Here is a 57,671-nt window from a genome sequence, read left to right as displayed (position 1 = left end):
GCGTTCCAGGTAACTGGGATTGGGAAGGCATGGATAAATGGCTGTCCAACCCAAAGAAATATGCACCCGGCACGAAGATGACTTTTGCGGGTCTGGGTAATCCAGAAGAGCGCGCGAATTTGATCCTATATCTAAATTCGCAAGGTTCAAACCTGCCTCTGCCCGCACCGCCAGCCGCTGACGCCGCTGCGCCTGCAGACGCCGCCGGTGCGCCACCAGCAGCAGCAACGCCAGCCGCAGCACCAGCAGCTGCCGCAGCGCCGGCGAAATAATCTGGTTAAATCAATGTGACACTTCGTAGAAATCGCAGATGGCATGCCATGCCTCTTCTGCGGTTTCTACGAACTGGAAAAGTGCCAAGTCACGAGGGCTTATGACGCCCTCGAGCATAAGCTCCTCAAAATTCACAACCCGGTTCCAAAATTCACGCCCGAACAGCAGGATTGGCATCTTTTTGATCTTGCCCGTCTGAACCAGTGTGAGCAGTTCGAAAAACTCATCAAATGTGCCAAAGCCGCCAGGGAAAACCGCGACCGCGCGTGCGCGCAGCAGGAAGTGCATTTTGCGCAACGCGAAATAATGGAATTGAAAGCTTAAACGTGGCGTCACGAACAGGTTCGGTGCCTGCTCATGCGGAAGCACGATGTTGAGACCAATCGATTCTGCACCGACATCATGTGCGCCGCGGTTTGCAGCTTCCATGATCGAAGGGCCGCCGCCTGAGCATACGACGAAATGGCGACGGCCTTCTTCATCGGTGACATTGGCTTTTCCGGCCAGCTGCGCCAAATGGCGGGCTTCGGCGTAGAAACGGGACTTTTCCTTCATCCGCTCGGCGATGATTGTCGCCCGCTCGCCTTCAGCCTCGGCCAACAATGCCTCTGCGGCTTCAGGCTCGGGAATGCGCGCGGAGCCGTAGATCACCAGCATGGAACCGATATTCGCCTCATCGAGCAGCATTTCGGTTTTGAGCAATTCCAGTTGGAACCGGACTGGGCGCAAATCTTCGCGCAGCAGGAATTCGGTGTCCTGAAATGCTAGCCTGTATGACTTGCTTTGCGTCTGAGGGGTAGAGAGTTGCTGTTCAGCAAAATCCGCTTCTTGCTGTGCTTTGTAGAAACGGCGATCGTTAATTTTTGTGTCTGTCATTACCCTGTATGTAGGGAGAATAAGTCGCTTTTGCCACCCCTATCGGCAAAAAGACGTTCCGTTGGTCATCGACTTCGCCATGTCGAAATGGAAATGGTTGGCATGCGCCGCATTGTAATCAGGGCCGAGAACCGTACCAAAGCGCTTGCAGGCCGACTGGTGCAGACGGCGCAAAAATGCCTGTTCTGCAGATGATCCGCGCCATCCATCAAGGACGGAGACACGCCGTCCATCGCGCAGGATGAAGGCCGAAACGTCGATAGCGTTGGCAAAGGCGTGCTCGGATAATCTTCCTGATCGAGCCCCATTCACGTTCCTGCAGTTGAATGTGCCCATGGTTTCGATCCGGACAACTTCGCCTTTCAGATACATCTTTGCGGCAGGGGCAACGGCGAAGCGCGCCCAATCCGTGAAATTATCTGCAAGCGGGCAGGTCATTGCCCCCAAATTCGTTGTCGGCGTGCCAAAATCCATAAGCTTAATGGTATCAATAGTGCGGCATCCGCCGTCGAAGCTTTTGTTCGGTAGGCCTGAAAAGCGGACTGATTTTGTCTTGAGCGCGGCCATGCACTTACGGGCAGTTTCTGAAGATAAACTCTGGCTTGAACGGGGTGCCTCAGGCTTTTCTCGCCCTCCACATGACGACAGCAACAAGACGCTGCCGACCAGAATACATCGTTTGAACATTTCCAACCCCATCATGTCTTCATAAAGCATTGCACGAAACGTGCAGCCAAAAAATGATGATTTATGGTGCATGTGTCTGGAATATTGCGGATGTCGGTTCAATTTGCGCGTTGCGCCGAACCAAACGGGCCACTATCAAAAACCTATGTTGCGAATCATTCTTAACAACAAGAGTGCTTTTTGGGCGCTGCTGTGCTTGCCGGCATTGCTCATATTGCAGCGCTATGCGTCCGGCGAATTGATCGCGATGGATATGCTGCATCCTACTGGCGAATGGTCCGCTCGCTTCATGATTGCGGCGATGGCGCTAAGTCCTTTGCTGTCGCTGCTTGGGCCACGACCATGGCTGATTTGGCTTATTCAGCGCCGCCGTGCGTTGGGCGTTGCGGCCTTTGTCTATGCCGTCCTGCATCTTATTTTCTATATCATCGATATGGGAAATCTTGATGATATTCTGGCTGAGTTCTTAGCATTGGGTATCTGGACTGGCTGGGCCGCGATGTTATTGTTTGTGCCCGTTGCGATGACCAGCAATGATGCTTCTATGCGGGCGCTCAAGGCGGGATGGAAGCGGCTTCAACGCTTGGTCTATCCTGCCGCTGTGCTGGTTCTGATCCACTGGATATTCATCCACAATAATTTAGCGCCAGCGCTCCTTCACTTCATCCCGTTGTTGCTGCTCGTTGCGGCTCGATTTCTGCGCCACCGCAGACTTATTTTAAAAGGAGCATAAATATGCGTTTATTGACATCTCTCTCGCTCGCCGCTTTGGCCACAATCGCTTGTGCCTCTGTACCGGCATCCGCTACCGGCGTTATTACCTGCAAGGCAGGCCCCGTTTCCGGCTGGAAAAGCGAGAAGGCACTTACCGAAAAACTTACCAAGGAAGGTTGGACGGTCCGCAAATCGAAGGTCGATGGCGGCTGCTATGAAGTTTATGGAACCACCCCCGAAGGCGATCGCGTTGAGGCCTATTTCCATCCGGTAACCCTCGAGAAATTATATGTTGCTCGTCGCGGCGAGGTTTTGTTTCGCAAGAAGGGTTACTGACAAGAGTTTACGATAGTCGTTGACAAAGCCGGGGCCGCGCCTAAAGGCGTCGTCGGGCCACGCGGTCCCAACGCCGCGCTGCTCTCTGCAAGGAGACGCTTACATGACTATAGTACCCCCCGCCGTTAAACCGGCGCGTCCGTTCTTTTCCTCCGGTCCCTGCGCGAAGCCGCCAGGCTGGAGCCCCGAAAAACTTCAAATCGAATCGCTTGGCCGTTCTCATCGTGCGAAAATTGGCAAGTCGCGTCTACAGCTCGCCATCGACTTGATGCGCGAAGTGCTTCAGGTGCCCGACACGCATCGTATTGGCATCGTCCCCGGGTCAGACACCGGCGCGATTGAAATGGCCATGTGGACCATGCTCGGTGCCCGCCCCGTCACGATGATGGCATGGGAAAGCTTTGGCGAGGGCTGGGTCACGGATGTGAACAAGCAGCTGAAGCTAAACGCCAATGTCATGAACGCGCCCTATGGCGAAATTCCTGATCTTGGCGCGGTCGACTTCACAAATGATGTGGTCTTCACGTGGAACGGCACCACCTCCGGTGCGCGGGTGCCCAATGGCGACTGGATAGCTGATGACCGTGAAGGGCTCACGTTTAACGACGCGACCTCAGCCGTTTTTGCCTATGACATGCCTTGGGACAAGCTCGATGTGACAACATTCAGTTGGCAGAAGGTTTTGGGCGGCGAAGGCGCGCATGGCGTGCTCATTCTCGGGCCGCGTGCCGTCGAGCGGCTGGAGACCTATACGCCAGCATGGCCGCTTCCCAAAGTATTCCGCCTGATGTCAAAGGGTGCGCTTGCCGAAGGTATTTTCAAGGGTGAGACAATCAACACACCCTCGATGCTCGCGGTTGAAGACGTGATCTTCGCGCTTGAGTGGGCAAAGACGGTCGGCGGTTTGCACGGCCTAATGGCGCGCAGCAATGCCAACGCCGCGGCGCTCGGCGATATTGTTGCGGCAAGCGACTATCTTGGCTTCCTCGCCGCTGACCCCGCTATCCGTTCGAAAACATCGGTTTGCTTAACCGTTAAGGGCGCGGATGAAGCGATGATTAAGAAAATGGCCTCTTTGCTTGAGGCAGAGCATGCGGCCTATGACATCGCCGGATATCGCGATGCCCCGCCGGGCCTGCGCATCTGGTGTGGCGCAACCTTGGATACTGCCGATATCCAGGCGCTCGGGCCATGGCTCGATTGGGCATACGCCCAGGCCAAAGCTTAATCCTGAAAGCTCGTCCTGAACCTGTTTCAGGACCTTTCATTCCCCTTTGCAATTAAGATGCTGAAACCAGTTCAGCCTAACGATTTTTGAAACGGAATTTAATATGACTAAGCCACGCGTACTTATCTCCGACCAAATGGACCCGAACGCCGCGAAGATTTTTGCTGAACGCGGATGTGACGTTGACGTTATCACCGACAAGACACCGGACGAACTTGCGGCAATCATTGGTGACTATGACGGCATCGCCATCCGTTCGTCGACCAAGGTTACAAAGCAGATCTTGGACGCCGCAACGAACCTCAAGGTGATTGGACGTGCGGGCATAGGCGTCGACAATGTCGACATCCCCAATGCGTCGGCCAAGGGTGTTGTCGTTATGAACACGCCTTTCGGTAACTCGATTACCACGGCAGAACATGCCATCGCCTTGATGTTTGCTCTCGCGCGTCAGTTGCCTGAGGCCAATACGCAGACCCAAGCAGGGCTCTGGCCGAAAAACGGTTTCATGGGCATTGAGGTCACGGGCAAGACGCTTGGCCTGATTGGCGCTGGAAACATTGGTTCCATCGTCGCCAGTCGCGCGCTTGGTTTGCGGATGAAGGTTGTTGCCTTTGATCCTTTCCTGACCGCTGATCGCGCGATTGAAATGGGCATTGAGAAAGCTGACCTTGATACCTTGCTTGCCAAGGCGGACTTCATCACCCTGCACACGCCGCTGACCGACCAAACCCGCAACATATTGTCGAAAGAAAATCTTGCGAAAACCAAAAAGGGCGTGCGCATCATTAACTGCGCGCGTGGCGGCTTGGTTGACGAAGTTGCGCTAAAAGAGGCGTTGGACAGCGGCCAAGTTGGCGGGGCAGCATTGGACGTTTTTGCGATAGAACCAGCCAAGGAATCACCTTTATTTGGTACCCCTAACTTCATCTGCACGCCGCATCTTGGTGCGTCGACAAATGAAGCACAGGTCAATGTCGCGCTTCAGGTGGCTGAACAAATGGCGGATTATCTGGTCAATGGCGGCGTTACCAATGCGTTGAACATGCCAAGCCTGTCAGCCGAAGAAGCGCCGAAGCTTCGCCCTTATATGACACTAGCGCAAAAGCTTGGTTCGTTGGTCGGCCAATTGGCGCATGACAATCTCGATAACATCGCGATTGAGGTCGAGGGCGCTGCTGCAGAGCTCAACATAAAACCGATAACGGCGGCCGTGTTATCCGGCTTTATGCGTCGTTTTTCGGACGCTGTGAACATGGTCAACGCGCCATTTTTGGCAAAAGAGCGTGGCTTTGACATTCGCGAAGTGCGCCATGACAAGACTGGCGCTTATCACACATTGGTGCGTGTCACCGTCAACACCGCCCAAGGCCCACGCTCCGTCGCGGGCACTTTGTTTGCCAATAGCGAAGCAAGGCTTGTCGAGATTTTCGGCATCAGCCTTGAAGCGGAGCTTGAAGGCAACATGCTGTATATCGTCAACGAAGATGCGCCCGGTTTTATCGGCCGTGTTGGAACGACCTTGGGTGAGGCTGGATTGAACATCGGCACTTTCCATCTTGGCCGTCGCAGCGCTGGTGGCGAAGCAGTTCTGTTGCTCACGATGGACGCGGCGATCCCCGAAGCTCTCCTGAAGCAGCTTGGGTCGCTTCCCGGTGTAAAAACCGTAAAGGCGCTTAAGTTTTAAGCGGGGCTTCCCCGCGAGAAGTTTTCGCGTAAAGAACGCACATGAATATTCCGTCTAACCTATTGCCCGAAGGCTTCCGCGACCGACTTCCTCCCCAAGCGGAGGTTGCGGCGCGGGTGTCCCGTGCGATGATCGATGTGTTGGTGAGCAATGGCTACGCCCGTGTTGCCCCGGCAATGGCGGAATTTGAATCGGTGCTCTCCAAACATAGTGGTGACGCCGCCCGTAATCAGCATCTGCGGTTTACCGACCCAGTGTCGGGCCACACGCTGGCGCTGCGTGGGGACATTACCGTTCAAGTCGGACGTATCGCCACGACGCGGATGAAGGATGCACCTCGACCGCTGCGCTTGGCCTATCATGGGCAGGTTCTGCGCCTACGGGCCAAGCAGCCGCGTCCCGAACGTGAACTCACGCAATTGGGCGCGGAATTGGTTGGCAATGATAGCGTTGCTGCGGCTTGCGAAATTGTAGGTGTGGCCATTGATGCGCTTGAAGCGGCGGGTGTGAAAGACATCACCATTGATTTTACCTTGCCCGACTTGGTGGAACGGCTTGCGGAAAAGGCGCTGCCCTTGCCCGCTGACAAACTCGACGCTGTCCGGTCGGAGTTGGATATGAAGGATGCAGGCGGGCTGAGCGTGCTTGGCGCGGAGGCCTATCTGCCATTGCTCGCCGCTACTGGTCCATTTGCAGAAGCGGTGGAGAAACTCCGCGCGATTGACGCAGGCGGCGCATTGGCATCGCGTATCCATGCGTTGGAAGCCATTGCAAGCACGGTGGCTGGCCGCGCGAATGTGACGTTGGATCCCACTGAACGGCATGGCTTTGAATATCAAAGCTGGTTTGGATTTACGATTTTCGCCAAGGGATATAGCGCGGCGCTTGGTCGCGGCGGCACTTATTATATTGATCGTGCCGATGGAACATCGGAACCGGCAACGGGTTTCTCTCTCTATCCCGACCCATTGATTGATCTGGCAGACGAAGGCGTTGTCCAGCGGATTTTCTTGGCCTTGGGCACAGATGCTTCCACGGGTGCAAAGCTACGCAGCGACGGTTGGATAACTGTCGCCGCATTGGATGAAAATGACGACGCCGTTTTGTTGGGCTGCACCCACAAATGGACCAATGGTCAAGCCATCCCCGTCTGAAATTTCTTCCAACGCAGCTTTGGGGTGGACGCAAGCGCCACATAATCATAACGGATCCTACGGCGAATCCCTTCGCAGGAAAAACCTCCTGCGCAGAAAAAGGCCCCAGAGCTATCTGGCTTTGACAGGGAATATCTGATGGCGAATGTAACCGTAATTGGCGCTCAGTGGGGCGACGAGGGTAAAGGCAAGATCGTAGACTGGCTGGCAGAACGTGCTGACGCCGTTGTCCGCTTTCAAGGCGGGCATAATGCCGGCCACACTTTGGTCGTTGGCGAAAATGTTTATAAATTATCGTTGCTGCCGTCAGGCATTGTCACCGGCACGCTGTCGATTATCGGCAACGGGGTGGTTCTCGATCCATGGGCGTTGCGTGATGAAATGGCGAAGCTGCGCGGGCAGGGCGTTTCCATTACGGCCGAAAATTTCGCATTGGCGGACAACTGCGCGTTGATCTTGCCGATCCACCGTGACCTTGACGGGTTGCGTGAAACTGCGGCTGGTTCGGGCAAGATCGGCACCACAGGTCGCGGTATTGGCCCTGCCTATGAAGACAAGGTGGGCCGCCGCGCGATTCGTGTGTGCGACCTTGCACATCTTGATGCCTTGGATGCCCAGCTTGACCGGCTTTGCGCGCACCATGATGCGTTGCGTGCCGGATTTGGTGAACCGCCTGTGGACCGTGCCCGCCTGATTGCCGATTTGAAAGAAATCGCTCCCTTTGTTCTTGAATATGCCGAGCCCGTATGGCGGCGGTTGAACAAAGTGCGCAAAGCAGGGGCACGGATATTGTTCGAAGGCGCCCAGGGCGTCTTGCTCGACGTTGACCATGGAACGTATCCGTTCGTCACTTCGTCCAATACTGTTTCCGGCACGGCTGCCTCCGGCTCCGGCCTTGGGCCAAGCGCGGCGGGCTTTGTGTTGGGTATCGTTAAGGCTTACACCACGCGCGTCGGGTCAGGGCCATTCCCGACCGAGCTTGAGGACGAAACCGGCCAGCGGCTTGGTGAACGCGGTCATGAATTTGGCACCGTTACGGGCCGGAAGCGCCGCTGTGGTTGGTTTGATGCGGTTATCGTGCGCCAAAGCTGCGCTGTGTCCGGTGTGACCGGTATTGCGCTGACCAAGCTGGACGTGCTTGATGGTTTTGACACGATCAAGATTTGTACCGGCTACCGGCTGAACGGCAAGGTCTATGACTATCTGCCAGCGCATGCCGCAGATCAAGCCGCCGTGGAGCCCATTTACGAAGAGATGCCCGGCTGGCAGGAGACCACGGCCGGCGCGCGTAGTTGGGCTGACCTGCCTGCTCAAGCGATTAAATATATCTCGCGTGTGCAGGAATTGATCGAGACACCTGTGGCGTTGGTATCAACCTCGCCGCAACGCGAAGATACCATCTTGGTGCGCGATCCTTTCGCTGACTAACCGCTTTTCAATTCAGCCTTAAGCCGCAAGCTTGCCCGCCAGAAGAAAAAGGCGGGAATGAGTCCAAGCCATGCTGCGCCATACAGGACCCATCGGACGCTTTCATCGCCAGCATATGGCTTGAAGGCGTCCGACATGATGCCAAACAACAATGGTCCTAGGCCAAGGCCAATTAGGTTTTGGGCGAACAGCATTACGGCTGCGGCGATCGCGCGGGCCTCTGGTTTTACCAACCCCTGAACACAGGCGTAGGTCGGGCCGTAATAGGCGGCATTTAGAGCCGTTGGCACGACCAACAACATAATCGCCACGCGCCAGTCGGTTGCAAAATAGCCAAGGAACAGGATCGGCGCGGCGATGAACATACCTATAGCGGGGGTAGTCAGCACATGGCGCTTGTCCATCTTGCCAAATTTGTCGGCCATCATGCCGCCAAGCCATGTACCAATCATGCCAGCGACACCCAAAACAAGCCCAAGCAGCAGCCCTGTTTCGCCGGGGCTTAGGCCATGGGAACGGATGAACAAAATGACCGCCCAAACGCTTTTTCCGTAGGACAAAAACGCCGTGAATGATGCAGCGACGGCCAACATGATAAAGGCGCGTGAGCTGAAAACTTCCCGCAACGCCTCTTTGGTTGAGAGAACTTCACGTGCTTTTTCGCCTGACAAAGCGCGCGCTGCTGCCTCAGCCTTGCGGGGTTCGCGCAATAGGAAAGGCAACAATGCGGCCAATATCAAACCTGGAATGGCAACCGCCATGAATGCCACGCGCCAGCCATAGGCATCGTTCAATACGCCGCCGATGACGAGGCCCAATAAGCTGCCAATGGGTATGCCCAGTCCATAAAAGGCGATGGCGGACGATCTTTTTTCGGCAGGCGCGCTGTCGGTGATGAGCGAATGGGCCGCGGGCGTGCATCCCGCCTCTCCAACACCAACGCCCACTCTGGCGAGCGCAAGCTGTGCAAAGTTTTGCGCTAATCCGCACAACGCGGTCATAGCCGACCAAACCGCCAGAGATATTGATATAAGGCCTACGCGGTTGGTTCCGCTATTATCGGCATAGCGCGCAATCGGAATGCCCAGAAGCGTGTAAAAAAGCGCGAAAGCAAGGCCAGTCAGCAGACCGATTTGGGTGTCCGAAAGGCCAAGATCGCGACTGATGGGTTCAGCGAGTATGTTCACGATCTGCCGATCGAGGAAGTTCAGTACATAAACGATCATCAATACCCACAGCAGCAATTTAGGATTTGTAACCTGATGCTTTGCAGGAGTTGCCTTTTGGCTTTCGTTCATGACTGCCTTCTCCTCTGTCTTCGTTATGGAATAAATTTTGACATTGTCAAAGGCTTGGAGGGTTCATGAAAAGGTCATTATAATCGGGTGTGGCAATAGGCAGGTTTAAATAATCAGTTAGTCCCACAAGTCTGTCATTGACTGTTCCGTGTGGGACGGCTCTGGGGGTAGAATGACAACTCGCGAAACGACGGCGTACATGCCTCTCAATGATTTGGATCTTAACCTGTCATTGGGGGATCGTTTCATGGTCATGGCTTATGGTGCCATTCAATGGCCTTGGTTGCTGCGCAGCCTTGATGGCGGGCGCAAGAAAGATAAAGCGGCGCTTCTTGCGTATCTCGACCTACCGCTTGATGCGCTGCCTAATTTGGGAAGCTGGAAAGCCGACACCCATTTTTTATGGCACATCGTCTTGGCAATTGAGGAAATGCGTCCGGAACAGGTTGTCGAACTTGGCTGTGGCGCGTCTACCTTTGTGGCGGCGCGCGCTTTGCAGCTGTTTGGCGGCGGTAAGCTTGTCAGTTATGATCAGCACGCCGCGTTTGCCAAAACCACGCAAGGCTGGATCCACGACAACAATATGGCGGTCAAAATTCGTCACGCACCACTTGGCGCGCCGCCGGCAGGATGGCCAGGTCATTGGTATCAGCTGTCCGACGTCCCAGCAGAAATCGACCTACTTATCGTCGATGGGCCGCCTTGGGCGCTTCATCCGCATGTGCGCGGTGCGGCATCAAGCCTATTTCCGCGCATCCGTCCCGGTGGTCGGATTCTGCTAGATGATGCCGCACGTCCCGGTGAACGCGTCGTTGCGCTGCGCTGGCGCAAAGAACATGGCAACATGGAATTCACGCTCGACAGTAAAGGCGCGAAGGGCACCTTGCTTGGGCACAAGCACCCCGCTTAAAGCTTCGTCTTTCGCGCTTTAGTGACCTTATTACTGGCGAGATCTAACCCCACCTTGCCACCAGCAGCGGTGTGGGATGGCGTATGCGGCGTTTCCAGATATTCCGGCTCCTCTACCTCAAGCATGCCTTCCCACTTTGTAATGACTGACGTTGCCACTGCGTTGCCGACAACGTTCGTCGCGGTCCGGCCCATATCAAGGAACTGGTCGATAGCGAGGATAAGGGCAACGCCCTCCACCGGGAGGTCAAACATCGCCAAAGTGCCTGTGATGACCACCAAAGATGCGCGCGGTACAGCGGCCACGCCCTTCGATGAAATCATCAGCGTAAGTAGAATGAGAATCTGCGTGCTGATGGGTAGATCGATGCCATAGGCTTGCGCGATAAAGATCGTTGCAAAGCTCATATACATCATCGAACCATCAAGGTTGAAGCTGTAGCCAAGCGGCAGCATGAAGCCAGATATCCGGCGCGGAACACCGAAACGGTCAAGCTGTTCAAACAGCTTAGGCAGCGCCGCCTCGCTTGATGCTGTTGAAAAAGCGATCAACATCGGCTCGCGGATATAGCGGATGAGTGTCCAAATCCGCCGTCCAAGGAAAATCGCGCCAATCGAAAGCAGGATGGTCCACAACAAGGCAAGCGACAGATAAAATTCTGTCACAAGCTCTAAATAGGTCGCAAGGATCGCAAGGCCGCTTTTGGAGACAACGGCAGCCAGCGCACCAAAGACCGCAACTGGTGCATAACGCATAACATAATGCGTTATTTGCAGCATCATTTCGGCCAGCGCCTCGGCACCTCGCACGAGTGGTGCGCCTTTCTCACCTAAGGCAGAAAGGGCGATGCCAGCGAACAATGCGAACACCAGAATCTGCAAAATATTATTCGTTGCCATAGCTTCAAAGGCATTTTTCGGGAAAATCGATAGGATGAATTCCCAGAAATCAAGCTTCTTGACTTCCCCTATCGTAGCCGCGGCATTGGAAATGGTATCGACAGGCGCGCCGATACCAGGCTGGAATATATTGACCATCAACAAACCAAGACCAATGGAGATGAAGCTCGCGATGATAAACCAAGTAATCGCGCGGAACCCAATGCGACCCAAAGCCGAACTGTCGCCCATGTGCGCGATACCGACGACGATCGTTGACAGGATCAGCGGCGCAACGAGCAGCTTTATGAGATTAAGGAAAATATCGGAGAGCAGTTTGAATGTCTTTGTAAGATATTCGAATTGCGTGCTGTCGGGTGCGAAATTTTGATGGACAGTGTAACCAACCGCCACGCCCAGGATCATTCCTGCCAAAATCCACAATGTAAGCCGTTTATCCACTTAACTCTCCAAAATCTCTAAATTCTGCGCGACGCTACACAGGAGAAATAATCCTCGCAACAAGTTACGGATGTGACTTGTTTACGCTTAAGAAGAAGGGCATAAGCTTTGTAATAAAATTACAACTCATTTTGTCGTGGAATAAGACGCGTAACGAATTGCTTGCAGGCGCAAGAGATACCACTGCTCAGGACGCACTGGCGTCGCGTATGAAGCGATTTGGCTTTGATCCCTGGGGTCACTCCGGCAAGGCAATGGCGCATACGTTGACAGCTTTACCGCACGACCTTTTGGTTGCGCAAAAATTGGATGATCTGGAGCGTGTCACGTTGCGCGCCATGTCGCTGACGGATCGCCCACGTCCCAAGCTGATTGCGCTGCGTTCGCCGCTTGGCCGCAATTTGTATATCCTTGTCTGGCTACCGAGTGATGATGCTTCGACCGGTATCCGCAAACAAATTCAAACAATGCTCATGGACGCTACAGGCGGCAGTTTGCTGGGCTAGAATATTGGTTTGGAAGATGGTGGTGTTGCGTTGCTGCGATGCACGCTCGATTTGCCTGACCGCGCGCAGAATGTGGATGAAACTGCTCTTGATGCAAAGCTTGGACTAATGGTGCGTGGGAACCTGCTGTCGAAGCGGCGATGGTCGACCGTGCACGCAAGACGAGTGTTCCAACCCCCGCAATGTTGGCGCAGGTTGCGGGGCAGGCGAGGGTCTTGCTTGGACGTTAACGGTTCAGCTTTTGGCGCCTAAGCCTGCTGGGTTGCCCTTCGCCGAAGGGTTCGATGCGTTTTGCTTTTTCGGCTTTTCGGCTTTTGGCTTGCGGACTTCGCGGCTCGACTTCTTTTGGCTTTTTGCCATGATATTTCCCCTCAAGGGAAGGTTGCTCGCGCAAACTCCGGATCACTGGTCAGTTTGAACCGACCACTGTTATACAAATATAAGCATACACTGCCCCTGTTAAAAGGGCGTCTGCGGATAATGCTGCTTAAGCTGTGTTTTCTAACGGCCGTTTATAGATGCTGTTCAGCGGGCTGCGGAAAAACTTCATCACCATTGGTTCGAAAAATTCCAGTGGGAGCGTGTCATAATTCGGGTCGAACGATGGGCAGTCATATTTGTCGATAAATTCTTCAGTTTCAGCAAACCATTCATGGCCGCGAAACTGCTCGCGCATGTCGCGGTCGAGGCCCAAATGATGGAAGAAATTTTGCCCCTGGAAAATTCCGTGATTTTGGACAATCCAAAGGAGCTTTTCGGAAACGAACGGCTTCAATATGGCGGCAGCAATGTCTGGATGGTTGGTAGCGCCGAGCGTATCACCAATGTCGTGGAGCAATGCCATGATGACATAATCCTCATCTCGTCCATCACGATGTGCACGCGTCGCTGTCTGCAGTGAGTGCGTCAACCGGTCAACCGCAAATCCGCCAAAGTCACCATCAAGCAATTTGAGATGGTCCAGTATCCGGCGTCCGCCATCTTGCGAAAACGGAATATTGTGCCGCATGATGATTTGCCAATCCTCCTGCGTGCTTTCTGACATGTCGTGAAAATTTGCGCGATCGTCGTGATTGTCCATTGCCGATATCCTCCCAGGCGGGATGTTTAACATTGTTGACTGATGAAACAAGGGCTTCAAGCATAAGCGAAATGGGGCTAGACCGAATAAATGGCGATATTAGAGCTTTCCGATAAACCCTTTTTCGCGGACAAAAACCGCGCTTTTTGGAACTTGCACTCGGCCGGTTGGGGCGGCGCTACTGCGCTCTACGCTGTTACGGTTATTGCAAACGGACAACCGTTAAGTTTTCTGGTTCCGGTGCTCATTTCCGCAGTCACCGGCTATTCTGTCACGTTAATGCTATCGGTTGTATACCGCTATGTAATTGAAAAAAGACCATTTGTGACGTGGGGAACCACTTTGCTGGCGGTCATGAGCGCAACGCTGCTTTACGCGTATATTGACACATGGGTTGTTCAAACGATCCGGGAGGGTGCAGACCAAACGCCCTTTGCCCAATTGTTATTAGGGGCGTTGTTTAAAGATGGCCTTCTCGTTGGGGCATGGTCCGCATTGTATTATGCGATCAATTATTTCGTGCGCGGCGAGGAGCAGGCGGACCAAATGATGCGGCTTGAAGCGCAAGCTACCAGCGCGCAGCTCACAATGTTGCGGTATCAGCTTAATCCGCATTTCCTGTTCAACACATTGAACAGCATATCGACTTTGGTGTTACTCAAACAGACCGACCAAGCCAATGCCATGTTGTCGCGTTTGTCCTCATTCCTGCGCTTTACCCTCATTAATGAAGCTGCGGCAAAGGTGCCGCTCACCCAAGAAATCGAAACTTTGAAGCTCTACCTCGATATCGAAAAAATGCGGTTCGAAGAACGATTGCGAACATTTTTCACGATTGAGCCTGCGGTTAAAGACGCTTTGGTGCCATCTTTATTGCTTCAGCCTTTGGTGGAAAACGCCATTAAATATGCCGTGACGCCTAAGGAGGAGGGGGCCGACATTTCCGTTGTCGCTCAACTCGTCGGGCAAAGGGTTCGGATTACCGTTTCGGACACAGGGCCGGGCTTGCAGCCGGGGCAGCAAGACTACAGCCTATCCACAGGGGTTGGGATGGCGAACACGCGTGAGCGCTTGTTACAGGCATATGGTGACGACCAACGTTTTGAACATTATGTCAAAGCCGGGGGAGGATTTGAGGTTTTGTTGGAACTACCTTATCAAACTGGAATTATTGCAGGGGACGACAACCAAGCGGGGGCTAAGTCGCAAGGAAAGATATCCGCATGAGCATTCGTACAATATTGGTCGACGATGAAAAGCTGGCTATTCAGGGTCTCGAATTAAGGCTTCAGCCTTTTGAGGACATAGAGATTGTAGCAACCTGCCACAATGGTCGTGAGGCTATTCGCAAGATAAAGACGCTGAAACCAGACTTGGTTTTTCTCGACATCCAGATGCCAGGTTTTGATGGTTTTTCGGTTGTGCAGGGCGTGATGGACATTGATCCGCCATTGTTCGTGTTTGTGACAGCATATTCCGAACATGCTATTAAAGCGTTTGAGGCGCAGGCCATCGATTATCTCATGAAGCCAGTTGAACCTGAGCGCTTGGCTGACACTATGGACCGCGTGCGCAGCCGTCTACACGACAAACGCACCTCGGATGAGCTTCAGCGCCTGCGCACGGTCATCAATGAAGTCGCGCCAAACGCCGCCGATAATCTCGGGTCTATAGATGAGGATATGGCGTCATCACGCTTTGAAAAGCTTATCAATATTAAGGATCGCGGCCAAATTTTCCGTGTCGATGTTGAAAGCATTGAACGTATTGATGCTGCTGGCGACTATATGTGCATTTACACGGCCGATAACTCGCTGATCTTGCGCGAAACAATGAAGGATCTGGAAAAGCGGCTCGACCCACGGACGTTCCAGCGGGTCCACCGTTCGACGATCGTCAATCTGGACCAAGTGCGTCAGGTCAAGCCGCACACAAATGGCGAATGCTTTTTGGTGCTGGAGTCCGGCGCGCAGGTTAAGGTCAGCCGGTCGTATCGCGACGTCGTCGCCCGTTTTGTGCATTGAGGAGTATAAGGGATGAAGCCAGCCGGTGGTTCAACACGCATGAAGGCCAGCGATTTTCACCCCTATATTCTCGAAATCTTTGACGGCTACGTCCATGGCAAGTTGACCAAGCGCGAATTTATGCGTGAGGCGGGAAAGTTTGCGGCCGCGGGTGTTACGGGCCTCATGATTCTCAATCAGCTAAAGCCTGATTATGCGATGGCGCAGCAAGTGCGGGCGGATGACCCTGCGATCATCACGTCACGGGTTACAGTGCCAAGTCCCGAAGGGCATGGGAGCATCAACGGCTTGCTGGCCAAGCCCGCCAAGGCAAAAGGCAAGTTGCCTGCCGTGTTGGTCATCCACGAAAACCGTGGGCTCAATCCATATGTTGAGGACGTGGTGCGACGTTTGGCTAAGGCTGGTTATATCGCCCTTGGTCCAGATGGACTATCATCGGTCGGCGGCTATCCCGGTAATGATGAGACAGGTCGCGATTTGCAGGCGAAGTTGGATCCCAGAAAGTTGCTTGAGGATTTCTTCGCCAGCTTTGAATATCTGCGCGATCATCCCGAAAGCACTGACAAGGTTGGCGCAGTTGGATTTTGCTACGGTGGCGGCGTGAGCAATGCGCTGGCGGTGGCCTATCCCGAAATGGCGGCATCGGTGCCTTATTACGGTCGTCAACCGCGCGCCGAAGAGGTTCCCGCAATCAAGGCGCCTTTGCTGGTCCAATATGCCGAGGTGGACGAACGTATCAACATGGGCTGGTTGCCGTATCAGGCCGCGCTTATTGCAAACCAGAGACGCTTCTCAGTGCATTTCTATGCCGGAACGCAGCATGGGTTCCACAATGATAGCACGCCACGATTCGATAAAGCGGCGGCAGACCTGTCTTGGGCACGGACACTCGCGTTTTTAGGCGAAAATCTGCGCTAACGGCGGCTGGCGAAAAAATCTCTGAGTAAAATGGCGGATTCGTCTGCTGCAATGCCCGCATACACCTCCGGCTTGTGGTGCAGGGTCGCTTGTTCAAACAAACGTGGACCATGTGCCACAGCGCCGCCCTTGGCATCGTCAGCGCCATAATAGAGGCGCGCGATGCGGGCGTGGGCAATCGCGCCAGCACACATGGCGCAGGGCTCCAGCGTCACCCATAACTCGCAGTCTATAAGGCGTTCATTGCCAAGTTGCGCGGCCGCCGCACGAATGGCGATGATTTCGGCATGCGCGGTGGGGTCATGGCTCTCGACAGGGCGGTTCGCCCCGCGGCCGATAATGACGCCATCCTTGACTACAATTGCGCCGACTGGCACTTCGCCTTGCGCGGCAGCTGCACGCGCAAGATTAAGGGCTTCGTTCATCATTTCGCGGGCTTTGGTAAGGGACATGTTATTTTGCTAGCGCAGATTACCGCTTTTGACCACACATCGACTTGACCTTTTCGGCATGGAGCGTTAGGGGCAGCGACTTTCGCGGGTCAGTGATTCCGCATACACTCATTTATACAGGATATACATCATGGCGCGCATCTGCGAACTCACCGGTAAGGGCCGTCTGGTCGGCAACAATGTGAGCCACGCCAACAACAAGACAAAGCGCACATTCTTGCCAAACCTGCAGAATGTCACCCTGTTGTCGGACGCTCTTGAGCAAGGCTACAAGTTCCGCGTTTCGACCCACGGCCTGCGTTCGGTTGAGCATGTTGGCGGTCTCGACAACTGGTTGTTGAAGACTTCGGACGAGAAGCTTTCGACCAATGCACGCAAAGTGAAAAAAGAAATCGCCAAGAAGCAAAAAGCTGCGGCGTAAGGCGATAGGCTGCTGACGCGGCCTTTTGTTCAAGCAAATCAAAGGCCGGGGGCAGTTGATGCCACCGGCTTTTTGCTGTCTGGTTGGTGGGGTAAGCGGAACTTCATCAAAATAGTGCGCTGGAATATACTGAAATTATTGTCTGAAATGAGCCAGAGGATTGTGTCCTGGCCTTCGCGCGTAACAGCAATCCCCTCCATATTGTCGACAAGCAGCGGTGCGGTAAGCGATGCAATGACCTTTGCCGAAACTATGCTGTCGCGGCTTATGTTCGTTAGGTTTAGCAGTGATACCTTGGCTGAAAAGCCCCGCGGGAAACCAATCGAACGATTCAAAATGGCGATTCGTCCATCAGGCAACTGCACCCCGTCCGTCACGCGATAGCCGGTTGGGGGCCGAAATTTGAACAACGTGATGCTGGTGCCCCGCTCAACTGGGTCACCAGAGAACAACAAAGCAGGGTGCATGTGGTCATCAACGCTTTCGGCGATCACCAGGAAGCGGCCATCTTTTAAACGGATAATGCTTTCGGCACCTCTGTTATTGGGCCAATCCTGCATTTCGCGCGGACGCATTATGCCGGTTTGGCGCCCGAAAGACCCAGAGTATCGCCTGATCGCATGCCTTTGTTCAAAGCTAACCCAATATTGGTCGCTATCGGGGTCATACGCGATGCCTTCGCTGTCGCGATCTTTGTAGCTGATGTCTGGCCCCTGTGCATTGGGCAGCGGCACAATGAAGGGACGGGTTGCCCGTGAACCGTTGCTCAAGCCGAAGCCTATCAAGGTCCCCGCGTCACCGATGCCGACAAAACGACCGTTTTTCAGCGCTGTCAGCGCCGAAATGCCGCCGAAGTCCTCATTGCGGCTTTGCAATTCCCAGGCAGCGATAAACGCAAGTGCACCCACATACCGCTGCGCGGGATCATCAGGATTTAAGGTGAGGCGCCGCAAGGTGATATCTTGGCTGTAGCTGGGGTAAATCGTTCGGACGCCGCCTATGACCAAAACCGCTAACAACATGCAGAGCGCGAGACGCTTCAGCTTTTGCGGCATGCTACCCCCAGAACGTTCATCATTTTACCTCTAAAGATGAACAAAACATAACAATCCTATTCAGCTTCGGCTCAATCATTGATGTTCATAAGGCAATTATCGGCAAAGCAAATTGCCTTTCTACCCATCCCGGGCCGACCGCTCTATCCGGCGCCAACGGCATAATGCAGCTATTTGCCGACATTAGGCTTTTGACGGCCCGGGTGATGGCTTCCCTTTAAGGTTGCAGACAGGCCAGGGGTGGATGAGCCTGTCTGCGGCGTTCGTCTACAATTTTAGATATCGCATTTCTGTCAAAGCACGTGGTTAGCAAATATTAAGGATAAACATCGGGCTTGCTAGGACATGATAGTTGGTGGCAAGGGGCCGGTATGTCAGGAACAGAAAATAATCAGCCGCGGCTTGCCGGCGGGATCTTTATCGCTTTTGGGCTATTAATTGGTGTCATCTTAGGCGTCGTTTTCGACCAGCCCTCTGCAGGGGCGGTTGCCGGCATGGCCCTTGGATGCGCTATTGCGATAGTTATTTGGATTATGGACAGCAAACGTCAGTGAATAAGGGCTAGAATTTATGTGGAAACACGTTCGCAACATCACGTTGATCTTCGTCGCACTGGGGCTGATCGGCGTTTGGTATATCACACGCCCTGACGTCGCGCAGTTGCCGCTGGACGCTGTCACTGGTCCAACGCCGCAGATTACAGCAGGCCGTGAGCAGATTTTTCCAACTATTGCCGTGGCTGACGTAGACCGTTGGAAGACTGGTGAAGCACCAGTCGTCGCACCCGGTCTTGTTGTTGAACGCTTTGCTGAGGGGCTCGACCACCCGCGCAATCTTTATACGCTTCCCAATGGCGACATATTGGTCGCCGAAACCAACTCACCCCCACGCAAAATGGGTGGCGTTGAAGGGTTTGTTATGAAGTGGCTGATGGGTAAGGCTGGAGCCGATGTGCCTTCCGCCAACCGCATCACCTTATTGCGGGATGCCAATGGTGACGGGCAGGCGGAGCTTAAAACGCCGTTCCTCACTGGACTTAATTCGCCCTTTGGCATGGTTCTGATCGGCGAGAAATTATACGTTGCCAACACGAACGGCTTGCTGGTTTTCCCATATAAAACGGGCGATACGAAGATTACGGCAAAGGGCAAAGAGTTGACAAAGTTCAACGCCCGAGCGCCCAACAACCATTGGACGCGCAATCTCGCAGCTTCGCCTGATGGCAAAAAAATCTACATCTCTGTCGGCTCGAATAGCAATATCGGCGACAACGGTATGGAAACCGAGGTCGGCCGTGCCATGGTGTTCGAATATGACATCGCGAAGGACAAGAAAATCCCTTACGCGATTGGTCTGCGTAACCCAGTCGGCCTTGGCTGGGACAAAGCCGGCCGTTTGTGGACTGTCGTAAACGAACGCGACATGCTGGGTTCAGACCTTGTGCCTGATTATCTTGCCTTGGTTGAGTTTGGCGCCGACTATGGCTGGCCGCAACATTATTGGGGTGGTTTCACCGATACCCGTGTAAAACCGCTGAAACCGGAAAAGCGCGAATATGAACGGCGTCCAGATTATGCCTTGGGCGCGCATACCGCCCCGCTTGGCCTTGCATTTGGCTATAATGGCAAATTGGGTGCGGGTCTTACCGAAGGCGCCTTTGTCGCGCGGCATGGTTCGTGGAATCGCAAACCGGTTTCCGGCTATGACGTCATCTTCGTGCCGTTTCCCAAGGGGGAACCAGCGGGCAAGCCAGTCAATGTGCTGACAGGCTTCTTGGATAAGGACGGCAAGGCACAGGGCCGCCCTTCTATGCTTGCTTTAGCCAAGGATGGTACTTTGTTGGTAAGCGATGATGTAGGCAACATCGTCTGGCGCGTACGGGCGAAGGATTAAATCTTCCGCCCTGCGCAGCCAGCCAGCTCAATGGTGTAATGCCATGCAATCCGGCCCGACCGTCCGCCGCGACCTTGGGCAAAGCCGAGCGCGTCTGCTTCGTCCCAGTCCAGGTCAAAATGGCTGGCATAGCTTGCGACCATGTGCAGATAGTCGTCCTGATTGGGATATTGGAAGCCAAGTTTAAGGCCAAAGCGGTCGGCCAACGCCAGACTGTCGTCAATCGCATCACGCGCGTTCATGGCGTCAGCCTGATCGCTGCTATCGCGCTCAACGATGTTCCGGTGGTTCGACGTCACGCACAGCCTTACATTGTTTGGACGCGCTTCGACGCCGCCCTCCAATAATGACCGCAATAGACGCGCGTTCTGATCATGTGGTTCAAACGAAATATCGTCGATGAACAAAAGATAGCGCCGACCCGACGCGCCAAGCTCTTCGAACAAGGTCGGCAGGCTCGTCAGCTGGCTTGAAGCGGCTTCGACAAGGGCGATGAAGAAGCCATTCTCCTGAAGCGCGGCGACAACAGATTTGGCCAATGCGGATTTCCCCATGCCCCGCGCACCCCATAGCAACACGTCATGCGCAGCCGCGCCGGATGCATGCCGTCGGCAATTTTCGAACAATTCGGCCTTTTGCCGGTCGGCGCCTACGATCAATTCCAGCGGCAGTGGTTTGAAATCATGCACCGCTGCCAGGCCTGTCCCGTTCCAATGATAGGCGGGAAAGGACGACAGGTCTGTGGGCGGCGCGGGCGGAGGCGACAGCCGCTCAAGCGCTTCAGCGATGCGTTTGAGCGTTTGCTCGTTCAAGCCGCCAATTCCTCCGCATCAATCGCATATAGCAATTCCGCACCGACCATGGCGCTGCCCTTGAAGGCCATTGCTTCGGGAACCATCACGTCAAGATAATAACGGCAAGCGGCGACCTTGGCACGCAGGAATGCGCTTGTGTCGCCATTGGCGATTGCGGCCCGAGCGGCGCGCAGTTGTTTCAACATGAGCCAGCCCGATGTCGCAACGGCCATCATATTTGTGTAGGCATAGCTGCCTGCTAAGCGGTCATCAATGTCAGCATTGAGCATATAGTCCGTGACGTCCGCCGTTGCCGCGGCCAGCGCCGATAGACCCGCATGTTCTGCGGCGTCCGCCGAGATCGCGGCGAGGTGATTGCGGATGACATCGCCGCCTTGCATCGCCAGCTTTCGACCGACAAGATCCGCGGCCTGAATACCGTTGGTGCCTTCGTAAATGGCCGCTATCCGGATATCGCGATAATATTGGGCGGCGCCTGTTTCCTCGACAAAGCCCATGCCGCCATGCACCTGAATGCCCAAAGACGCGATTTCACTGCCCATGTCCGTACCATAGGTTTTGGCAAGCGGCGTTAACAGGTCGACCATTTCTTGTGCGCCGGGCTCACCCAACGTTGCGCGGTCAACATAGCCGGATGCGAGATATAACAAAGCCCGTATTGCTTGCGTTCCTGCCTTCATACGCAACAGCATTCGGCGGACATCAGGGTGTTCGACAATAGAAACGGGTTCCCGTGATGGCCCGCTTGCCTTAGCCGACTGAACGCGCTCCCGTGCGAACCAGATCGCCTTTTGCGTGGCGGCTTCAGCAACCTGCACGCCTTGCAGGCCAACGTTCAGCCGCGCATTGTTCATCATCGTGAACATGGCGCGCATCCCGCCGAATTCTGGACCGATCAGTTCACCGATACATTCGCCTTCTTCGCCAAATGCCAAGACGCAGGTAGGCGATGCATTAATGCCCATCTTATGTTCGATAGATACCACTTTGATGTCATTCTGCGCACCGATATTGCCGTCTGCATCGACCCGATATTTGGGTACCAGAAACAGCGAAATGCCCTTCGTTCCTGCGGGGCCATCGGGCGTGCGGGCCAGCACCAAATGGACGATGTTTTCGGCCATGTCATGGTCGCCGAAGCTGATATAAATCTTCGTGCCTTTGATGTGATAGCTACCATCACCACGCGGCGTTGCGGTCGATTTTAGCGCGCCAACGTCGGAACCTGCTTGCGGTTCGGTCAGGTTCATCGTGCCGGAATATGCGCCGGTGGAGAGCTTTGGCAGAAAAAGTGCTTTCTGCCGGTCCGTCCCATGGTGGTTGATCGCCTCAATCGCGCCGACCGATAGAATGGGGCATAACGCAAACGCCATGTTGGCGGCACCTAACGAATCCAATGCGACAGTAGCCATTGAAAATGGCAGGCCTTGTCCACCAAATTCTGCAGGCGCGTTAATCGAGCCCCAGCCATTTGCTACATAGGATTTATACGCCGCGACAAATCCATCAGGCATGACAACTTTGCCGTCAATCAAACGTGCCCCGACGGTGTCGCCAATGCGGTTTAACGGCGCAAATTCGCCTTCTGCAAATGCGCCAATGCCATCGACGATGGCTTGCACCATATCGGGCGTCGCATCGGCAAAACGCGCATGCTGCGCCAATGCATCGATACCGACGATATGCTTAAGAACGAAGTTTTGTTCTGCGACGGGTGCTGAAAACGTCATGGCTGTTAAAAAATCCTGTTAAAGCTGGTTCGCACCCGCCTATAGCCGCTTATGATGTTTGGCTCAAATACCTTGGGGAATGGCTGGGTTGTGCCAGCTGATGACGCTGCAATTACGGCTGCGACACAGCTTCTGGGGGCTGGACAGATCGTCGCGATTCCCACCGAGACCGTATATGGCCTCGCCGCCGATGCCCAAAATGCCGAGGCTGTGGCCCGTATCTATGCGGCAAAGGGCCGTCCAGATTTCAACCCGTTGATTGTGCATGTACGCAACCAGAAAGCCGCAGAAAAGCTTGGTGTGTTTAATGCTACTGCGCAGGCACTGGCGGAGGCTTTTTGGCCCGGCCCATTGACGCTGGTGCTGCCTTTGCAACCCGATGCACCCATCGCGCGCGCCGTGACCGCAGGACTGCCCACTATCGCCATCCGGTGCCCAGCACATCCGGTCATGCAGGCGTTGCTGTTAAAAAGCGGTTTAAGCCTCGCTGCGCCCTCCGCAAACCCGAGCGGGTCAATCAGCCCAACCCGCGCCGATCACGTCCTGAAGGGGCTTGGAGGGGCTGTGCCGATGATTTTAGACGGGGGTTCTTGCTCGGCAGGATTGGAGTCGACCATTGTTGCCGTGCGCGATGATGGTTGGCAGATTTTGAGGCCGGGTCCGGTGACTTCGGAAGACATCGAAAACGTCATCGGTTATGCGCCGCTCGCCGCTGCCAATGGGTTTATTGAGGCGCCTGGCCAAATGGCCAGCCATTATGCGCCGTTTAAGCCTGTTCGGCTAAACGTCATTGCATCGGAACCCGATGTGTATCTCATTGGCTTCGGCGCGATTGCAGGCGACGATAACCTGTCTGCAACAGGTGATCTCGCGCAGGCCGCAGCACATTTGTTTGAGGCGCTGCACACGGCTGATGCCAGCGCCGCTGTCGCTATTGCAGTTGCACCCATTCCGCATGAAGGCATCGGCATCGCAATAAATGACCGGCTTGCGAGGGCCGCAGTCCGGTGAGGAGGGGGGTGCTGACGGGTGTCGATGTTACGAAATAGGTTTCATATCAAAACGCTATTTCATCCTGAATAAATTTCCCGTATCGCGGTGTGGTATCAGAGCTTGGGAGGGCCGTTTGCCAGTATCTTCAAAAATGTTCGCCGGATTGTTGCTGGTCATCCCGCTTGCGAGTTGTGGAGACAATAGCGGCAACAGCAAAATCGCTGCGCAACCCGTTCATCCTGTCCAAGTCTTCACGGTTGAGAAACAAAGCCTTGTGCGTGAAATCAACGCTGTCGGCACCGTGCGTTACCGTCGCGAGACGCCTTTGGGGTTCACAACGGCTGGGAAAGTCGCGCTCGTTCGTTTCGAAGAGGGCGATTTTGTAAAGCGCGGCGCATTGCTGGCTGCACTTGATACCACCAATGTTGGCGCGGACATGAGCGTCGCAACTGCCGAACGCGACCGTGTACGCGCAGAGTTTGACCGTGTCCGCGCGCTATATGCCGATGGTTGGGTGACCAAAGCCCGATTTGAATCCGCAGAAGCAGCCGTGAAGGGCGCAGAGGCGCGCGTCCAGCAAGCTGGCTTTGCGCGTAATACCGCGCAACTGTATGCACCCTCAAGCGGCGTTGTGCTCATGCGCAATGTGCAGGCGGGCCAAATCATTGCTGCGGGAACGCCGGTGCTTATGCTGGGCGCGGCAGATGAGGGTTTCGTGTTTCGCGTACCCATCGTAGACCGCGACGCATCGAAATTGCGCGTGGGTATGGCGGCGGATATCTCGATTGAATCGGCGGGCGAGGGGCCGTTGACCGCGACGATTACCGAAATAGAAGGGCGCGCCAATACGGCGACAGGCGCATTTACCGTGCAGTTTAGCCTGCCCAACCGGCCAGTATTGCGGTCTGGGCAAATTGGGACAGCCGCCATCAAGCTCCCTGCATCGGACAGTGGCGACCAAGTGCAAATTTCCGCGAGTGCTTTGTTCGGCGTCCGCACCGGCGAAGGTCTTGTTTACGTGGTGGGGCCCAAAAACCGCGTTGAAACGCGTAATGTGATGATTGAACGGGTAACCGATAATTATGTGCTTGTGTCTGGAGGGTTAAGGGTTGGTGACCAAATAGTGACGTCTGGCCTAGAAAAATTACGCACAGGGTCGACGGTCCGCGTCCTCAACAGGAAGCGCTAGAGCATGCATATCGCAGAGGTTGCAATTCGCAGGTGGCAGCTAACGCTCGTCTTGTTCACGCTGCTATGTGCGATGGGTTTTTCTGCGTTCCAACAAGTTCCTCGTGCAGTGGATCCGCATTTTTCCATGCCGATAGTGTCGATTCTGGTATCGCAACCAGGCGCAGATGCAGCGGAAATCGAGCAAACCATTACAAAGCCTATCGAAGAGCTGGTTCAAGGTTTGGAGGATGTTCAGCAAGCTGCGTCCACCAGCAGCGATGGAAGTGCCCTCATTCGTGTGGAGTTTGACTGGTCAGGGGACCCAGACCAATATTTCAATGACACCGTGCGTGAAGTCACCGCGATCCGCAGTCAGCTTCCGGCGGACCTGCAACGGCTACAATTCGAGAAAGTGCGGACAACCAACGCCTCCATCCTTCAGATTGCCTTGTTAAGCGACACGGCAAGTTGGTACCGGATGGAAAAATATGCGCGCGATATTAGCGAAGCATTGGGGCGCGATAAGGAGGTGCGCGAGGCGGATATCTTCGGACTTCCGCAACCGGAAATCAGCGTATCGATCAATTCCGGTCGGCTGGCAGAGTTACGCTTGCCAGCAAGTGTTGTGGTCGACGCCATTCGCGTTGGTGGTGCTGACGTTCCGGCCGGCGCCGTTACCAGCGGAGCACGACGGTTCAATGTGGAAACAGGCGGCGCCTTTCGCAACGTAGATACCATCCGCAACCTTCCAATTCGCTCGAACGACGGATCCATAATCCGCGTCGGCGATGTGGCTGATGTGAAAATCAGCGCAGCCGAACAGCGCGTGAAAGTAAGCCATAATGGCAAACGGGCCGTTGTTATCACAGCCAATCAGAAACAAGGCACGGATGCGACCAAGCTACGCAATCGGTTGGTTGAAGAACTCGCCAAGCAACAAAAATTGCTTCCGGCGGATATTAAGGCCGTTATCCAATTCGACCAGAGCAAGGATATCAGGAAACGCCTTAACGAGCTTGCCCGCGACTTTGGGATCGCATTGTTCCTCGTGTTGATAACACTTCTGCCTTTGGGCTGGCGGGCGTCGGTGATCGTGATGATTTCAATCCCGCTCTCGATTGCGTCGGGTCTGCTCGCGATATCAGCTTATGGTTTTAACCTGAGCCAGTTGGTGGTCGCGGGCTTCATTTTGACATTAGGCTTGCTGGTCGATGACTCGATTGTCGTCGTCGAAAACATCGCGCGGCATTTGCGCATGGGAAAAAGCCGCAGCGAAGCGGCGATTGACGGCACCAAAGAGATCACGATGGCGGTTTTGGGGTCGACAGGCGTTTTGGTCTTTGCCTTTTTGCCGCTTTTCTTTCTTCCCGAAGGCGCCGGAAAATTCATCCAAAGCTTCATCGGGACCATTGTGGCGACGATTACAGCATCGATGATTGTGTCGCTGACCATTGTTCCGTTTCTTGCCAGCCGCATATTGAAAGACGATGCATCGGAGGATGGCAGCGCGGCCTTGCAATGGCTGATGCAGAAGATTGACCGTTTCTATCACCCGATGCTGCATTGGGCGCTGGACCGGCCCCGCCGCTCCGTATGGGGCGCGTTAGCGGGCACCTGTGCAGCCTTCTTTCTTGTCCCGCTACTTGGCTTCAGCCTGTTTCCAAACGCCGACACGCCCTATTTTCGCGTGACTGTGGAGGCCGAACAAGGTGCGAGCATAGACGAAACCGGGCGCATCGTTGCCCAGGTTTCTGCAGTCTTGAAAACCGAACCCGCCATCAAAGTACGGGCGGAAAATGTTGGCGCATATAATCCGCCCGTTTTCTATAATGTCTTTCAACGCGGCGAAAACCCTACCCATGGTGAGGTTCTCGCGATCATGGACAATTGGGAAGGTTCCAAGTCACGCGCTATGATAAAGCGGTTGCGTAAGCAGCTTGACGAGATCTCCGGTGCGCGGATCAAATTGGTGCTTTTCCAGAACGGCGCTCCGATAAACGCACCAGTGGAATTCCGCGCTTATGGTCCTGATCAGGCCGAGCTGAAGCGCCTTGCGGCCAAAATGGAGCAGGTTCTGCGCGAAACCCCCGGCACCAGAGACGTGAATAATCCGGTTGCGTTCGACAAGGTTGATCTTGATGTGCGGGTGGACGAAGCAAAAGCTGCATTGCTGGATGTCCCCGCTGGCGCGGCGCGCCGCGCAATCCGGCTTGCGCTAAGTGGGGAGCGTGCGGGTACGTATCGGGATACCGAAGGCGATAGCTATCCCGTTGTCGTGCGCTTGCCGCTGGCAGAGACCCAACCAGTGTCTGCCCTCGCATCCATTTACGTGACGAACCGAAGCGGACAAGCGATCCAGCTGGCCGAGATTTCCAATCCAACGTTGGAATCGATCCCTTCCGCCATTTACCGGTATAACCTTCGGCGCAACGTCAGCGTCAGTGCGCAAATTTTGGATAGCGCTGTAGTGTCAAAGGTCAATCTTGATGCACAAAAACGGATGGACAGCATTCCGCTCAAGCCAGGCTATTCAATAGCAGTCGGCGGAGAAGCCGAAAAAATCAATGACACCTTTGCCGGCTTCGGCCCAGTCGTTGTGGTAGCTTTGTTTAGCATTTTTGCCATTCTTGTCGCCGAATTTGGTCGGTTTAAAGAGGCCTTGGTTGTCGCTGGCGTTATCCCTCTGGGTACATTTGGCGGTCTTATTGCGCTTTGGGCGACTGGAAACAATCTGTCGTTTCTTGCCATTATCGGCTTTATCGCGCTGATCGGCATCGAGATAAAGAATTCGATCCTTTTGGTCGATTTCACGAGCCAGTTGCGGCAGCGCGGCTACACCTTGCGCGATGCCATTGAAAAGGCAGGCGAAGTGCGGTTCCTGCCGGTGCTGTTGACCTCAGTCACGGCAATTGGTGGCCTCATGCCGCTCGCTTTGTTTGGCGGCAGCCTCTACGGACCGCTGGCAATCGTATTGATCGGGGGGTTGATTTCCTCAACTTTGCTATCACGTATTGTCACACCAGCTATGTATTTGCTGGTGGTGCGCGGGGATGCGGCGAAGGCCGCAGTTTCCGCCCAAGTTCAAGGGTAAGCTTATGCCTCAAGAAGAAGCCATTTTCGCCGGAGGTTGTTTCTGGTGCACCGAAGCCGTCTTTGGCCAGCTAAACGGCGTACACAGCGTCGTAAGTGGCTATATTGGCGGGCACACAGTCGATCCAACTTACAAAGAGGTATGTGGCGGTACTACAGGGCACGCAGAGGCAATACGTATCGCTTTCGATGCAGAAGTCATCAGCTACGCCGACTTGCTCGAAATATTCTTTGCCACCCATGATCCGACGCAACTCAATCGGCAAGGCAATGACATCGGCACCCAATATCGGTCCGCCATCTTCTTGTTGTCGGACGAACAGCGCGAAATGGCCGAAGCCGGCATTTTAAAGGCCGCAGGCGACTGGCCAGCGCCAATTGTCACAACCATCGAAGGTCCAGCCACCTGGTATCCAGCAGAGGATTATCATCAGGAATATTGGGATGGCGAGGGCCAGCGCAACTCCTATTGCCTCGCCGTCATTCCGCCCAAATTGGCAAAGCTGAAAAAAGGTTTTGCCCAACGGCTCGCCAACTCTGCGTAGACAATACGGTTTCCTGCGTTATGCAGATAGGATGATGCACAAACCTGTTCGTAAAGCTATTTTTCCTGTCGCTGGATTAGGAACGCGTTTCCTGCCGGCGACAAAAGCCATTCCCAAAGAGATGCTGCCGATTGTCGATAGTCCACTGATCCAATATGCGGTCGACGAAGCGCGTGAGGCGGGGATTGAACAAATGATCTTCGTTACTGGGCGCGGCAAGAGCGTAATCGAAGACCATTTCGACATTGCCTTCGAACTTGAGCACACCATGACGTCACGCGGCAAGGATGTCTCGGTTTTGGCGAATACACGCCTTACGCCCGGCAACTGCGTTTATGTCCGACAGCAGGAGCCATTAGGCCTCGGTCATGCCATTTGGTGCGCGCGCGATATTATCGGTGATGAGCCTTTCGCCATTTTTCTTCCCGACGAATTCATGCACGGATCGCCGGGCTGCATGAAGCAAATGGTTGATGCCTATCAACACATTGGCGGAAACATCATCAGCGTGCTTGAAGTACCCCATAAAGATGTGTCGAGCTATGGTGTCATTGCCCCAGGCGCAACCAATGGCGCGGTGACGGAAGTCCTTGGCCTTGTTGAAAAGCCCAAGGTCGAAGACGCGCCGTCAAACCTTATCGTGTCAGGGCGTTACATTCTGCAGCCAGAGGTCATGCAGATCCTTGAAGGACAGGAAAAAGGCGCCGGGGGTGAAATTCAACTTACCGACGCCATGGCGCAAATGATCGGGCAGCAACCGTTTAATGCAGTCACCTTTGACGGAAAACGTTATGATTGTGGATCAAAGGTCGGCTATATCGAGGCGAATTTGGCACTGGCGCTCCAGCGTCCAGATATGGCGGAGCAAGTCCGCGCGATCGCACTGAATTTGCTGAAATAGATGGACATAGGGAGGATGTATCTTGGTGCGTAATATGCGTTTGGTTTTGGCCGCGGTTCCCTTGTTTGTGTTGCAGGGATGTGTGGCGTCAGTCGTAGGCGATGTGATGACCAAGCCGGTTAGGGTAGTTTCAAAAGTCGCCGATGTCCTGACGACTAGCCAGTCTGAGTCCGATGAAAAGCGCGGGCGCGAATTGCGTCACCGTGAAGAAAATATCGGCGAGCTTGCCCGGCGGCGTGATAAGGCCCGCGAGCGCTGCGCAGATGGCGATAAGGACGCCTGCAAAAAGGCTGCCGACATCAGTGAACAGATCGCAGATGAGAGAGATCGCTCCTACTGAGGCTATCCACCCTTTAAATGGTGGGCGCTGTGGGCGGAAACGGTACCTGTTTGCCACAGATCGTGAACGGTCAACGCAGCCTCGACCCGCTGCTTCAACTGTCGTTATCGGGGAAATTCTGGCTATTCGCTGCGTAAGGCTTCTATCGGAGAGAGGCGGGATGCCCGAATAGCCGGGTAACCACCGAACAATATTCCGATGATTGCTGAAAACGCGACCGACAATAATGCTGTGTCCAATCCGACCGGTGCCGGAAAGTCGGCGACTTTCTGAAAAATGGCCGCGGCGACCAGCGCTAATGTCAGGCCAATGGCGCCGCCAATCACGCAGAGAACAGCAGCTTCGACCAGGAACTGGTTTCTAATGTCGCTGCGTTTTGCGCCCAACGCCATACGAAGCCCGATTTCGCGCGTGCGCTCGGTCACGCTAACCAGCATGATGTTCATGATACCGATGCCGCCTACTAACAATGAGATTGAGGCAATCGCGACCAAAACCGCTTGGAATATCTGGGTCACTTGACCAGTCGTTTCGGCAATCTCAGTCGTTGTGCGAACGGTGAACGGGCTAATCCTGCCTTTTGGCACACGGTAGCGATCGCGCAACATGCGCTTGATTTCCTGCTGGCCCAAGAGAAGCGATTCCTCGTCGATGAAGCCGACAAACAGCAATGTTACATCGTCGGGTCCTTGCGTTGCCGTGGTCAACAGCCTCTGACGCAGCGTCGTTATCGGAACGACAATCTGGTCGTCATTGTCGTTACCCAGATTACTCCCCTTGCTTTCTAGCAAACCGATAACCTTAAATGGTACGCGGTTGATCCGGACAGTTTCACCGACAGGATTTGCGTCGGCGAACAGCTTGTCTGCTACTGTCTGACCGATCACCACCACACGTGCCGCGGCTCCGACATCGCTATCGGACAGGAAACGCCCTTCGGATGCAGTGATGTTCGACACATCGCCATATTCGGGTGTTGCGCCGGTCGCTTGGGTTGTTGCGCTACGGCCAGGTGTGACCAGTTGGACGCTGCTCCGGATTTGTGGGGCGACTGCGCTGACGCCGGATACCTGACGCAAGATAGCTTGCCCATCGCGCTCGGTCAGCCTGCCACGGTCCGTAGAGCGCGGCGGACCGCTGCCGCTGTCGGGTTGCGGCACGACGATTGCCATGTTGGACCCCAGCGTAGCAATCTGCTGCGTCACTGATACCTGCGCGCCATTGCCCACTGCGACGGCCAATATCACCGAGAATACCCCGATCATCACGCCCAGCGTGGTCAGTATCGAGCGCATCAAATTGGTACGGAGCGCGGTCATCGCAATCGCGATATTCACGCCCCAGCCGGCGATTGCGTTAAAAAGGTTAGTCATCCGGCAACTGCCTGCCGGCGCGATTTGACGGCGGCATCTTCAATGACTTGTCCGTCGCGAAAGACAATTCGCCGGGCGGCATATTCGGCGATGTCGGGCTCGTGCGTGACAACGATGAGGGTGATACCTTCGTCGTTCAGTTTCTGAAAAATACCCATGATATCGAGTGATGTCTGCGTATCGAGAGCGCCCGTCGGTTCGTCGGCCAGCAACATGAGCGGATTGGTAACCAGTGCACGAGCGATGGCGACGCGCTGTTGCTGTCCACCCGAAAGCTTGGCTGGCGTGTTCTGTAGGCGGTTGCCCAGTCCCATCGCCTCTAGCTTCGCCTGTGCGCGATCGCGACGCTCGCTGTAGCCAAGGCCAGCATAAATCAGCGGCACCGCAACATTATCCAGCGCGCTGGTGCGGGCCAGAAGGTTGAACTGCTGAAACACAAAGCCGATTTTGCGGTTGCGGATTTCCGCCAACGCATCGCTATCAAGCGTTTTGGTATCGATGCCGTCGAGCAACAATGTTCCAGATGTCGGCACATCGAGGCAGCCGATCATATTCATGAAAGTTGATTTGCCCGACCCGCTGGCGCCCATGATGGCAACAAACTCACCACGTTTTATGGTCAAGGAAACACTATTGACGGCGTGCAGCACCTCGCCGCCGATCACATAATCCTTTACGAGATTATGCGTTTCAAGAAGCGGCGCTGTCATTTTCGTCCGCATTATCGTCGGTTTGGGTCTTCGGTTTCAGAGATTTTGTCCGTACCAGTATCTTGTCGCCTGCTTTGATACCCGAAGTCACTTCGGTATAGTCGTCACCTTGCAGGCCAAGCTGAACCTGTTTCTGTGTGGGTCTATACGCGTCAGATCCTGCCAGATAGAGCATTGGCGCGGGCGTTTCCTTTTTATCGGGCGCAGCCGGCGTGTCCTTTTTAGGTGCGCCCCGGTCCGCCAATTTGGGGCGGAAGCGAAGCGCGTTGGTTGGCACGCGCAGCACATTTGCCTTGGCGCCGGTGATGATTTCCACATTTGCGGTCATACCCGGTAGCAATTTGCCATCGGCGTTATTGACGTCGATAATGACCAGATAGCTGACGACATTTTGTGTTTCGACGGGCGCTTTGCGGACTTGCCGCACTTTTGCGCGAAATATGTCATTGGGGTAGCTGTCGACCGTGAAGGTCACATTTTGCCCTTCACCAATCTGGCCAATGTCGGCCTCGTCGACGGATGCTTCGACCTGCATCTTGGTTGTGTCTGCGGCGATTTCAAACAGATTGGGTGTCTGGAAACTGGCCGCAACAGTAGTGCCTGGTTCAACCAACTTGTTGATGATGACGCCGCTTGCGGGCGCGATGATAACGGTGCGGTTCAGATCAAGCTGGGCGGATGAAAGCTCTGCTGTGCCCTGCCGGATTTGCGCATTGCCGCTTTGCGTTTGCGCCAGTGCCACCTGAAGCGCGTTGCGCGCGCTATTGAGTTTGCTCTGCGCCAGATCGAGGCCAGCCTTTGAAACGAAGCCGCGATCCGCCAAGGCCTTTTGCCGCGCAAAATCACGCTGCTGAATTTCAAGTTCTGACTGTGATCGCGCGACATTGGCCACTGTTTGCTGCAAGCCGGCACGGGCAAGTGCAACTTGTGCTTCCGACTGCTGCACACGTGCGCGCACACGGGTCGAGTCGATTTCGGCAAGGATTTGCCCTGCTTTCACGGGCGAATTGAAATCGACATATACCTTGGTAACCTGACCCGAGACTTCGGTACCGACCTTGATCGTATTTAGCGCGCGGACCTTGCCGCTGGCGGACACCTTGCGCAGCACTTCGCCGCGCGTGACAGTCTCGCTGACATATTCATAGTCATGCGGGGTAGGGCGCAATGCGCGGTACAGAACGAGCAGCAAAATCAGCGCGATGATGGCCGACCAAACGCGATGCCGCTTCACCCAAGCCCGTACTGCCTCAAACATCTGACCCGTCCTCAATTAGCTTCTGATGCTGTATATTCAGCGCAGGAAGATTCGGCTAGTGATTTATGCACCTAATACAGCAAAAGCCCGCCGGAATCTCTTCCAGCGGGCTTTGCTTTAACTTCAGTGAAACGGCGATTATTCTTCTTCGCCGCTTTCGATCACGTCATCGATTGCTGCATCTTCAGTGGTCAGGTCATCTGCGATGACCTTTGCCAACACATCGTCACCAATGGCGGCTTCAGGACCCTGTGCGAGTTCGGCAGCATGCTCTTCAACCGCTGTCTCTGGCGCAATCAGGCCTTCCTGCAGCTTCTTGTAGCTGGCACGAAGAGCAACGTCGCGGCTGGTTGCTGCAATCCGCATGCGGTTCATGGCAGAGCCAGTACCCGCAGGGATTAGGCGGCCAACGATGACGTTTTCCTTCAACCCGGTCAAAATGTCCTTCTTACCTTCCACAGCGGCCTGCGTGAGGACGCGTGTGGTTTCTTGGAAGGATGCCGCCGAGATGAACGAACGCGTCTGCAACGATGCCTTGGTGATGCCGAGCAGAACAGGATTGCCCGTCGCATGCGCTTGGCCTTTGACCAGCTTCGCATTGATGGCGTCCATTTCTTCGCGGTCAACCTGTTCACCTGGAAGCAGGGTTGTGTCGCCACCGAAGGTGATCTCAACCTTTTGCAGCATCTGACGAACGATCGTTTCGATGTGCTTGTCGTTGATCTTCACGCCCTGCAGACGATACACTTCCTGAATTTCCGCAACCAGATATTCAGCCAGCGCTTCAATGCCCATGACTTCAAGAATGTCATGCGGGTTCGGTGAACCAGCAATCAGGTTATCGCCCTTACGAACGAAATCGCCTTCCTGAACGTCGAGTACCTTGGACTTCTGAATTAGATACTCAATCCGATCGCCTTCTTCCGGTACAATCGCGATCTTGCGCTTCGCCTTATAATCACGGACGAATTCAACGCGGCCCGAAATCTTGGCAATGATTGCATTGTCCTTTGGAATTCGTGCTTCGAACAATTCGGCGACGCGCGGCAGACCACCGGTGATGTCACGGGTCTTAGCAGATTCACGGGTCACACGTGCGAGAACGTCGCCTGCCTGAACCGTTGCACCGTCTTCGACCGACAACATCGTTCCAACGCCCAGAAGATAACGGGCAGATTCGCCGCTATCGTCATCCAGCAATGTAATGCGGGGACGAAGGTCTTCCTTCTTGGTGCGGCTGCCTGCACGATCTTCGATAACGACGCGCTGGGCGATACCCGTTGCTTCGTCGGTCTGTTCCGTCAGTGTCTTGCCGTCAATCAGGTCCTGATATTTCACAATACCCGACTTTTCGGTGATGATCGGCATGGTGAATGGATCCCATTCGGCCAAACGATCACCCACGCTGACTTCGGCGCCATCCGGGAATGCCAGCGTTGCACCATATGGCAAACGGTGGATTTCCATTTCACGGCCGTCCTTGTCGACGATGATCAGTTCACCGTTACGTGCCATCGCCAAACGCTTCTTACGCTTGTCGACGATGCTTGGCAGATCGCGATACATAACCTTACCTGATGCGGTTGCATCAAGGTTTGATTGCTCGTTCAACTGCGCCGCACCACCAATGTGGAAGGTACGCATGGTCAGCTGCGTGCCGGGCTCACCAATGGACTGGGCAGCGATAACGCCGACCGCTTCACCGATGTTTACTGGCGTACCGCGTGCAAGATCGCGGCCATAGCAGGTGCCGCAAACGCCGACCTTGGATTCGCAGACCAATGGCGAGCGGATCTTCAGCGCCTGAATACCGGTTTCTTCCATGGCAACAACCATCGGCTCGTCCAGCAAGGTTCCCGATGGGATCAATACCTTACCATCAAGGCCCATGATATTTTCTGCTGTGGTACGACCAAGAACACGTTCACCAAGCGAGGCGATGGTTGAACCACCCTGAACAATTGAACGCATTTCCAAGGCACGCTCTGTGCCGCAATCGACTTCAACGATGGTGCAATCCTGCGACACATCCACCAGACGGCGCGTCAGATAACCTGAGTTTGCTGTCTTAAGTGCGGTATCGGCCAGACCCTTACGGGCACCGTGGGTCGAGTTGAAATACTCGAGAACGGTCAGACCTTCCTTAAAGTTCGAAATGATCGGTGTCTCGATGATCTCGCCCGAAGGCTTGGCCATTAACCCACGCATACCGGCAAGCTGCTTCATCTGCGCTGGCGAACCACGCGCGCCGGAGTGGCTCATCATATAGACCGAGTTGACCGGCAATTCGCGGCCATGTTCGTCCATTGGCGAAGCCTTCAGCTTGTCCATCATGGCGTTGGCAACCTTGTCACCGCATGTGGACCAGGCGTCGATTACCTTGTTATACTTTTCCTGCTGCGTGATCAGGCCGTCCTGATACTGTTGCTCAAAATCGGCAACAATCGCCTTGGTTTCGGCAACCATTTCGGTTTTTTCTTCCGGAATGATCATGTCGTCCTTGCCGAACGAAATACCGGCCTTGAACGCATATTTGAAGCCAAGCGACATGATCGCGTCTGCGAACAGAACCGTGTCCTTCTGACCCGTGTGACGGTAGACCTGATCGATAACGTCGCCAATTTCCTTCTTGGTGAGAAGGCGGTTGACCGTCTCGAATGGCACGCGGTGGCTCTTTGGCAGCGTTTCTGCAAGCAACATACGGCCAGGTGTGGTGTCGAAGCGCATCATGCGCTCAACGCCATCTTCACCCGTCTGTGGCACGCGGGCGATGATGTTGGAGTGAAGCGTTACCGCACCCACTTCAATTGCCTGATGCACTTCCGCCATATCGGACAGCATCATGCCTTCGCCTGGTTCGCCGCGGCGATCCATCGAGAGATAATACAGACCCAAGACCATATCCTGCGAAGGAACGATGATTGGCTTACCATTGGCTGGCGACAGGATGTTGTTGGTCGACATCATCAATACGCGTGCTTCCAATTGCGCCTCAAGGCTCAATGGAACGTGGACGGCCATCTGGTCACCATCGAAGTCGGCGTTAAATGCCGAGCAGACCAATGGGTGAAGCTGGATAGCCTTGCCTTCAATCAGGACAGGTTCGAACGCCTGGATGCCCAAACGGTGCAGCGTAGGTGCGCGGTTCAGCAACACAGGATGCTCGCGGATAACCTCGTCGAGGATGTCCCAAACTTCCTTGCGCTCCTTTTCGACCCACTTCTTGGCTTGCTTCAGAGTCATCGAAAGACCCTTTGCATCCAAACGCGAGTAGATGAATGGCTTGAACAGTTCGAGCGCCATTTTCTTTGGCAGGCCGCACTGATGCAATTTCAGTTCAGGACCGGTCACGATGACCGAACGACCCGAATAATCGACGCGCTTGCCCAAAAGGTTCTGGCGGAAGCGGCCTTGCTTGCCCTTGAGCATGTCGGACAGCGACTTCAGTGGACGCTTGTTGGCACCCGTGATCGTGCGACCGCGACGGCCATTGTCGAACAACGCGTCAACAGCTTCCTGCAGCATACGCTTTTCGTTGCGGACAATGATGTCTGGAGCGCGCAGCTCAATCAGGCGCTTCAAACGATTGTTACGGTTGATAACGCGGCGATAGAGATCGTTGAGATCGGACGTTGCAAAACGGCCACCATCCAACGGCACCAGCGGACGCAATTCTGGCGGAATGACCGGAATAACGTCCAAGATCATCCACTCTGGCTTGTTGCCGGAATCGATGAAACTTTCGACGACCTTCAAACGCTTGATGATCTTCTTCGGCTTAAGTTCCGACTTGGTAATGGCCAGCTCGTCGAGCAGGTCGGTACGCTCTTGTTCAAGATCAAGGTCCATCAACATGGTCTTGACGGCTTCGGCACCAATGCTGGCGGTGAAGGCATCTTCGCCATATTCGTCCTGCGCGTCGAGCAATTCGTCTTCGCTCAACAACTGGAACTTCTCAAGCGCGGTCAGACCAGGCTCAGTTACGATGTAATTTTCGAAGTATAATACGCGCTCAAGCTGCTTCAACTGCATGTCGAGCAAAAGGCCAATGCGCGAAGGCAGCGACTTCAGGAACCAGATATGGGCAACAGGCGCAGCAAGCTCGATATGGCCCATACGCTCACGGCGTACCTTGGTGACGGTTACTTCAACGCCACACTTTTCGCAGACAACGCCCTTATACTTCATCCGCTTATACTTGCCGCACAGGCACTCGTAATCCTTTACAGGGCCAAAGATGCGCGCGCAGAAAAGGCCGTCACGCTCTGGCTTGAACGTGCGATAGTTGATGGTTTCCGGCTTTTTGATTTCGCCAAAAGACCAGCTGCGGATTTTCTCCGGCGATGCAATCCCGATCTGGATCTGGTCAAAGGTTTCGACCTTGGCGATGGGATTGTTGAATTTCGATAGTTCGTTCATATTCATTTCCTCAGTGGGCATGGGCCCATGAAAACCTAAAAGGCAGGGACAGAGGGCGGACCGAAATCCGCCCATCTCTGCTTTATTCTGCTGCCTCGGCAAAGCCTTCGTCACCCTCGATCAAATCATGCGCTTTCAGCTCAACATTGAGGCCGAGAGAGCGCATTTCCTTAACCAGAACGTTGAAGCTCTCGGGGATACCCGCTTCGAAGCTGTCATCACCTTTGACGATCGCTTCGTAAACTTTGGTACGACCGATGACGTCATCGGATTTGACCGTCAGCATTTCCTGCAAGGTATAAGCAGCGCCATAGGCCTGAAGTGCCCAGCATTCCATTTCCCCGAAACGCTGACCGCCGAATTGCGCCTTACCACCAAGTGGTTGTTGCGTAACAAGGCTGTACGGTCCGATCGAACGGGCGTGGATCTTGTCATCAACAAGGTGATGCAGCTTAAGCATGTAAATGATGCCCACGGTAACCTTGCGGCCGAACATGTCGCCGGTGCGTCCGTCGAACAGGTCGGATTGGCCTGAGCCATCCAGCCCAGCAAGCTGGAGCATCTTCGTGACGTCGGCTTCACGCGCACCGTCGAACACGGGTGTGCCCATGGGGACACCTGTTCTAACGTTACCAGCAAGCTCAATGATGTCGGCATCGCTGCGACCATTGATCTCGTCTGCGTAATTGTCCCCATAGGCCTTCGCCAAACGTTCACGCACGACTGCTGGAGGCGCCGCCGCTTGTGGGTTCGGGTTTGCATGGCGCCACTCTTCAAGAGCATCACCAATTTGCATACCCAAACTACGCGCGGCCCAACCAAGATGGGTTTCGAAAATCTGCCCCACATTCATACGTGACGGCACACCCAATGGGTTAAGTACGATGTCGACAGGGGTACCATCGGCCAAGAATGGCATGTCTTCTTGCGGAAGAATCCGCGAGATAACACCCTTGTTCCCGTGACGCCCTGCCATTTTGTCGCCTGGCTGTAGCTTACGCTTCACTGCGACGAAAACCTTGACCATCTTGAGCACGCCTGGTGCAAGCTCATCGCCACGCTCCAGCTTCTCACGACGATCTTCGAACTTCTCGACGATCAGTTTAACAGCTTCATCATATTGAACCTTGACGGCTTCAAGATCGCCTTGGACCTTGTCGTCGGCAATGGCGATTTTCCACCATTCGTAACGTTCGACTTCGCTGAGATTACCCTCAGTGATGATGTCGCCTTTTTTGATGCCCTTTGGCGCTACTGCTGCAGTCTGACCAATGAGCATGTCTTTCAAGCGGTTGTAAGTCGCACGGTTCAAAATCGAACGTTCGTCCTCGCGGTCCTTCGCAAGGCGCTCAATTTCTTCACGTTCGATAGCCATCGCACGTTCGTCTTTATCGATACCATGACGGTTAAAGACGCGGACTTGAACCACAGTACCCGCAACGCCTGGCGAGAGACGCAGCGAGGTGTCTCGCACATCGCTTGCCTTTTCGCCAAAGATGGCGCGCAGCAGCTTTTCTTCTGGTGTCATCGGGCTTTCGCCCTTTGGCGTGATCTTGCCGACCAAAATGTCACCTGGGTGCACTTCAGCGCCGATGTAGACAATGCCGGCTTCATCAAGACTGCGAAGCGCGTCTTCACCCACATTTGGAATATCGCGGGTGATGTCTTCTGGTCCAAGCTTCGTATCGCGGGCCATGACTTCGAATTCTTCGATATGGACCGATGTGAAAACGTCGTCTTTCACGATACGCTCGGAAATCAGGATCGAGTCTTCGTAGTTATATCCGTTCCAAGGCATAAACGCAACGAGGCTGTTCTTGCCCAATGCGAGTTCACCCAGTTCAGTCGAAGGACCGTCAGCAATAATGTCGCCAGCTTCGATTACGTCACCGACCTTCACCAATGGCTTCTGGTTGATGCAGGTATTCTGGTTGGAGCGCTGGAATTTCTGCAACGTGTAAATGTCTACGCCCGACTTACCGGGCTCAACATCGCCAGTTACGCGGACGACGATACGGGTTGCATCGACTTGGTCGACGATACCTTTGCGGCGTGCGCCAATGGCAGCGCCGGAGTCACGTGCCACGGTTTCTTCCATGCCAGTTCCGACAAACGGTGCTTCTGCACGCAACAGAGGCACAGCCTGACGTTGCATGTTGGAACCCATCAATGCGCGGTTGGCGTCATCGTTTTCCAGGAACGGAATGAGCGATGCTGCAACCGAAACAAGCTGCTTTGGCGAAACGTCCATCAAAGTAATCTGGTCACGCGGCGCCATCAGGAATTCACCTGCTTCCCGCGATGAAATCAGGTCTTCGACAAAGCTGCCATCGGCATTCAATTCGGCGTTTGCCTGCGCGATGGTGTTCTTTTGCTCTTCCATTGCGGAGAGATACACCACATCGTCGGTGACTTTATTGTCCACGACCTTGCGATACGGCGTTTCGATAAAGCCATATTTGTTCACGCGGCTGAATGATGCCAGCGAGTTGATTAGACCAATGTTCGGGCCTTCTGGCGTTTCAATCGGGCATATACGGCCATAATGGGTCGGGTGCACGTCGCGGACTTCAAAGCCTGCACGCTCACGGGTCAGACCACCTGGTCCAAGTGCCGAAACGCGGCGCTTATGGGTGACTTCCGAAAGCGGGTTGGTCTGATCCATAAACTGCGACAATTGCGACGAACCAAAGAATTCGCGTACTGCAGCGACTGCTGGCTTTGCGTTAATCAGGTCGTTTGGCATCACGGTCGATACATCGACCGAGCTCATACGCTCCTTCACGGCGCGCTCCATACGCAGCAAGCCTACGCGATACTGGTTTTCCAGCAATTCGCCGACCGAACGCACACGACGGTTGCCGAGGTTATCGATATCATCGATTTCGCCCTTGCCGTCCTTCAGGTTCACCAGTTCCTTGACTACGGCGAGGATATCTTCCGTGCGCAGCGTGGTGAGCGTGTCTTCAACGTCGAGGTTCAAACGCATGTTCAACTTTACGCGGCCAACAGCGCTCAGGTCATAGCGGTCTGCATCAAAGAACAGACCGGCGAACAACGCTTCTGCGGTTTCGCGCGTTGGCGGTTCGCCAGGACGCATGACGCGGTAGATCGCATCAAGGCCCATGTCGCGGTTCTCGGCCTTGTCGGCCTTCAACGTGTTGCGCATCCATGCGCCCGTGATGACATGGTCGATGTCGAGCAGTTCAAGGCTGTCGATGCCTGCCTTGTCCAACGCTTCGAGGTTTTCGGCGGTGATTTCATCGCCCGCTTCCACATAAATGCGGCCAGTCTTTTCATCGATAAGGTCGAACGCCGAATAACGGCCGAAGATTTCCTCGGTCGGGATCAGCAAGTCGGTCAGGCCATCCTTAACAGCCTTGTTGGCAGCGCGCGGGGTGATCTTTGTACCGGCTGGGAATACTACTTCCCCCGTCTTGGCGTCGACAATGTCGAACATCGGCTTTGAAGCGCGCCATTGCTCGGAATTGAACGGAATCTTCCATCCACCCTTGCCACGGGCAAATGTTACGCGGTCATAGAAGTGACCCAGGATTTCTTCGTCGTTCAGGCCAAGCGAGTAAAGCAAGGTCGTGACCGGAAGCTTGCGCTTACGGTCGATACGGACGTTAACGATGTCCTTGGCGTCGAATTCAAAGTCGAGCCACGAACCGCGATACGGAATGACGCGCGCTGCAAACAGATATTTGCCGCTGCTGTGCGTTTTGCCGCGGTCATGATCGAACAATACGCCCGGCGAACGGTGCATCTGCGATACGATAACGCGCTCTGTACCGTTGATGAAGAAGGTGCCGTTGTGCGTCATGAGCGGCATGTCGCCCATGTAGACGTCCTGCTCCTTGATATCGAGAACCGAACGCGCTTCGGTGTCGGGATCAACTTCAAACACGATCAGGCGCAACGTAACCTTCATCTGCGCCGCATAAGTAATTCCGCGCTGACGGCATTCTTCAACGTCAAATTTGGGATCTTCCAATTCGTAATGCACGAAGTCGAGTTCCGAGGTGCCTGCAAAATCCTTAACCGGAAAGACGCTGCGCAGTGTCTTTTCAAGGCCGGATACATAGCCAATCGACGGGTCGGAACGCAGAAACTGTTCATAGCTCTCACGCTGGACCTCAATGAGGTTGGGCATGTCGATAACTTCGTGGATGTTACCGAAAATTTTGCGGATACGCTTTTGACGCGACAGGGTCGCAGGAGCGGGACGGGATGCCATAAGCTGCTTTGCCTCAGTTAGAAATGCTAAGCGCAGGTAGATTGTCCACCAGACAAGAAAAGGCCGCATAGCAATGCCCGAAGATTCGGAACCTGCCGTGCAGCCGTTTCGCGTATGTGAAACCCATATCCATCAATGCGTTAGCCAAGTTGCGCGACGACAAGGCTGTTCCCGATGGATTGGTTGTAAATGAGTCTTATAGAGGGGCAACAACGTCGGGTCAAGGCCCGCCCCAAGTGGCCTATCGCGTAAATCTGCGACAAATGGTCTCACCTAAATCGATGCCGGGCGAAGTGTAACCGGCTTTTTTCTTACAAACCACGACAAAGCGCATACCACTTCACATAACCAACTACCGCCTTTCCGCCATGCTTGATGGGGCGGGGCGGCCCTGCTAGGGGCGCGGTATGACTGAACTTGCTCTCATCCGTAATTTTTCCATTATCGCGCACATTGACCATGGGAAGTCCACGCTGGCCGATCGGTTGATCCAACAAACCGGCGGGCTCACCGCGCGTGAGATGACGAGCCAAGTCCTTGATAACATGGACATTGAAAAAGAACGCGGCATCACGATCAAGGCGCAGACGGTGCGGCTGGATTACACCGCGAATGACGGCCTCACCTATCAGCTGAACCTGATGGACACGCCCGGCCATGTCGACTTTGCCTATGAAGTCAGCCGCAGCCTTGCCGCATGCGAAGGCGCGTTGCTTGTCGTCGACGCCGCGCAGGGTGTTGAGGCGCAGACGCTCGCCAACGTGTACCAATCGATTGAGCATGACCATGAAATCGTGCCCGTCATTAACAAGATCGACCTTCCCGCTGCCGAAGTCGACAAGGTCAAGGCCGAGATTGAGGAAATCATTGGCTTGCCCGTCGACAACGCGGTCCTGACCAGCGCGAAATCGGGCATCGGCATTGCCGAAGTGCTTGAGGCGGTAGTCACCCACATCCCCCCGCCAAAGGGCGACCGCAACGCGCCGTTGAAGGCCATGCTCGTCGATTCATGGTATGACCCCTATCTGGGCGTCGTGATCCTGATCCGCGTCATCGACGGCTCGATCAAAAAGGGTCAGGAAATTCAGTTCATGGCCGCCGGCACAAAGCATTTGGTCGACCGCGTCGGCTGCATGCGGCCAAAGCTGGAGATCCTCTCCGAAATCGCCGCGGGCGAAGTCGGCATCATCACCGCGCAGATCAAGGAGGTTGCGCAGACCCGCGTCGGCGACACGATCACCGATGCCAAGCGCCCCGCCGCCGAACCGCTCCCCGGGTTTAAGGAAGTGCAGCCGGTCGTTTTCTGCGGCCAGTTCCCGACCGACGCCGCCGACTTTGAAAAGCTGCGCGAAAGCATCAGCAAGCTGCGCCTTAACGACGCTTCGTTCAGCTTCGAAACCGAAAGCAGCGCCGCCTTGGGCTTTGGCTTTCGCTGTGGCTTCCTTGGGTTGCTCCATCTCGAGATCATTCAGGAGCGCCTGACGCGCGAGTTCGACCTTGACCTTATCACCACGGCGCCTTCGGTGGTCTATAAGCTGGAGCTCAGCCGCAGCAAGACCGAGGATGCGCGCAGTATGGAGCTGCACAACCCCGCCGACATGCCCGACGTCAACCGCATCGACGAAATTCAGGAGCCTTGGATCGAGGCGACGATTTATTGCCCCGATGAATATCTCGGCAGCATCTTGAAGCTGTGTCAGGACCGGCGCGGCATTCAAAAGCAGCTGACTTATGTCGGCGGCCGGGCGCAGATCGTCTACGAATTGCCGTTGAATGAGGTTGTGTTCGACTTTTACGACCGGCTGAAGAGCATCAGCCGCGGTTATGCCTCGTTCGATTATCACCAGATCGGCCACCGCGAAGGCGACCTTGTGAAGATGAGCATCATGGTCAATGGCGACGCGGTCGATGCGCTCAGCATGATCGTACACCGCGGCACCGCAGAATCCCGAGGCCGCGGCATGTGCGAACGCCTAAAAGACCTCATCCCGCGCCATCTGTTCAAAATCCCCATTCAGGCGGCAATCGGCGGCAAAGTGATCGCCCGCGAAACCATCGCCGCGATGCGCAAGGACGTGACCGCCAAATGCTATGGCGGCGACATCAGCCGCAAGAAAAAGCTGCTGGAAAAGCAAAAAAAGGGCAAGGCGCGGATGCGGGAATATGGCAATGTGAGCATTCCGCAGGAGGCGTTTATCGCGGCGCTGCGGATGGGGGAGGAGTAAGCCCTCCCAATTCCATCACCACAATGCGGAAGGCTGCACATAAATTCCAATTCTCTGACTGACAGCGCGCGCTTGGTCTGCTAGGCGGCGCGCATGCTTAACCTGAACGGTATCACCGTGCGCCTTGGCGGACGCACTATCCTTGATCGCGCCACGGCGGCCTTGCCTCCTTATAGCCGTATCGGCCTAATCGGACGCAATGGTGCGGGCAAATCGACGCTGATGAAGGTGATGATTGGCTCGCTGGAGGCTGATGAGGGCAGCCTGGAGATGCCCAAGGGCACGCGCATCGGTTATATCGCGCAAGAGGCGCCTGCGGGGGATTCTACGCCGTTTGACAAAGTGCTGGCGGCGGATACCGAGCGTGCGGCGCTGATGATCGAAAGCGAGCAAGAGGGGCTTGACCATGACCGCATGGCCGAGGTGCATGAACGGCTGATCGCGATTGACGCTTACACCGCGCCTGCGCGCGCGTCGCGTATCCTTGTTGGCCTTGGCTTTGACGAAGACATGCAGGGTAAGCCGCTCGATAGCTTCTCCGGTGGTTGGAAAATGCGCGTGGCGCTGGCGTCGTTATTGTTTTCGCAGCCGGATTTGTTGTTGCTGGATGAACCGTCGAACCACTTGGATTTGGAAGCGACCTTGTGGCTGGAAAACTTCCTCAAGGGCTATCCCGCCATGATGGTGGTTATCAGCCATGAACGCGACCTGTTAAACAACGTCGTTGACCATATCCTGCATCTGGAGGGCGGGCAGGTGACTTTGTACTCCGGCGGTTATGACTCGTTCGAGCGCCAACGTGCCGAGCGTGCCGCGCAGCTGGCGGCGGCAAAGGCAAGCCAAGATGTGCAACGCGCCAAACTACAGGATTATGTCGCGCGGAATTCGGCGCGTGCCTCCACCGCCAAGCAGGCGCAGTCGAGAGCCAAGGCGCTGGCGCGGATGCAGCCGATTGCCGCAATGGCCGAAGATCCGACGTTGAGCTTTGACTTTCCAAGCCCGGACGAATTGAAACCGCCTTTGGTGACGTTGGATCTGGCGAGTGTCGGCTATACCGAAGGCAACCCGATTTTAGAGCGGTTAAACTTTCGGATTGATCCTGATGACCGGATCGCACTTCTGGGCCGCAACGGGAACGGAAAGACGACGCTGGCGCGATTACTCGCCGCGCAACTGACGCCAATGGAAGGGCAGATGAATTCCTCCGGCAAAATGCGCGTCGGCTATTTCACGCAATATCAGGTGGAGGAATTGGACGGCGATGATACGCCGCTTGAGCATATGACTCATCAGATGAAGGGTGCGAACCCCGGCGCTGTGCGCGCACAACTGGGGCGGTTCGGCTTTTCGGGCGCAAAGGCGACGACGAAGGTTGATAAATTGTCAGGCGGCGAACGTGCGCGGCTCGCGCTGGCGCTGATTACCCGCGATGCGCCGCATATGCTGATCCTCGATGAACCAACGAACCACTTGGATGTCGATGCGCGTGAGGCGTTGGTGCAGGCGCTGAATGAATATGAAGGCACTGTCGTGCTGGTCAGCCATGACCGCCATATGCTTGAGCTGACGGCAGACCGGCTGGTCCTCGTCGATGGCGGCACTGCGACCGAATTTTCCGGCACGATTGAGGATTATACCGATTTCATTCTGGGCAAGGGACCCGCGAAGGAGAAGGTATCAAAGGCTGACCGCAAGGACGACAAGAAAGCTGCGGCTGCCGCGCGTGAGGCGCAAGCCAAGCTTAAGCGCGATGTGAGTGATGCCGAGGCTGACTTGGCCAAGCTTGAGGTTGTGTTGAGTGCGATTGACCGAGCGATGTTCGATCCTGCGTCGGCAGCAAACGAGTATAAGAACCTGACGATGGGTGAACTGTCGCAACGGCGTGGCAAAATTATCGCCGCGCAGGAAGCCGCCGAGGTTCGCTGGGTTGCGGCGGGCGAGGCGTTGGAGAAAGTCTCTTAGGGCGCAAGCTTCCAATTTCACGGTTCTCAACGGCGTAATTTTCAGCCACAGCAGCTCTTCGCAAATTGGTGCCGGCCTCGCACACCTATATTGCTAATTTATATCCAAAACGGATGCAAATATCGCCGGTTCTGGTGTAGTCTGAACCGATTTAGCCCTTCTGCACTTTTACGACCTAACTGTTACAGTTTTCCGCGCGTGTGCGTAGATCAGGATACGGCTTTGCAGGCGCATCATTCCAAGCGCATATGAAAGCAGCATATTTCGGTTCATTGGGCCCCTAATATCGCGGCCTTTGCCGCCGCGAAGCGCGCTTCGCCGAGCCCCTGAATGCGGACGTAATGCACATCATTTCTGACGAGTTCCAATGTGCACAAATCAAAAAACTGCTGTCGTTCAGCAGGTTGCGCATAGACGCGAAGGCCATCATCTACAAAGGGGATGTCGATATCGAGCAAAAGATAGAGGTCGGAAAAGCCTGTGAAGCTGTCGAAATAGCGGTCGCGCAGATAACCCGGCGTTGTGCCGAACATCATGTCCGCCCAGACGGCGGTGATGAGTGGATCTGTATCAAACAGCACAAAGCCAGCGCCCAGTTCGCTTGCGCGCGCAGCGGCAGCGCGGTTCATAGCGTCTTGCGTCTGCGCGATGTGGATCAGTTCTTGTCTGCCAATGTCTGTGCCATGCGCCTCACAATATGCGCGGCCATATTCGGGTACGACTTCGCATCCCAGTTCCGCCGCAAGCCGAGTGCCCAAGGTCGATTTTCCGGTACTTTCGGGGCCGTGAAGGCAGATACGCTTCATTTCTGTTCCGCCTTGCGCCATGCGATCAGTCCGGCAACAGCTAGGACCAGGAATAGCCCATAAAGGCCTGCGGTGAGATACAATTCCTTCATGGCATATAACGGAATGGAAATCAGGTTGACGATGATCCAGAAATGCCAGTTTTCTGCAAAGCGCCGCGCCATCAATATCTGTCCAGCAATGGAGAGCATCGCGACCGACGCGTCCCAATATGGATAGGTGGCATCGGTTTCAGCATGCATTACGGCGCCCCATGCCCAAATCGCGGCAATAGCGCCCAATATCCACAAGCCATAGCCCATAGCAGAAATGCGCCGGACAATGATGTCTCCGCTGTCTGCCTTGTTCCGCGTCCAGCTCCACCAACCGTACAGATTCACAACCGAAAAAAATATCTGTAGCCCTGCGTCGCTGTACAGCTTGGCATCACGAAAAATAAGGAAATAGAGCGAAACCATGATTATCGCGACGGGGAAATTCCACACCGATCGCTTAATAATCAATAAGATGTTGGCAATGCCAAGCAGAACGGCAAGGATTTCAAGTAAGCTCATGCTCGGTGATTTAGCGGCCCAGTCGCGGGACGCAAGTGCCGTGCATCAGTGCGGTTAAGTAAGACTAAATCCGGCAATTCTAACCCAACTGACATGGGCGACCCTTGCGATTAGTTCTAAACTAAGCAGAAATAGCCAGTGGCTCGCGCGCGGGGTTCACTGCGTGCACATCGGCTTGCAACGTATATCCAAAGCCTTATAACGCGCTGAGGCTAATGCCACATGCCGGGTCGAGTTTCAGGTTCTTGCGGAGCCATGCGACATGTGTGTCGATCGTCCGCGACTGCTATTCCACGGTCTTTTCCCACAAAGTCATCGATATTGTTCGAAGAATTAAACCGGTTTGTGTGTTGCCAGTTGAGGGAAAGCTGACACCGTCGATGCAGTTTTGTATCCCAGAATACTGATTTTATTGGTTTTTTAGATATACGGAATGACGCCGCATGACTGAGGTTGCTTATGTCTTCGGGTGAATTTCGTTGTGGTGGTGGATGATCGCGCGGGCAACATTTTGCATCAGGCCGTTCGTCACCTGCATATCGGAACGTGTCTGCGCGATCATGACAGCTACCGGATAAAGGCAACCATCCGGTGCCTTCATTACGCCTACATCGTTAATCGCGGTCGACGTCGAACCAAGGACTTGGCCGGTCCCCGTTTTGTGCGCGAGGCTCCAGTGCGGGGCGAGCCCTGAGCGCAGTCGGGATTTGCCGGTGTATGTGCCTGCCATGAGCTTTAGCAATTTTGCACCGGGGTCATTGGGGCCACGTTCACTGAAACGCTTTAGTACCAGAACAATAGTCCCGGGCGCGGCGCCATCAAGGGGCGTTTCCAGATAGGCCGCCAATGCTGCCTCACGCTTTTCCATCGGAATACGCGATCGCTGCGCCTTGAATGCATTGCCTTGTCGGTATTGTGGTTTCCACTCAACGCCAGCGATTGCGCTTTGCAGCAGGACATCGCCCGGACCGAAGCGAATGGACTGCACCTTGCGTCGGTCAAGCATCTGGTTGACCGATTGTGGCCCCCCTGCAACGCGCAACAATACGTTGTTGGCCAGATTGTCGCTGGCATTGATGGAATGCGCGAGCAATTCGCGTATGGGCATTTCGAATGAGTCCCGACCGTCGAGATAACGTTTTAAAGGCTGGCTGAAGACAACTACGTCGCCGCCGCTGACCTGGATGCGCTTATCCAGCGACAATTTGCCCGCAGCCTCCTGTTCCAAGATCGTCAGCGCAACCCACATTTTGGAAACGCTTTGCTGCGGAAAGCGTTCGGTCTGTCGCTTCCCGATAATGTCTTTGGAAAGTGGTGGATAGATAGCAATACCAACGCGGCCCGGAAACTTCTTCCAGAGCGCATCAATTTCAGACTGAAGCTTGGCATCGGCTGCAGCAATGGCATTGGTCGCTTTAATGGGTGAAGCGTCACCGGCTAAAGCTGTTGCCGTAAATGCCGATACGCCCAGGGCGATGGCGATAGCCTTTATATAGCCGCGCATGATATCTAACTTTTTGTTTTAGCCGGGGCAGCGGTTGGCATGCCAGCCTTCATCGGAGATTTTACCGTGACTGGCGTGGAGCCGAAATCGAGCCAGCGCGTGTTACTGGCTGCGGTCACAAGCATGATGGAGAGTATCGCGATCTGGATCAGAACAATGATAGCTATCCAAGCCTTTGCGTGGCGAAGCATTTGGACAACAACAATGCTGTTCGCTTCAAATTCATGGTGAATAAGATCAGTCGTCAAGTGGATTTCTGATACGGAAAGGCTGTGACTCTGGCGCAATTCGGCCAACTCTTCCTCTAGCGCGCGAACCGTTTTTACGATTTCAGCATGTCGCTGCTGCGTGCCATCCTGTATGCTGTCCAGATGCTCACGGATCATCTGCTCCGCCCGTGCCGGCTTGACACCAGCGGCTTTCAGCAGCCGTCCTAGGCCCTCAAGCTGCTTTACCTTAGCTGTCATTTGTAATGGCCATTGGGCTTGTTTTGATAGGTGACAGCGACATTGGAACCGTCGAAGGATGGCATTAACTTACTCCTACACGCTTGCTTTAAGATATGCTGCGACTTGTCTCTAGTTTAGATATGCTTATTTGCAATCGTTCACATTGCGAGGAGTATTTGACCAAATGGTCGGGCCGTGTAATTCTCCGCATGAGGGCAAAGGAGAGGACCATGGCGAGCAAGGCGGAAACCGGCGGAAACGCGAAAACGGGCAAAAAGAAATCGCAAAAGAAAGGCGCGCCTTTTTCGAGGATCGCAGGGGCATTTGATGCAGCTAATGATGCCACCATGGCACTCGGCCCGCTCGCCGGTTTGGCGCGGGAGGATTTCATTGGCGCAATTGGCCTAATGCTCCGCCAAACCGCGACCAACCCCGATAAGGCTTGGAAGGCGACAACCAACTTCTCCGAAGATGTCGTCAAGATCATGATTGGAAAGTCCGACCTTGCGCCTGACCCCAAAGACAAGCGTTTCATGGACCCGGCATGGACCTTCAATCCGTTTTTCAAGGCAGGCGCGCAATATTATCTCGCGGTGCAAAAGGGGATCAAAAGCTATATCGAGGATTTGGATCTTGATGCGCTGGAGCGCGACCGCGCAAACTTCATTTCGCAGATCATCATCGACGCGATGTCGCCGACGAACAGCTTGATCGGTAACCCGACCGCACAGAAACGTCTGGTAGACTCCGGTGGCCTAAGCCTCGTGAAGGGCCTGAAAAACGCATATAATGACATGGTCCACAACGATATGATGGTGAGCCAGGTCAACAAAAAGCCGTTCAAGCTTGGCGAAAATGTTGCGACCGCAAAGGGTGCGGTAGTGTATCGCGATGAACGCTTTGAACTCATCCAATATGCGCCCACGACTGACAAGGTTTTCGCAACGCCGCAACTGACCATCCCGCCGCAGATCAACAAAATGTATATCAATGATCTGTCGCCAGAAAAATCGATCATCAAATGGCAGACCGACCACGGAATTCAGCCATTCATGATTTCATGGCGTAACCCCACCCACGACATGGGCGTTTGGGGCATGGCCGAATATATCGAAAGCTGCATCAAGGCACTTGATGTCGTGTGTGAGATTACCGGCAGCGACAAGGTCAATATTTCCGGCGGCTGTTCCGGCGGGCAGACGATGTCGGTGCTGCTCTCCAAACTCGCGTCGATGGGTGACACGCGCGCTAACGCCATTACGATGATGGTGTGTGTTCTCGAACCAAGGCCCGGCGACACTGAGGCGGCGAGCCTTGTGTCGCACAATGGCATTGCGCTGGCACGGCAACGCGCCGCGAAAAAGGGCGTGATTGAGGGCAGCAGCCTTGCGCGCGGCTTTGCTTGGTTGCGGCCCAATGACCTGATCTGGAACTATGTAATCAACAACTATCTGCTCGGCGATGATCCGCCGGCGTTTGATATCCTTTTCTGGAATGCCGATGCGACTAACCTATCGTCGGCGTTGATGGGCGATTTCTTGGAGCTGTTTGAGGCCAATGCCTATGCTGCGCCGAGTGCGCTCGACATTGCCGGACACACGCTTGACCTGACCAAGGTGACGGGCGATTTGTTCGTTTTGGGCGGGACAACCGACCACATTACGCCATGGCGCGCATGCTATCGTTCGACGCAATTGTTCGGCAGCAAAAATGTCGAATTCATCCTGAGCCAAGCAGGGCATATGCAAGCGATCCTTAACCCGCCGGGCAACCCCAAGGCGAAATACTGGAAGCATTCGAACGGCAAGACCCCAGCCGACGTCATAGAATGGATGAAAGGCACCGAAGAAGTCGCCGGAAGCTGGTGGCCATATTGGATGGAGTGGCTCCACGCCCGCTCCGGCGCAGAGGTTGCTCCACCTGCAACGCAGGGGAGCAAAAAGCATCCAGCTATGGACCCCGCACCTGGCCTGTACGTTTTGGAGTGACGCGTTTGATCAGGTGTTTTGGCATGGCTCTTTCTTCCTTGCGTGCAGGGGACCAGCCGCTAGACTGCCTGCAACGCTCGCGATAGACACGGCAAAGGAACAGATATGACCAAAAAACGCGCGCCGACATTCAGCATGGAAACCGTTGATGGCCGCGTATTGCGGGTCGCGGTTTGGCGTGCCAGCGCACCGACGCATAATCTGCCGATATTGTTCTTTAACGGTATCGGCGCAAATATTGAGGCGATGGCGCCGATGGCCGAACTGTTGGATGACCGTGACTTTATCACTTTTGATATGCCCGGTATTGGCGGATCTCCAGATCCGGTTGTGCCGTATAATGCGATCCTCATGTCACGGATTGCGGCGTTGCTGCTTGATCGGTTTGAGATGCCGGTTGTCGACGTGATGGGCGTCAGTTGGGGCGGGGCGATGGCGCAGCAATTTGCGTTGCAGAATACAGCGCGCACCAACAAACTCATCCTGTGCGCAACCAGCGCAGGCACGTTGATGGTACCTGGTAATCCTGCCGCTTTAGTCAAAATGGCCGACCCGCGGCGTTACATAGACCCCGACTTCATGGCGAAGCATTTCAAGACGCTGTACGGCGGTATGGTGGGCAATAAGTCGGAGCATATTGGCCGGATCACGCCGCCGTCGAAGACCGGATATTTCTATCAGTTGATGGCGATGATGGGATGGACCAGCGCGCCATTACTGCCTTTTTTGAAAACTGAAACATTGATCATGATGGGCGATGATGATCAGATTGTGCCGCTGGCGAATGGCAAGTTTTTAAATTTCCTGATCCCTAACAGCGAATTGTTCGTGGTGAAAAATGGTGGGCATTTGTTCCTGCTGAGCCATGTTGAAGAGAGCATCACGGCTATTCGGGTCTTCCTTGATCGCGATGCGAGCAAGGCACGAAAGGCCGCCTGATATCCGGCTGTCTTTCGAATATCTCAAACGATAGGACAATGTCGGAATAACGCGTTTTCCCTTAGTTTTGCATTGTCACGATAAATTCGCAATTCACCTGCTAGAACAATATCTTATTCAAAACAGGGGTGGTCGCATTATGTTTAAGTCTATTGGTGTTATTGCTGGCGTGGATGCCGAAGCGGCTGCCCTGTTCCCCGGTCAAAGCGCAAATGTTGAGGCGCTGCACGGCTTTATGGTGCGGCAGGTAAAATTTGCGGACCGTAACATTGCCATTACGTGCAGCGGCATTGGCAAGGTAAACGCGGCAATGGCCGCAATGATGCTGGTTGAACATTATCACGCCGACCTTTTGATTGTTGTTGGCACGGCGGGTAAATTGAACGGCCGCGACGGGGCTTGCTTCCAAATCGTGGAGGCCGTGCAGGGCGATTATGGCGCATCACGCTCCGACGGCTTTGTGCATTATAGGGCAGGGGCGTGGCCTATTGGCGAGGCGCATGCCGAACCCTTCTACGCCGCTATCATGCCGGAGACGGGGCTACCCAAGGTGCGCGTCATTACCAGTGATTGCTTTATGGAAAACGCTGACCATGGCGAACGGCTGCATAAGGCGTTGAGGGGTGATATTGTCGATATGGAAACTGCCGCCGTGGCACAGGCAGCTTCGCGCATGGACATTCCGTGGGCCGCGATAAAGGCTGTCAGCGATTATGCCAATGGCAATAGCGCTGGCGATTTTCAGGCCAATTTAAAATATGCTGCACGATTGGCGGCAGAGGCAACACAGCGCATGATTGCCGATTTACCGCAGGGGCTAAATTAACAATCCCACGGCATGGATGATGATGCCTGCCATGCCGCCTACCAAAGTGCCGTTGATGCGGATGAACTGAAGGTCGCTGCCAACCGCATTTTCCACGCGATCCGTAATGGTGGATGCATCCCAGCGGGCAATGGTTTCGGACACCAGCTTGACGATATTGTCGCCGTAATTCTCGGTCGTGCCAACAATGGCGCGGCGGGCAAAGCGGTTGATTTGATGCTTGAGCCGTGCGTCTTCTTGCAAAGTCCCACCAAGTTTAATCAGCGCATCGCCAAAGCTGCCCGCTAGCGCCGCGTCTGGGTTGCGCGCCGCCTTTAACAGGCCATCGCGGCCTTGATCCCACAGGCTGTTGATCCATTTGCTCATCGCAGGGTTTTCGAGCAATTGTCCCTTCCAGTGCGCGACCTTGGCTTGCAATTCCTTGTCATGACGCAGGTCGTGGGCAAGCTTTGCAAGCCCTTCTTCGCCCTTTTCCCGCAACGGATGGTCCGGGTCTTCGACCATTTCATGCAGCAGCTTATTCAAGCCATTGACGATGGCGTTAGCCAGTTTTTCGTCAAGGCCCGTCCAGCGCATGATCGTGTTGGCCCGTTCCTCAACCATTTCGCGGATGAGATGTTCATTGGCCTCCAACGTTGCCGAAGCCCATTTGATGATACTGTCGAGCACAGGGATATGCCGCCGTTCGCGGATCATCGCGCTCAACAGCTGCCCAAGCAAAGGCGCGATATCGAGCTTATCAAGTTGTTTGCGTATTGCGCCCTTGGCAACGCCGCCGAGGCGTTCATCATCCAACTCCGCGAAAATATCACCCATCAGCCGCGATGCACCCATGCGCATGCGACCTTCGCCGCCTGAGGGGGCACTGAGGAATTTGCCCATTGCGCCTGCCACATCCATGCGCTGCACGCGGCGGGCAACGACCTTGGTTGTTAGGAAATTGGTGCGCAGGAAACTGGCCAATGTGCGGCCAAGCCGTTCCTTGTTATTCGGAATGATCGCGGTGTGCGGAATGGGTATGCCTAAAGGGTGCCTGAAGAGCGCTGTGATGGCAAACCAGTCGGCTAGGCCACCAACCATCCCGGCCTCGGCAAAGGCCCTTAAAAAGCCCCAATAGCCGTCGTAACGGGTTTCCATATACTTGCCGAAAACAAACAATGCCGCCATGCATAACAGCAATGCCGTTGCGATAATGCGCATTTGGCGCAGTTCGGCGTCGCGTTCGGCGTAACGGACTTTTTCCGACAGGCCCAGTTGATTGGCAGATTTCACATCATTGCCTTAGTCAAGGCGCGCCATGCTGCCAAGCACAGCGTCACTCTGCCGGCTGAAGTCCGCCCAAGTCGCCTTTGCCGGGGGCATTGCCGGTCGGCTTAGCGGGCTCCGCAACTATCTCTTTATCCTTTGTGGGATCATAGGTTAGCAACCGCGAACGCAACCATGGGCCAACGCGCTTTTCAAATCCGTCGGCCAGGCTGAACCCGGCAGGGACGATAAGCAAGGTTAGTAACGTCGAGACGATAAGGCCGCCAATGACGACTGTGCCCATGGGCGAGCGCCATTGGCCGTCACCGCCTAACGAAAGCGCGGTGGGGACCATGCCAGCTGTCATGGCAACGGTTGTCATAACGATTGGCTGGGCACGCTTATGACCAGCTTCCATAATCGCCTGAAACTTTGGAACGCCGCGCGCCATTTCCTCAATCGCAAAGTCGATTAACAGGATCGAGTTTTTCGCCACGATACCAAAGAGCATTAAGATGCCGATGAAGACAGGCATTGAAATCGGCTGACCAACCAGTGCAAGCGCAACCAAGCCGCCCAACGGCGCTAGCAAGAGCGATCCCATGTTTACCAGAGGCGACATAAAGCGGTGGTAAAGAAGAACCAGTACCGCAAACACCAGTAAGGTTCCAGAAACCAATGCAATCAGGAAGTTCTGCTGCATTTCCAGTTCCCACTCCTGACTACCAAAGGGTGCACGTGACACGCCAGTTGGTAGGTTTTTCATGATGGGAAGTGCGTTAATTATCGTGTCTGCTTGTGACGCGACCACCCCAGGAGCAAAGTCTGCACCAACAAAGGTGCGGAAATTCTGGTTACGGCGCTGGACTGATGTTGGGCCTGCGCCAAAGCTGATGTCAGCCACGCGGGACAAAGGCACAGATCCGCCGGTCGCCAATGGCACTGGCAAGTTTCGGATGACATCAAGGCTTTGACGTGACTCTCTCGCGAGCATTACGCGGATCGGAATTTGACGATCGGACAGCGAGAATTTCGCGCTATTCTGGTCAATATCACCAAGCGTTGCGATGCGTATAGTCTGGCTCAGCGCTACGGTTGATACGCCAAGCTGTGACGCGATGTCATTACGCGGCTTTATAATCAACTCAGGACGCTGCAAATCCGCGGAGATACGGGGCGCACGCAGCTCGGGCAAACCCTTCATTTGTTCGACCAGCGTTGCCGCGGTCTTGTCGAGCATCTTTGGATCTGATCCTGATAGCATAACCGAAACATCACGGCCGGAACCACCGCCGCCACCGCCGCCGGGGCCGTTAACCTGAAATGTCACACGGGCATCTGCGATTTTGGTTAGAAAGGGCGTGAGGTCTTCCTCAAACTGTTGGCTGGTCCGCGCCCTGTCCTTTTTCAAGGTGATGAAAATACTGGCGCCGCCTTCGCGCAGGCTCTGCAAGGCCGTTTCTACCTCGGGCTGCTTTTCGATAATTGCAGCAGCCTCGCTGGTGATTTCGCGCGTGCTTTCCAACGTGGTTCCCGGAACCATTTCTATACGGACTCGGCTAAAATCGGTATCCCCGTCGGGGAAGAACTGTTTTGGCAGGACAACCAGCAACGCCACCGTGAGTGCCAAAGCTGCTGCGCCGATACCCATCATCCAACGGCGGTGACCAAGTGACCAACGCAGAATCTTCATATATCGGTCGATCCAACTGGCCTCGCCATGTTCGGCCATTCCATCGGATTTTAGGAAATAAGCCGCAATCATCGGCGTGATCATTCTGGCCACGGCAAGGCTCATCAGAACAGAGGCGACAACGGTCAGGCCAAAATTCTTAAAAAACTGCCCCGCAACCCCGGGCATCAGGCCAACTGGCAAAAACACTGCGACAATCGAAAATGTGGTCGCAACCACAGCAAGCCCAATCTCATCGGCCGCGTCAATGGATGCCTGATAAGCGGATTTGCCCATCCGCATATGCCGGACGATATTTTCAATCTCCACAATGGCGTCATCGACCAGCACCCCGGCTACAAGACCAAGCGCCAACAGCGACATGGTGTTCAGCGTGAAGCCCATCAGGTCCAAAAACCAGAAAGTTGGAATGGCCGACAATGGGATAGCAATCGCCGATATAATCGTCGCACGCCAATCGCGCAGGAACAGGAAAACCACAACGATGGCAAGAAGTGCGCCCTCAATCATCGCTGCCATCGAACTTTTATACTGGCCCTTGGTATAATCGACGCTGTTGAATAGCGTGATGAAGTTAATACCAGGATTCTCTTTTTTTATTTCCGCGATTTTGACCATCGCATCATCAAAGACAGTGACATCGGACGCGCCCTTTGCGCGGGACATGCCGAACGTGACAACTTGTTTGCCGCCGGCAAAGGCCATCGATTTCTGCTCGCTGAATCCGTCGGTCACTGCAGCCACATCGGCCAATTTGATTGAACGCCCGCCGCTGAGGCTAATTTGCGTTTGGCTCAGTTCAAAAGCGTTGGTCGCGTTGCCGAGAACGCGAACAGACTGACGTGAGCCGGCGATTTGCGATTGGCCGCCGGACGCGTTTATATTTTGCTGGCGGAGCACAGCGTTAATCTGGCTGGCGCTAACACCAAGTGATTGCATTTTTGCAGGATCAAGTACGACGCGAATTTCGCGGTTTACGCCGCCATTCCGGCTAACCGACGCCATGCCTTCGACGGCAAGCAAGCGACGGGCTACGCTATCGTCGACGAACCAGCTCAATTGCTCAAGTGTCATGTCGCTCGCTTCAACCGCGAAATAGGCGATTGGATCGCTGGACGTGGCAACCTTGAAAATTTGTGGTTCCAAGATGCCATCGGGCAAATCGCTGCGGATCTGGTCAACGGCGTTCTTTACTTCACTGACCGCGGCGTTGATGTCATCGCCAATTTCAAATTCAGCGCTAATCGTGGTGTTGCCCTCGGTTGAGGTAGCATCGATATTACGAACGCCTTGAATACTGCGAATGGCAGATTCAACCTTCTGCGTAATCTGCGTTGTGATTTCGGTAGGCGCAGCGCCCGGTTGAGAAATGGAGACAACGACAACGGGAAATTCGATATCGGGATCATTCTGAACGTCCATATTTATGAACGCCATGATCCCGGCCAGGGTAAGCGCGACGAACAAGACGATTGGCACCACCGGGTTACGGATGGACCATGCAGAGATATTGTTAAAATTCATTTTTTATGTCCCGAATATCCCAAAAAGTTACTTCTTTTTCAGAAGCTTAGGATTGATCGTTTCGTCCGGATTTAGGAAGCCGCCAGCGTAG

46 protein-coding genes (1 of these 46 running past the window's edge) are annotated in these 57,671 nt (G+C 54.7%); 25 read left to right on the top strand and 21 right to left on the bottom strand.

All coding sequences use genetic code 11. From position 1 onward, the window contains the following. Positions 1-272, top strand: partial view of a cytochrome c family protein gene (locus tag QE270_RS02230; protein ID WP_300034505.1) — the final stretch only. Its footprint begins 349 nt before the window's first position; only the last 272 of its 621 coding nucleotides appear in the window; its start codon lies beyond the left edge, outside the window; the stop codon is at positions 270-272. Between the two features lie 10 nt (positions 273-282). Here the strand turns inward: QE270_RS02230 and QE270_RS02225 are convergent, their stop codons facing one another. After that, positions 283-1,149: an LOG family protein gene (locus QE270_RS02225; protein WP_300034503.1), complete on the bottom strand. Its 867-nt coding sequence runs from the start codon at positions 1,147-1,149 to the stop codon at positions 283-285. Positions 1,150-1,188: 39 nt separating this feature from the next. Further along, positions 1,189-1,716 (bottom strand): extensin family protein, encoded by a 528-nt coding sequence (locus QE270_RS02220; protein WP_366142250.1) that lies wholly within the window; start codon positions 1,714-1,716, stop codon positions 1,189-1,191. 265 nt (positions 1,717-1,981) lie between these two features. Here QE270_RS02220 and QE270_RS02215 point away from each other — a divergent pair, with 265 nt between their 5' ends. From QE270_RS02215 to QE270_RS02190, 6 genes are all read left to right on the top strand, one after another. After that, a complete protein-coding gene (locus QE270_RS02215) occupies positions 1,982-2,569 on the top strand; it encodes a ferric reductase-like transmembrane domain-containing protein (protein ID WP_300034501.1) in 588 nt (195 codons plus the stop codon). A 2-nt stretch (positions 2,570-2,571) separates the two neighbouring features. Next, complete coding sequence (locus QE270_RS02210) at positions 2,572-2,886, top strand: PepSY domain-containing protein (protein ID WP_300034499.1); 315 nt, start codon at positions 2,572-2,574, stop codon at positions 2,884-2,886. Positions 2,887-2,989: 103 nt separating this feature from the next. Beyond that, on the top strand, positions 2,990-4,114 hold the full coding sequence (locus tag QE270_RS02205; protein WP_300034497.1) for a phosphoserine transaminase: 1,125 nt from the start codon (positions 2,990-2,992) through the stop codon (positions 4,112-4,114). 103 nt (positions 4,115-4,217) lie between these two features. Then, positions 4,218-5,801, top strand: a complete 1,584-nt coding sequence (gene serA / locus QE270_RS02200) for a phosphoglycerate dehydrogenase (RefSeq protein ID WP_300034495.1) — start codon at positions 4,218-4,220, stop codon at positions 5,799-5,801. Positions 5,802-5,842: 41 nt separating this feature from the next. Beyond that, the gene (locus QE270_RS02195) at positions 5,843-6,955 is read left to right on the top strand and encodes an ATP phosphoribosyltransferase regulatory subunit (RefSeq protein ID WP_300034493.1); all 1,113 of its coding nucleotides are present in this window, start codon (positions 5,843-5,845) and stop codon (positions 6,953-6,955) included. Positions 6,956-7,093: 138 nt separating this feature from the next. After that, complete coding sequence (locus QE270_RS02190) at positions 7,094-8,383, top strand: adenylosuccinate synthase (protein WP_300034491.1); 1,290 nt, start codon at positions 7,094-7,096, stop codon at positions 8,381-8,383. On the opposite strand, the gene QE270_RS02185 is transcribed toward QE270_RS02190, so the two are convergent. Continuing rightward, positions 8,380-9,681, bottom strand: coding sequence for an MFS transporter (locus QE270_RS02185; protein ID WP_300034489.1), 1,302 nt, complete (start codon positions 9,679-9,681; stop codon positions 8,380-8,382). The two genes, QE270_RS02190 and QE270_RS02185, sit on opposite strands and share 4 nt — an antisense overlap. Before the next feature lie 172 nt (positions 9,682-9,853). Here QE270_RS02185 and QE270_RS02180 point away from each other — a divergent pair, with 172 nt between their 5' ends. Next, on the top strand, positions 9,854-10,591 hold the full coding sequence (locus QE270_RS02180; RefSeq protein WP_300034487.1) for a class I SAM-dependent methyltransferase: 738 nt from the start codon (positions 9,854-9,856) through the stop codon (positions 10,589-10,591). Here the strand turns inward: QE270_RS02180 and QE270_RS02175 are convergent. Next, a complete protein-coding gene (locus tag QE270_RS02175) occupies positions 10,588-11,931 on the bottom strand; it encodes a dicarboxylate/amino acid:cation symporter (RefSeq protein ID WP_300034484.1) in 1,344 nt (447 codons plus the stop codon). The genes QE270_RS02180 and QE270_RS02175 overlap by 4 nt on opposite strands. Positions 11,932-12,062: 131 nt before the next feature. Here QE270_RS02175 and QE270_RS02170 point away from each other — a divergent pair, with 131 nt between their 5' ends. Then, on the top strand, positions 12,063-12,437 hold the full coding sequence (locus QE270_RS02170; protein ID WP_300034472.1) for an NAD-glutamate dehydrogenase domain-containing protein: 375 nt from the start codon (positions 12,063-12,065) through the stop codon (positions 12,435-12,437). 234 nt (positions 12,438-12,671) lie between these two features. Here QE270_RS02170 and QE270_RS02165 read toward each other — a convergent pair whose 3' ends face one another. Together QE270_RS02165 and QE270_RS02160 are read right to left on the bottom strand one after the other, a co-directional pair. Next, on the bottom strand, positions 12,672-12,797 hold the full coding sequence (locus tag QE270_RS02165; protein ID WP_300034469.1) for a hypothetical protein: 126 nt from the start codon (positions 12,795-12,797) through the stop codon (positions 12,672-12,674). Positions 12,798-12,924: 127 nt separating this feature from the next. Beyond that, a complete protein-coding gene (locus tag QE270_RS02160) occupies positions 12,925-13,482 on the bottom strand; it encodes an HD domain-containing protein (RefSeq protein WP_300034466.1) in 558 nt (185 codons plus the stop codon). A 126-nt stretch (positions 13,483-13,608) separates the two neighbouring features. Here QE270_RS02160 and QE270_RS02155 point away from each other — a divergent pair, with 126 nt between their 5' ends. Genes QE270_RS02155 through yghX form a run of 3 tightly spaced genes read left to right on the top strand, consistent with a single transcriptional unit; the run spans position 13,609 to position 16,460 of the window. After that, a complete protein-coding gene (locus QE270_RS02155; RefSeq protein WP_300034463.1) occupies positions 13,609-14,745 on the top strand; it encodes a histidine kinase in 1,137 nt (378 codons plus the stop codon). Next, positions 14,742-15,542: a LytTR family DNA-binding domain-containing protein gene (locus tag QE270_RS02150; protein ID WP_300034460.1), complete on the top strand. Its 801-nt coding sequence runs from the start codon at positions 14,742-14,744 to the stop codon at positions 15,540-15,542. The genes QE270_RS02155 and QE270_RS02150 overlap by 4 nt, the downstream gene beginning before the upstream one ends. Before the next feature lie 12 nt (positions 15,543-15,554). Next, positions 15,555-16,460, top strand: coding sequence for a YghX family hydrolase (yghX, locus tag QE270_RS02145; protein ID WP_300034457.1), 906 nt, complete (start codon positions 15,555-15,557; stop codon positions 16,458-16,460). Here yghX and tadA read toward each other — a convergent pair. Further along, positions 16,457-16,912 (bottom strand): tRNA adenosine(34) deaminase TadA, encoded by a 456-nt coding sequence (gene tadA / locus QE270_RS02140; RefSeq protein WP_300034454.1) that lies wholly within the window; start codon positions 16,910-16,912, stop codon positions 16,457-16,459. The two genes, yghX and tadA, sit on opposite strands and share 4 nt — an antisense overlap. 130 nt (positions 16,913-17,042) lie before the next feature. On the opposite strand from tadA, the gene rpmB reads away from it, so the two are divergent. Beyond that, positions 17,043-17,333 (top strand): 50S ribosomal protein L28, encoded by a 291-nt coding sequence (gene rpmB / locus QE270_RS02135; protein ID WP_125230549.1) that lies wholly within the window; start codon positions 17,043-17,045, stop codon positions 17,331-17,333. 38 nt (positions 17,334-17,371) lie between these two features. Here rpmB and QE270_RS02130 read toward each other — a convergent pair whose 3' ends face one another. Then, on the bottom strand, positions 17,372-18,388 hold the full coding sequence (locus tag QE270_RS02130; protein WP_300034450.1) for an esterase-like activity of phytase family protein: 1,017 nt from the start codon (positions 18,386-18,388) through the stop codon (positions 17,372-17,374). A 570-nt stretch (positions 18,389-18,958) separates the two neighbouring features. On the opposite strand from QE270_RS02130, the gene QE270_RS02125 reads away from it, so the two are divergent. Continuing rightward, a complete protein-coding gene (locus QE270_RS02125; RefSeq protein WP_300034447.1) occupies positions 18,959-20,281 on the top strand; it encodes a sorbosone dehydrogenase family protein in 1,323 nt (440 codons plus the stop codon). Here the strand turns inward: QE270_RS02125 and QE270_RS02120 are convergent. Both QE270_RS02120 and QE270_RS02115 read right to left on the bottom strand, forming a co-directional pair. Next, on the bottom strand, positions 20,278-21,093 hold the full coding sequence (locus QE270_RS02120) for a DUF815 domain-containing protein (protein WP_300034444.1): 816 nt from the start codon (positions 21,091-21,093) through the stop codon (positions 20,278-20,280). The two genes, QE270_RS02125 and QE270_RS02120, sit on opposite strands and share 4 nt — an antisense overlap. Beyond that, positions 21,090-22,826: an acyl-CoA dehydrogenase gene (locus tag QE270_RS02115; protein WP_300034441.1), complete on the bottom strand. Its 1,737-nt coding sequence runs from the start codon at positions 22,824-22,826 to the stop codon at positions 21,090-21,092. Before QE270_RS02115 ends, QE270_RS02120 begins: the two co-directional genes overlap by 4 nt. Before the next feature lie 54 nt (positions 22,827-22,880). Between QE270_RS02115 and QE270_RS02110 the strand changes: the two genes are divergently transcribed. The 6 genes from QE270_RS02110 to QE270_RS02085 all read left to right on the top strand — a co-directional run bounded on the left by QE270_RS02110 (position 22,881) and on the right by QE270_RS02085 (position 29,865). Then, positions 22,881-23,837: an L-threonylcarbamoyladenylate synthase gene (locus QE270_RS02110; RefSeq protein ID WP_300034616.1), complete on the top strand. Its 957-nt coding sequence runs from the start codon at positions 22,881-22,883 to the stop codon at positions 23,835-23,837. Positions 23,838-23,970: 133 nt separating this feature from the next. Further along, positions 23,971-25,008: an efflux RND transporter periplasmic adaptor subunit gene (locus QE270_RS02105; RefSeq protein WP_300034438.1), complete on the top strand. Its 1,038-nt coding sequence runs from the start codon at positions 23,971-23,973 to the stop codon at positions 25,006-25,008. Between the two features lie 3 nt (positions 25,009-25,011). Then, the gene (locus QE270_RS02100; RefSeq protein ID WP_300034435.1) at positions 25,012-28,080 is read left to right on the top strand and encodes an efflux RND transporter permease subunit; all 3,069 of its coding nucleotides are present in this window, start codon (positions 25,012-25,014) and stop codon (positions 28,078-28,080) included. A gap of 4 nt (positions 28,081-28,084) precedes the next feature. Continuing rightward, positions 28,085-28,624: a peptide-methionine (S)-S-oxide reductase MsrA gene (gene msrA, locus QE270_RS02095; protein WP_300034432.1), complete on the top strand. Its 540-nt coding sequence runs from the start codon at positions 28,085-28,087 to the stop codon at positions 28,622-28,624. Positions 28,625-28,655: 31 nt separating this feature from the next. Next, positions 28,656-29,525 (top strand): UTP--glucose-1-phosphate uridylyltransferase GalU, encoded by an 870-nt coding sequence (gene galU / locus QE270_RS02090; protein ID WP_300034429.1) that lies wholly within the window; start codon positions 28,656-28,658, stop codon positions 29,523-29,525. Between the two features lie 34 nt (positions 29,526-29,559). Beyond that, positions 29,560-29,865, top strand: a complete 306-nt coding sequence (locus tag QE270_RS02085) for a hypothetical protein (protein ID WP_300034613.1) — start codon at positions 29,560-29,562, stop codon at positions 29,863-29,865. 122 nt (positions 29,866-29,987) lie between these two features. Here the strand turns inward: QE270_RS02085 and QE270_RS02080 are convergent, their stop codons facing one another. From QE270_RS02080 to rpoB, 5 genes are all read right to left on the bottom strand, one after another. Next, positions 29,988-31,238 (bottom strand): ABC transporter permease, encoded by a 1,251-nt coding sequence (locus QE270_RS02080; protein WP_300034426.1) that lies wholly within the window; start codon positions 31,236-31,238, stop codon positions 29,988-29,990. Next, positions 31,235-31,948: an ABC transporter ATP-binding protein gene (locus QE270_RS02075; protein ID WP_300034423.1), complete on the bottom strand. Its 714-nt coding sequence runs from the start codon at positions 31,946-31,948 to the stop codon at positions 31,235-31,237. Before QE270_RS02075 ends, QE270_RS02080 begins: the two co-directional genes overlap by 4 nt. Then, positions 31,929-33,206, bottom strand: a complete 1,278-nt coding sequence (locus QE270_RS02070; RefSeq protein ID WP_300034420.1) for an efflux RND transporter periplasmic adaptor subunit — start codon at positions 33,204-33,206, stop codon at positions 31,929-31,931. Before QE270_RS02070 ends, QE270_RS02075 begins: the two co-directional genes overlap by 20 nt. Before the next feature lie 138 nt (positions 33,207-33,344). After that, positions 33,345-37,625, bottom strand: coding sequence for a DNA-directed RNA polymerase subunit beta' (gene rpoC, locus QE270_RS02065; protein WP_300034417.1), 4,281 nt, complete (start codon positions 37,623-37,625; stop codon positions 33,345-33,347). A gap of 82 nt (positions 37,626-37,707) precedes the next feature. Beyond that, positions 37,708-41,865, bottom strand: a complete 4,158-nt coding sequence (rpoB, locus tag QE270_RS02060) for a DNA-directed RNA polymerase subunit beta (RefSeq protein ID WP_300034414.1) — start codon at positions 41,863-41,865, stop codon at positions 37,708-37,710. 407 nt (positions 41,866-42,272) lie between these two features. Here rpoB and lepA point away from each other — a divergent pair, with 407 nt between their 5' ends. Both lepA and QE270_RS02050 read left to right on the top strand, forming a co-directional pair. Next, entirely contained in the window at positions 42,273-44,090 is a 1,818-nt protein-coding gene (lepA, locus tag QE270_RS02055; RefSeq protein ID WP_300034411.1) for a translation elongation factor 4, read from the top strand. Positions 44,091-44,183: 93 nt separating this feature from the next. Then, a complete protein-coding gene (locus tag QE270_RS02050; protein WP_300034408.1) occupies positions 44,184-46,052 on the top strand; it encodes an ABC-F family ATP-binding cassette domain-containing protein in 1,869 nt (622 codons plus the stop codon). Between the two features lie 269 nt (positions 46,053-46,321). Here the strand turns inward: QE270_RS02050 and QE270_RS02045 are convergent, their stop codons facing one another. From QE270_RS02045 to QE270_RS02030, 4 genes are all read right to left on the bottom strand, one after another. Next, on the bottom strand, positions 46,322-46,858 hold the full coding sequence (locus QE270_RS02045) for an ATP-binding protein (protein WP_300034405.1): 537 nt from the start codon (positions 46,856-46,858) through the stop codon (positions 46,322-46,324). Further along, a complete protein-coding gene (gene pnuC / locus QE270_RS02040; RefSeq protein WP_300034400.1) occupies positions 46,855-47,412 on the bottom strand; it encodes a nicotinamide riboside transporter PnuC in 558 nt (185 codons plus the stop codon). Before pnuC ends, QE270_RS02045 begins: the two co-directional genes overlap by 4 nt. A 457-nt stretch (positions 47,413-47,869) precedes the next feature. Further along, on the bottom strand, positions 47,870-48,916 hold the full coding sequence (locus QE270_RS02035; protein WP_300034397.1) for a serine hydrolase: 1,047 nt from the start codon (positions 48,914-48,916) through the stop codon (positions 47,870-47,872). A 5-nt stretch (positions 48,917-48,921) separates the two neighbouring features. Continuing rightward, a complete protein-coding gene (locus QE270_RS02030; protein ID WP_300034394.1) occupies positions 48,922-49,383 on the bottom strand; it encodes a hypothetical protein in 462 nt (153 codons plus the stop codon). Positions 49,384-49,595: 212 nt separating this feature from the next. Between QE270_RS02030 and QE270_RS02025 the strand changes: the two genes are divergently transcribed. From QE270_RS02025 to QE270_RS02015, 3 genes are all read left to right on the top strand, one after another. Beyond that, on the top strand, positions 49,596-51,353 hold the full coding sequence (locus QE270_RS02025; RefSeq protein ID WP_300034391.1) for an alpha/beta fold hydrolase: 1,758 nt from the start codon (positions 49,596-49,598) through the stop codon (positions 51,351-51,353). Positions 51,354-51,458: 105 nt separating this feature from the next. Further along, a complete protein-coding gene (locus QE270_RS02020) occupies positions 51,459-52,292 on the top strand; it encodes an alpha/beta fold hydrolase (protein WP_300034388.1) in 834 nt (277 codons plus the stop codon). 139 nt (positions 52,293-52,431) lie between these two features. Then, positions 52,432-53,118 (top strand): 5'-methylthioadenosine/S-adenosylhomocysteine nucleosidase, encoded by a 687-nt coding sequence (locus QE270_RS02015; protein WP_300034385.1) that lies wholly within the window; start codon positions 52,432-52,434, stop codon positions 53,116-53,118. On the opposite strand, the gene QE270_RS02010 is transcribed toward QE270_RS02015, so the two are convergent. Together QE270_RS02010 and QE270_RS02005 are read right to left on the bottom strand one after the other, a co-directional pair. Next, the gene (locus tag QE270_RS02010) at positions 53,110-54,318 is read right to left on the bottom strand and encodes a DUF445 domain-containing protein (RefSeq protein WP_300034610.1); all 1,209 of its coding nucleotides are present in this window, start codon (positions 54,316-54,318) and stop codon (positions 53,110-53,112) included. The genes QE270_RS02015 and QE270_RS02010 overlap by 9 nt on opposite strands. 115 nt (positions 54,319-54,433) lie before the next feature. Further along, on the bottom strand, positions 54,434-57,580 hold the full coding sequence (locus QE270_RS02005; RefSeq protein ID WP_300034382.1) for an efflux RND transporter permease subunit: 3,147 nt from the start codon (positions 57,578-57,580) through the stop codon (positions 54,434-54,436). Between the last annotated feature and the right edge of the window lie 91 nt (positions 57,581-57,671).

Origin of the sequence: Sphingorhabdus sp. (assembly GCF_029865925.1) — a bacterium.
Classification (GTDB): Bacteria; Pseudomonadota; Alphaproteobacteria; order Sphingomonadales; family Sphingomonadaceae; genus Sphingorhabdus_B.
The sequence above is the reverse complement of the archived record's forward strand: the minus strand, read 5'-3'. Positions and strand labels throughout refer to the sequence as shown.

Bases quoted from the DNA above. Each gene is read 5' to 3' on its own strand.
- QE270_RS02225 (WP_300034503.1), bottom strand. From the start codon at position 1,149: ATGACAGACACAAAAATTAACGATCGCCGTTTCTACAAAGCACAGCAA.
- QE270_RS02220 (WP_366142250.1), bottom strand. From the start codon at position 1,716: ATGGCCGCGCTCAAGACAAAATCAGTCCGCTTTTCAGGCCTACCGAAC.
- QE270_RS02215 (WP_300034501.1), top strand. From the start codon at position 1,982: ATGTTGCGAATCATTCTTAACAACAAGAGTGCTTTTTGGGCGCTGCTG.
- QE270_RS02210 (WP_300034499.1), top strand. From the start codon at position 2,572: ATGCGTTTATTGACATCTCTCTCGCTCGCCGCTTTGGCCACAATCGCT.
- QE270_RS02205 (WP_300034497.1), top strand. From the start codon at position 2,990: ATGACTATAGTACCCCCCGCCGTTAAACCGGCGCGTCCGTTCTTTTCC.
- serA (WP_300034495.1), top strand. From the start codon at position 4,218: ATGACTAAGCCACGCGTACTTATCTCCGACCAAATGGACCCGAACGCC.
- QE270_RS02195 (WP_300034493.1), top strand. From the start codon at position 5,843: ATGAATATTCCGTCTAACCTATTGCCCGAAGGCTTCCGCGACCGACTT.
- QE270_RS02190 (WP_300034491.1), top strand. From the start codon at position 7,094: ATGGCGAATGTAACCGTAATTGGCGCTCAGTGGGGCGACGAGGGTAAA.
- QE270_RS02185 (WP_300034489.1), bottom strand. From the start codon at position 9,681: ATGAACGAAAGCCAAAAGGCAACTCCTGCAAAGCATCAGGTTACAAAT.
- QE270_RS02180 (WP_300034487.1), top strand. From the start codon at position 9,854: ATGACAACTCGCGAAACGACGGCGTACATGCCTCTCAATGATTTGGAT.
- QE270_RS02165 (WP_300034469.1), bottom strand. From the start codon at position 12,797: ATGGCAAAAAGCCAAAAGAAGTCGAGCCGCGAAGTCCGCAAGCCAAAA.
- QE270_RS02160 (WP_300034466.1), bottom strand. From the start codon at position 13,482: ATGTCAGAAAGCACGCAGGAGGATTGGCAAATCATCATGCGGCACAAT.
- QE270_RS02155 (WP_300034463.1), top strand. From the start codon at position 13,609: ATGGCGATATTAGAGCTTTCCGATAAACCCTTTTTCGCGGACAAAAAC.
- QE270_RS02150 (WP_300034460.1), top strand. From the start codon at position 14,742: ATGAGCATTCGTACAATATTGGTCGACGATGAAAAGCTGGCTATTCAG.
- yghX (WP_300034457.1), top strand. From the start codon at position 15,555: ATGAAGCCAGCCGGTGGTTCAACACGCATGAAGGCCAGCGATTTTCAC.
- tadA (WP_300034454.1), bottom strand. From the start codon at position 16,912: ATGTCCCTTACCAAAGCCCGCGAAATGATGAACGAAGCCCTTAATCTT.
- rpmB (WP_125230549.1), top strand. From the start codon at position 17,043: ATGGCGCGCATCTGCGAACTCACCGGTAAGGGCCGTCTGGTCGGCAAC.
- QE270_RS02130 (WP_300034450.1), bottom strand. From the start codon at position 18,388: ATGCCGCAAAAGCTGAAGCGTCTCGCGCTCTGCATGTTGTTAGCGGTT.
- QE270_RS02125 (WP_300034447.1), top strand. From the start codon at position 18,959: ATGTGGAAACACGTTCGCAACATCACGTTGATCTTCGTCGCACTGGGG.
- QE270_RS02115 (WP_300034441.1), bottom strand. From the start codon at position 22,826: ATGACGTTTTCAGCACCCGTCGCAGAACAAAACTTCGTTCTTAAGCAT.
- QE270_RS02110 (WP_300034616.1), top strand. From the start codon at position 22,881: ATGTTTGGCTCAAATACCTTGGGGAATGGCTGGGTTGTGCCAGCTGAT.
- QE270_RS02105 (WP_300034438.1), top strand. From the start codon at position 23,971: ATGTTCGCCGGATTGTTGCTGGTCATCCCGCTTGCGAGTTGTGGAGAC.
- QE270_RS02100 (WP_300034435.1), top strand. From the start codon at position 25,012: ATGCATATCGCAGAGGTTGCAATTCGCAGGTGGCAGCTAACGCTCGTC.
- msrA (WP_300034432.1), top strand. From the start codon at position 28,085: ATGCCTCAAGAAGAAGCCATTTTCGCCGGAGGTTGTTTCTGGTGCACC.
- galU (WP_300034429.1), top strand. From the start codon at position 28,656: ATGATGCACAAACCTGTTCGTAAAGCTATTTTTCCTGTCGCTGGATTA.
- QE270_RS02085 (WP_300034613.1), top strand. From the start codon at position 29,560: ATGCGTTTGGTTTTGGCCGCGGTTCCCTTGTTTGTGTTGCAGGGATGT.
- QE270_RS02080 (WP_300034426.1), bottom strand. From the start codon at position 31,238: ATGACTAACCTTTTTAACGCAATCGCCGGCTGGGGCGTGAATATCGCG.
- QE270_RS02075 (WP_300034423.1), bottom strand. From the start codon at position 31,948: ATGACAGCGCCGCTTCTTGAAACGCATAATCTCGTAAAGGATTATGTG.
- QE270_RS02070 (WP_300034420.1), bottom strand. From the start codon at position 33,206: ATGTTTGAGGCAGTACGGGCTTGGGTGAAGCGGCATCGCGTTTGGTCG.
- rpoC (WP_300034417.1), bottom strand. From the start codon at position 37,625: ATGAACGAACTATCGAAATTCAACAATCCCATCGCCAAGGTCGAAACC.
- rpoB (WP_300034414.1), bottom strand. From the start codon at position 41,865: ATGGCATCCCGTCCCGCTCCTGCGACCCTGTCGCGTCAAAAGCGTATC.
- lepA (WP_300034411.1), top strand. From the start codon at position 42,273: ATGACTGAACTTGCTCTCATCCGTAATTTTTCCATTATCGCGCACATT.
- QE270_RS02050 (WP_300034408.1), top strand. From the start codon at position 44,184: ATGCTTAACCTGAACGGTATCACCGTGCGCCTTGGCGGACGCACTATC.
- QE270_RS02045 (WP_300034405.1), bottom strand. From the start codon at position 46,858: ATGAAGCGTATCTGCCTTCACGGCCCCGAAAGTACCGGAAAATCGACC.
- pnuC (WP_300034400.1), bottom strand. From the start codon at position 47,412: ATGAGCTTACTTGAAATCCTTGCCGTTCTGCTTGGCATTGCCAACATC.
- QE270_RS02035 (WP_300034397.1), bottom strand. From the start codon at position 48,916: ATGCGCGGCTATATAAAGGCTATCGCCATCGCCCTGGGCGTATCGGCA.
- QE270_RS02030 (WP_300034394.1), bottom strand. From the start codon at position 49,383: ATGACAGCTAAGGTAAAGCAGCTTGAGGGCCTAGGACGGCTGCTGAAA.
- QE270_RS02025 (WP_300034391.1), top strand. From the start codon at position 49,596: ATGGCGAGCAAGGCGGAAACCGGCGGAAACGCGAAAACGGGCAAAAAG.
- QE270_RS02020 (WP_300034388.1), top strand. From the start codon at position 51,459: ATGACCAAAAAACGCGCGCCGACATTCAGCATGGAAACCGTTGATGGC.
- QE270_RS02015 (WP_300034385.1), top strand. From the start codon at position 52,432: ATGTTTAAGTCTATTGGTGTTATTGCTGGCGTGGATGCCGAAGCGGCT.
- QE270_RS02010 (WP_300034610.1), bottom strand. From the start codon at position 54,318: ATGCGCATTATCGCAACGGCATTGCTGTTATGCATGGCGGCATTGTTT.
- QE270_RS02005 (WP_300034382.1), bottom strand. From the start codon at position 57,580: ATGAATTTTAACAATATCTCTGCATGGTCCATCCGTAACCCGGTGGTG.